Origin of the sequence: Delftia sp. ASV31 (genome assembly GCF_016428765.1) — a bacterium.
GTDB lineage: Bacteria > Pseudomonadota > Gammaproteobacteria > Burkholderiales > Burkholderiaceae_C > Comamonas > Comamonas acidovorans.
Genome location: NZ_JAELTK010000033.1, coordinates 1 through 57,246 on the forward strand (window position 1 = coordinate 1; position 57,246 = coordinate 57,246).

A 57,246-nucleotide genomic window follows, 5' to 3' on the forward strand; every position below is an offset into this window, starting at 1 on the left:
CGAGTTCAAGCCGCCGGCCAACCTGCCCAACCCCATGCTGGCCATCACGGACGCCGCATTCGGCTACCTGGACGACGAAGGCCAGGCGACCACCATCCTGCGCGGCGTCAACCGCTCGGTGCTGGCGGGCCAGCGCATCGGTATCCTGGGCGCCAACGGCCAGGGCAAGTCCACCCTGGTCAAGACCATTGCGCGCGAGATGAAGGCGCTGGCCGGCACCGTGACCGAAGGCAAGGGCCTGAACATCGGCTACTTCGCCCAGCAGGAACTGGATGTGCTGCGCCCCGGCGAGAATCCCATGGAGCACATGATCCGCCTGGCACGGGACACCGGCGCTACCGGCCCGCAGGCCCGCGAGCAGGACCTGCGCAGCTACCTGGGCACGTTCAACTTCAGCGGCGACATGGTCAAGCAGGCCGTGGGCAGCATGAGCGGCGGCGAAAAGGCCCGCCTGGTGCTGGCCATGATCGTCTGGCAGCGCCCCAACCTGCTGCTGCTGGACGAGCCCACCAACCACCTGGACCTGGCCACGCGCGAGGCCCTGGCCATGGCGATCAACGACTTCGACGGCACCGTCATGCTGGTCAGCCACGACCGCGCGCTGCTGCGCTCGGTCTGCGAGGACTTCTGGCTGGTCGGCCGTGGCGTGGTCGGCCCCTTCGACGGCGACCTGGACGACTACCAGCGCTACCTGCTGGAAGAATCCCGCCGCCTGCGCGAAGAGGCCCGCAAGGCCGAACAGGCGGCTGCGGCCACCAGCAAGGCGGCAGCTCAGGTGGAGCCTGCAGCACATGCAGCACCTGCAGTGCAGGCCCCCGTGGCTGCTGCGCTGGCCCCGGCCCCCGCTGCCCCGTCCACGCCGCCGGCCGCCAGTGCCGGAGACCAGCGCGAGCAACGGCGCCTGGCCGCCCTGGCCCGCCAGCAGATGGCCGAGAAGACCCGGCCGTTCAAGAAGGAACTGGAACAGCTGGACAAGCGCCTGCCCCAGTTGCAGGCCGAGCGCACGCGGCTCGAAGGCCTGCTGAGCCAGCCCATCTCGCCCGCCGACATGGCCGAGACGGGCCGCAGCCTCAAGGCCTGCAACGACGAGATCGACAGCCTGGAAGAGCGCTGGCTGGAACTGAGCGAGCGGATCGAGCAGCTGTCGGCCGCGATTTCCGACTGATTCCAGTCGTTCTCGAAAACCAGGCGGTCCCATGGGACCGCCTGCCACAAGCGTCGTCCCGCGTGAAGACGGCGCGCCACTTCGGCTCCGCCCAAGTGCGCCCCTGAGGCCCCGCCCTCCCCCCACTCCCCTCACGCCCCCGCACTCCCCCCACTCCCCCCACTCCCCCCACTCCCCCGCAGCCAGCGGAACACATGGATCGTTTGATTCAGGGTTTCTCCTGAATGAAAGATTTCATTCTTAAAAAATAATGAATGAAAGAGACCATTCACTTTCATTCATTCATGGAACTCCACCCCCAACCCGCCGTACAGGAACTGCTGCGCGCCAGCGTCGATGGCTCGCCCGCCGTCGCCCGGGTAGGCCGCTGGATGGCCGCGCATCCGGTGCTGGCCGTCACGCTGAGCGCCGAGGAAGTGGCCAATGCCTGCGGTGGCTCCCTGGCTGCCGTCAACCGCTTCGCCAAGCACGCCGGCTACGAAGGCTTTGCCGATTTGCGCCTGCACCTGGGCCGCCAGCTGCAGCAGGCCCTGGAACCAGTGAACAAACTGCGCGCGGCGCATGGGCCCGAAGCCGCCACGGCAGGCGCCGTGGGCACCATGGGCGAGCAGGCCTTCGGGCACACGCAGCGCAACCTGCAGGCGGCTGCGCAGGCCTGCGACCCCGGCCTGCTCGACCAACTGGCCCAGCGCATCTGCCGCGCCCGCCGTGTGCTCTTCATGGGGTTCGGCAGCTCCCACCATGTGGCGGCCTTTGGCGCCGACGTGCTGCAACCCTATCTGCCGCAGGTGGTGGAAGTGACCTCCGCAGGCGGATCGGAACAGGCGGTGCGCCGCATGACAGGGCTGACGGAGCAGGACGTGCTGATCGCCATTTCCCTGCCGCGCTACTCGCGCGAAGCCGTCGCGCTGACGGCGCACGCACGCCAGCGGGGCGCCCTGACCATCGCCATCACCGACGAGGCCACGAGTCCGCTGGCCCGCGAGGCCGACTACACGCTGCTGGCGCCCGCCTCGCATCCCCTGCTGCCTTCATCGCCAATGGCGGCCATGGCCATGGTCGAGGCACTGGCCACCCAGGTCATCCGCGCCACGCCCCAGGCCGTGCGCAGCCTGGTCGAACTGTCCGAGTCGGTGCTTCCCTACCTGACTCCGGACGCCGATACCGCTTCGCCGGCGGCAACCAAGCCGCAACCCCAGGCCCCTCATCCCGCTGGAAAGGATTCACCATGAACGCCCCTGCCCGTCTGCGCTTTGCGCTTGCATCGATGGCCGCCCTCTTCACACTCGCTGCCGCGCCGGCCCACGCTGGCAAGACGCTGGACGGCATCAAGCAGCGCGGCGCCGTGGCCTGCGGCGTGCACACGGGGCGCGCAGGCTTTGCGCTCGCCGACGGCAGCGGCAACTGGTCCGGGCTGGACGTGGATCTGTGCCGTGCCGTGGCTGCAGCCACCCTGGGTGACGCCAGCAAGGTCAAGTTCATTCCCACCAGCGGCCAGACACGCATCACGGCGCTGCAGTCCGGCGAGATCGATCTGCTGGCACGCAACACCACCTGGACCTTCACGCGCGACAACGGCCTGGGCCTGATGTGGGCGGGCGTCAATTTCCACGACGGCCAGGGCTTCATGGCCAGGAAGAAGCCCGGCCTGAACAGCGTCAAGCAACTCTCTGGCGCCACCATCTGCGTGATCAGCGGATCCACCACGGAAAAGACCCTGTCGGAGTACTTTCGCGCCCACAAGCTCAACTACAAGGCGGTGGTGTTCGACAACCCCGAAGCCGCCCTGCAGGCCTTCAGCAGCGGACGCTGCCAGGCCTATACAGGCGACCTCGGCGCCTTGGCCGTGCTGCGCGGCAAGGAGCTGGCCAACCCCGACGACTACGTGATCCTGCCCGAAGTCATCTCCAAGGAGCCGGCCGGCCCGGCCGTGCGACGCGGTGACGACGAATGGTTCGCCGTCGTGCGCTGGACACTCAACGCCATGATCGAGGCCGAGGAACTGGGCATCACCCAGGCCAATGCCGACGAGCTCAAGACCCGCTCCGACAGCATCCAGGTCAAGCGTTTCCTGGGCCAGAGCGACGACCTGGGCAAGCAGCTGGGGCTGGACAAGGAATGGGCGCTGCGCATCGTCAAGGCCGTGGGCAACTATGGCGAGAGCTATGAGCGCAACCTGGGCGCCAAGTCCGGATTGAACGTCCCGCGCGGCAAGAACGCGCTGTTCACCAAGGGCGGCCTGATGATGTCGCCGCCGATGAACTGACGCGCCGAGGGCACCCTGCCATGAATGCCGCGAACGCTGTAGATGCTGCGAAAGCCGTGAATGCCATCGACGCCGGGGCACGGCAGCCACCGGCCCCCACCCGGCCGCGCTGGGGCCGGCTGGCCTTGCAGCTTGCCATCGGCTGGCTGCTGATATTGCTGCTGGGCTGGCTGGCGCACAACGCCAGCCGCAACATGGCCGCGCGCGGCATTGCCGGGGGCTTCGGCTTTCTGGAGCAGACGGCCGGCTTTTCCATCTCCGAAGGGCTGCTTCCCTACGAGCCCGGCGACAGCTACCTGCGTGCGGTCGCGGCCGGCGTGGCCAACACGGTTCGCGCCGCCGTGCCCGCGCTCGTGCTGGCCACCGTGCTGGGCCTGCTGCTGGGCGTGGCCGCCGTGGCAAGGCATCCGCTGCTGCGCGGAGCCGTGCGCCTCTATGTCGATGTGGCGCGCAACATCCCGCTGCTGGTGCAGGTGCTGCTGTGGTATTTCGCGCTGACTTCGCTGCTGCCCGATGTGGACCAGCCTCTGGCCATCGGCCCCATGGGCTTTCTGAGCAAGGCGGGGCTGGCCCTGCCCGGCCCGGTGTACGACAGCGCGGCGGGCTGGCACTGGAGCTCGCCGCAGCCGGGCATGTTCGGCATCGACGGAGGACTGGCGCTGACGCCGGAATACCTGGCCCTGGTAGGAGCCCTGGGCCTGTATGCCGCCGCCTATTGCGCGGAAATCGTGCGCGCCGGTCTGCAGGCCGTGCCGCGCGGGCAATGGAATGCCGCCTCGGCCCTGGGCATGCGCCGTGGCCAGCAGCTACGCCTGGTCGTGCTGCCGCAGGCCCTGCGGGTGATCATTCCGCCCTATACCAACCTGGCGCTCAGCACCATCAAGAACTCCTCGCTGGCCGTGGCCATCGGCTACCCCGACGTGGTGATGGTCGCCAACACCGCCATGAGCCAGACCGGCCAGGCCATCGAGTGCGTGACCATCATCGCGGTGGTCTACCTGGCCATCAACCTGCTGACCTCGCTGGCATTGAATGCCTTCAACCAGCGCAGTGCCTTCATCACACGCTAGCCGGGAAAGACCTGCCCATGAGTGCCGTACTCCGCGCACCGGCCCTGCCGGTGGCCCCGCCCCGGGTTCCGCTGGCGCAGCGCCTGCGCGCCAGCCTGTTTCCGGATGCGCTCTCCGGGCTCATCACCGCCACGCTGCTGCTGGCCGCGCTGTGGGCGGGCTGGAAGCTGCTGGCCTGGGGCCTGCTCGACGCCGAAACCGCAGCCAACCCCGACACATGCCGCGCTGCGGCCGGCGCCTGCTGGGGCGTGGTGCGCGACAAGTACCGTCTGGTGTTCCTGGGGCGCTACCCCATGGCCGAACAGTGGCGCCCCGTCGCCGCCAGCCTGCTGCTGCTGGGCAGCGTGGGGGTGGCGGCACTGCCGCGCTTCTTCGGCCGCGCCGGCATGGCAATGCTGCTGGCCGGGTTGGCCGGCTTTGGCGTGCTGATGGCGGGCGGTGTGGCCGGCCTGGCACCCGTGCCCAGCGATCTGTGGGGCGGCCTGCCGCTGACCCTGTTCCTTGCAGTGATCGCCTGCCTGACCGGCGTTCCGCTGGGCATTCTGCTGGCGCTGGGCCGGCGCTCCAGCCTGCCCTTGATCCGCATCCTGTGCACGGGCTTCATCGAGACCGTGCGCGGCGTACCCCTGATCACACTGCTGTTCTTCGGGGCCTTCGTGCTGCCCATGCTGGTGCCCGCGCAATGGCGGGTGGACCCCATGGTCCGCATCGCCGTCTGCCTGGCGGCCTTCAGTGCCGCCTATCTGGCCGAGGTGTTTCGCGGCGGGCTGCAGGCCGTGCCCCAGGGCCAGGTCATGGCGGCCCAGGCCATGGGTTTCACCAGGGTGCAGGTGCTGCGCCACGTGGTCCTGCCGCAGGCACTGCGCGTGACCATCGCGCCCACGGTGAGCAACTTCATCGGCGCGGTGAAGGACACCTCCCTGGTGGCGATCGTGAATATCTACGACATCACTGGCTCCCTGAAGATGGCCATGAGCGACCCCCACTGGATTGCGTACTTCGTGGAGATGTACATGGTGGTCTGTGCCGTCTACCTGCTCATCGGCCTGGGCATCGCCCGCTATGGCCGCTTCCTGGAATCGCGCTACGCACTCCAATGAACATGTCCCAGAACTCCCGAAAATTTTCCATTGCCGTGCACGGCGGCGCAGGCACCGTCATCCAGGGCCAGGCCGACGAGGCCCCCTACCACGCCGCGCTGGCCCAGGCGCTGGAGGCGGGCGCCGCCCTGCTGCGGCACGGCGCCAGCGCGCTGGACGCCGTCCAGGCCGCGTGCCAGTCCCTGGAAGACTGCCCGCTGTTCAATGCCGGGCGCGGCTCCGTCTACACGCGCGACGCGCGCCACGAGATGGACGCCGGCCTGATGGACGGCAGCAACCTGCGGGCCGGCGCAGTCGCCTCCGTCAGCCAGGTGCGCAATCCGATTGCGCTGGCACGGCATGTTCTTGACGACGGCCAGTGCGTGCTCCTGGTCGGCGAGGGGGCGCAACGGTTTGCCGATGAACGCGGGCTGGCGCGGATGGAAGCAGGCTACTTCGACTCTGCCGAGCGCCTGGCACAGCTGCGCCGGGTGCAGGCGCAATCCGGCCAGACCGCGCTGCTGGACCACGACGCCAGCGGACTGGCGGCGCACCCTGCTCCGCTGAACGAGAACGGCAAGATGGGCACGGTCGGCGCCGTGGCGCGCGATGTGCATGGCAACCTGGCCGCCGCGGCATCCACCGGCGGGCTGACCAACAAGCGCCCCGGGCGCGTGGGCGACACGCCCGTGGTGGGCGCAGGTTTCTACGCCGACAGCACCACCTGCGCCGTGGCGGCCACCGGAACCGGCGAGCATTTCCTGCGCGCAGCCATCGCGCACGACATCCATGCGCGCATGCGCTACCTGGGGCAAAGCCTGGAACTCGCAGCCGACGCCGCAGTGCGGGGCACGCTGACACACATCGGTGGCCAGGGCGGCGTGGTGGCCGTGGACAGCCAGGGACGCGTGCACTGCCCCTTCAACAGCGCCGGCATGTACCGCGGCTACATCGTGGACGACGCGCCTGCTGTGACCCTGATTTTTGCCTGATGGACGTTTTCACCCCAGGTTGACCTGTGCCCACGCATTGCGGGCAACGAGGCGTAACAGCATCGGCCTTGGCCCGCCACATCAGTAAGCCTCTGTCAGGAAACGGATTTTTTCTCACCGCGCCAGAAATCTGTCTTCAAACTGACAGATCACCACCTCCGGGCTTGCAATTGCTTGCGTCCTGGGGCAATCCCTGAGTCAACCTGCAGCCACTTGCCCGCGTTGAACACGCAACAAAGGAGTGATTGCACATGACCGACATCTTTTCCCACACCGCCCTGCAGACCCGCTTTGCAGCCGCTGCGCTGGCCCAAGCTGTCTGGCCATGGGATGACCGTGACCGCAAGCGCGGCCCCCGCAACGCCTGAAAACCGGGTCACAAAAAAGTTTCGACTTCCTTCGAAAATTTTTTAAAAAACCTGTCAACCAGCTGAATCTGGCCCGCGTTAAGAGAGCAATACAGGAGAAAGTTTCCATGCAAACGACTGCCATCATGTCCATCTGGCCCGAAGACGAACGCGATCGCAAGCGCTGAGGCGCTGGCTGGCGCACACGGTGCCCCAGTCTCTGACACCACCGGTCTGACGGCCTTCCGTGCAGACCCCCTCTTCCACAGAACCCGCTTCAGCGGGTTTTGTCATTTCTGGGACATTTGCAGCGGGGCTGCCCAACAAAAAAGGAGCCCGAAGGCTCCTTTGCAGCGCGAACCCTTGCAGGTTCAATGCATGTGCAGGCCACCGTTGACCGAAAAATCGGCGCCGGTGGAATAGCCGCCTTCCTCCGAAGCCAGCCAGGCGATGATCGATGCGATCTCGCTGGGCTCGCCCAGGCGCTTGACGGGGATGGTGCCCACGATCTTCTCCAGCACGTCGGGACGGATGGCCTTGACCATGTCGGTGCCGATGTAGCCGGGGCTCACGGTGTTCACGGTCACACCCTTGGTGGCCATCTCCTGCGCCAGCGCCATGGTGAAGCCGTGCATGCCCGCCTTGGCGGCCGAGTAATTGGTCTGCCCGGCCTGGCCCTTGGCACCATTGACCGAGCTGATGTTGATGATGCGGCCCCAGCCCTTTTCCACCATGTCGCCCACGACCTGCTTGGTCACGTTGAACATGGAGTTGAGGTTGGTCTCGATGACGGCCTGCCAGTCTTCCGGCGTCATCTTGATGAACATGCGGTCACGCGTGATGCCGGCATTGTTGACCAGCACATCGATGCTGCCGTGCTCGGCCTTGGTCTTGCTGAAGGCCTCGACGGTGGAAGCCCAGTCGCCCACATTGCCGACCGATGCATGGAAGTTGTATCCCAACGCCTTTTGCTCGTCCAGCCACTTCTGGAAGTCGCGCGACGGACCGCAACCTGCGATGACCTTGAAGCCTTCCTTGTGCAGACGCTGGCAGATAGCCGTTCCGATGCCTCCCATTCCCCCTGTGACATACGCTACTTTTTGAGCCATTCTTCTCTCCTGTCAATCAATGGTTGCTTCAGATCAATCTATCCACGACAACCGGGGCATTGACTCCGGTTATCACCAAGGGTGCCTGAACCTCTGGGTCCGGCACCCCCGTATGGCTAGTATGCAGCGCGTGCGCTGCGCCTCTCTTCGGGCAGGCCCTAGGCAGGCCTAGGATCTACCCTGAAAGCTTGCTAACGTTTTCCCTGAGCCTTTCAGACGCGCTCCACCGCCATGGCCACGCCCATGCCGCCGCCGATGCACAGGCCGGCCAGGCCCTTCTTGGCGCCGCTGCGCTGCATCTCGTGCAGCAGGGTGACCAGGATGCGCGCGCCCGATGCGCCGATGGGGTGGCCGATGGCAATGGCGCCGCCGTTGACGTTGACCTTGGCGGGGTCGATGCCCAGCTCCTGGTTCACCGCACAGGCCTGGGCCGCAAAGGCTTCGTTCAGCTCGAACAGGTCCACGTCCTGCGCTGTCCAGCCCGCACGCTCCAGCGCCTTGCGCGAGGCGAACACCGGGCCCAGGCCCATGGTGGCGGGGTCCAGGCCGCTGGTGGCGTAGGAGACGATGCGTGCCAGCGGCTTCAGGCCCAGGGCCTTGGCCTTGGAGGCGCTCATCACCACCACGGCGGCCGCGCCGTCGTTCAGGCCCGAGGCGTTGCCGGCCGTCACCGAGCCGGCCTTGTCGAAGGCCGGGCGCAGGCCTGCCAGGGCGTCGGCATTGGTCTTGCGGTTGATGTACTCATCGGCCGCGAACACCACGGGATCGCCCTTGCGCTGGGGAATGCTGACGGGAACGATTTCGTCCACGAACTTGCCTGCGTCCTGTGCGGCCGTGGCCTTTTGCTGGCTGGCCAGGGCCAGGGCATCCTGCTGCTCGCGGCTGACGCTCTTTTCCTTAGCCACGTTCTCGGCCGTGATGCCCATGTGGTACTGGTTGTAGACGTCCCACAGGCCGTCCACGATCATGGTGTCGGCCATCTTCCAGTCGCCCATGCGCTGGCCGTCGCGCGAGCCCGGCAGCACGTGGGGCGACAGGCTCATGTTCTCCTGGCCGCCGGCCACGACGATCTCGCTGTCGCCCGTGGCCACGGCCTGGGCTGCCAGCATCACAGCCTTCAGGCCCGAGCCGCAGACGGCATTGATGGTGAGGGCCGGGGTTTCCTTGGCAACGCCGGCCTTCATCATGGCCTGGCGTGCGGGGTTCTGGCCTGCGCCAGCGGCCAGCACCTGGCCCATGATGACTTCACCGACCTGGTCGGTGCCGACCTTGGCGCGGTTCAGTGCCTCGCGGATCACGATGGAGCCCAGTTCGGTGGCGGGGATCTTGGCAAGGGTGCCGCCAAACTTGCCAACGGCAGTACGGACAGCGGAAACGATGACGATGTCTTCCATGATGACGGACCTTTCTTTGGACTCTTGAAGGGATGCCCGGGCGCACATTGCCGCAGTCGCGGCAGCGGCACCCTGCATTCAAGCCGCAGCGTTATTGCACTGCAGCATCGAAACGATTGTGCCTCAGGCCTTGACCAGTACGTAGCGGCCCGGGGCCGGCTCGATGGCTGTGTATTCCCTGCCTTTGCCGTACTGCTTTGGCGCTGCGACCAGCTTGCCGCCGTGCTCGGCCAGCCAGGGGCTCCAGTCGGCCCACCAGCTGCCCGGGTACTCGTCGGCGCCGGCCTGCCACTCCTTGAGCGTGGGCGGCAGTTGGCCGTCCTCGCGCAGCCAGTAGCTGCGCTTTTTCTTGGCTGGCGGATTGATCACGCCCGCGATGTGGCCCGATGCGCCCATCACAAAACGCTTGTCGCCGCCCAGCACCTGGGTGGACGCATAGGAGCCGCCCACGGGCACGATGTGGTCCTCGCGCGAGCCGTAGATATAGGCTGGCAGGCGCAGCTGGTGCATGTCGATGCGCTCGCCGCAGACGGTCAGCGTGCCGGGCTGGGCCAGCTTGTTTTCCAGGTAGAGGTTGCGCAGATACCAGGCGTAGTAGGGGCCGGGCAGGTTGGTGGAGTCGCTGTTCCAGTACAGCAGGTCGAACGGCGGGGGCGTCTCGCCCTTGAGGTAGTTGCCCACCACATAGTTCCAGACCAGGTCGTTGGGCCGCAGAAAGCTGAAGGTGGACGCCAGGTCCTGGCCCTTCATGAGGCCGCCCTCGCCCATCTGCATCTCACGGAAGCGCACCACGGATTCGTCGATGAAGACATCGAGGATGCCGGTGTCGCTGAAGTCGATGAAGGTGGTCAGCAGCGTGACGCTGGCCACGGGAAACGGCACGCCGGCCGGCGCCGTGGCGCGGGCTGTGGATGTGCGGGCGGCGCTGCGGCTGCCAGCCGCGCGCTTGGCCGCAGGCGCCTTGGCCGCCGGAGCGGCAACTGCGCCATGCTCGCGGTCATGGCGCGCCTGCAGCACCGCCAGCGCGGTGGACAGCATGGTGCCGCCCACGCAAAAGCCCAGCACATTGATCTGCTCGGCTCCTGCGATCTCGCGCGCCACGCGGATGCCGGTGAGCACGCCGTCCTCGATGTAGTTGTCCCAGGTCTTGCGCGCCAGGCTTTCGTCGGGGTTGCGCCAGCTCATCACGAAGGTGCGATGGCCCTGGCTGACGGCGTAGCGGATCAGCGAGTTGTCGGGCTGCAGGTCCAGGATGTAGAACTTGTTGATGCAGGGCGGCACCATGAGGAAGGGCCGTTCGTGCACCTTGTCCGTCAGCGGCTTGTATTCGATGAGCTGGAACAGCTCGTTCTCGAACACCACGGCGCCTTCGGTGGTGGCGACGTTCTTGCCCACGGTGAACAGGCTCTCGTCGGTCATGGACACATGGCCCTGGCGCATGTCGGCCAGCAGGTTGGCCACGCCCTGGGCCAGGCTCTCGCCCTGGGTTTCGATGGCTTTCTTCTGGGCCTCGGCATTGAGTGCCAGGAAGTTGCTTGGCGCCATGGCCGCCAGCCATTGCTCGATGGCGAAGCGCACGCGGTTGCGCGTCTTGTCATCGGCCTGCACGGCATCGGCCAGGCCCATGAGCATGCGGCTGTTGAGCAGATAGGTGGCGGCCGTGGCCGCCGTCAGCGGATTGCCGGCCCACGATTCGGTGTTGAAGCGCTTGTCCTTGGCCAGCAGCGCCTGGGCACCGCCCTGTTCGGCCATGGCCTTGGCACCATCCAGGTACTGGCGCTGCAGCTCCAGCAGCTTTTCGGGGTCCAGCGACAGCGCGTTCTCGGGCAGGGCGCCGGGTTCGGGGACGGCCGCTTTCCAGGCCTGGGCCATGTCCGGCATGCCTGGCATGCCCTGGGTTCCCGGAAGGCCTGGTTGCCCCAGCTGCTGCAGTGTCTGCAGCGTGCGGCTCCATTGCTCGTTCCAGAATTGCTGGACGGATTGGCCTGACAGGCCAGCGAGTGGGTCAAAATTCATGCTGCATCCTTGTTCGTGGATGCCATGCAATAGCCTGGGGCTTGCGGGGCATCCGTTTTGATTGTGACCCAGGCGAGCCCCGCCTTGCCCGGCACAGACCTCCACGAAAACCCGTGCCTCGCTCGTTTTTTTGGTTCGACCATGTATCTCGTTGTTATCGCCTGGCTGTATGTCACTCTGATGATGGCAGTGGCCGAGGCCGCCAGCCCCACGGGCAGCATACTCGGCGCCGTGATCACGTTCGCACTCTATGGACTGCTGCCGCTGTCCATCGTGATCTACATCATGGGCACACCCGCGCGCAAGCGAAAACGCCATGCACGCGAATTGGCCGAGCGCGAGGCCTGGCTGGCGCAGCAGCAGGCCTCGCAGAGCGGCCCCGGCACGCAGGCGCGCTCAGTCCTTCCAGATGCAGGCGGCGAACCGCCCGCTGCTGCCCAGGCGGGCAGCGTCGCGCCGGTGCGAAAAGAACCGTGAGCCGTTGAGCACCGTGCACCATGCGTCGCCGCCGTCATTGCCGTAGATGGCGGTGATGCCCAGCGCCGTCAGGCGCTGGCGCGCAAGCCCGGCCAGGTTGGCCAGGTACTTGGGTGCGCCCCCGCCCTCTTGCGGCACGGCGGTGAAATGCGCCCCGGCCGCCGCGTCATGCGCGATGAAGGCCGCGCGCACCTCGGCGCCCACTTCGAAGGAGCGCGGACCGATGCAGGGTCCGAGCCAGGCCAGGGTCTGCTGCGCCGCTTGCCCGGGCGGTGTCTGGATCTGGCCGGCAAAGCGCTCGAACAGCGTCTCCAGCACCCCGCCCGCCAGCCCGCGCCAGCCCGCATGGGCCGCGCCCACCACGGCACCACTGCGATGGGCCAACAGCACGGGCAGGCAGTCTGCCACCATGATGGTGCAGACCACGCCCGAGGCGCTGGTCACGCAGGCATCGAAGGCCTGGCCCTGCGCGCTGCCTGCATCCAGGGCCACCACATCCACGCCATGCACCTGCTGCAGGAACACTGCGCAGGCGCCCGGCGTATGGGCACGCACGATCGCCTGCAGCCGCTGGCGGTTGGTGCGCACGGCCTGCGGGTCATCGCCCACATGGTCGCCCAGGTTCAGGCTGCCCCAGGGCGCCGTGCTGACGCCGCCTTCGCGGGAGGTGCACAGCGCGTGCACGCCGGGCGGCGCGGGCCACTCGGGCACCAGCCAGGATGCGGGGATGGCGCCAGGGATGGAGTCAGGCCGGGCCGCGCTCATTCCGCGTCGGGGCAGGCCGAGGGATGGGCCTTCTGGAAGGCCGGCAGCGCCTCGCAGCGATCGACGATGGCCGCCAGGCGTGGCAGGCCGTCCAGGCTCACGTTGAAGCGGCGGCCGTTGAAGATCTGCGGCACCAGGCAGCAGTCGGCCAGCGTGGGCGTGTCGCCCCAGCAAAACAGCGAAGGCGCCAGGCCTGCGGCCTCGCGCTCGGCGGCCAGCAGGTCCAGCTGGCGCTCGAAGGCTTCCAGGCCGGAGCGCACCCAATGCACGTACCAGCCGCTCTTGGCCTCGTCGGAGACACCCAGGTTGCGCACCAGGTACTTGAGCACGCGCAGGTTGTTGAGCGGATGGATCTCGCAGGCCACCATCTGGGCCAGCGCGCGCACATGGGCACGGCCCAGGGCGTCGCGCGGCAGCAGCGGTATTTCGGCATGGGTCTCATCGAGATATTCGATGATGGCCATGGACTGGGTCAGCCAGTGGCCGTCCTCGGTTTCCAGCGCCGGCACCAGCGCATCGCCGACATGCTGGGCATAGGCCGGCGCCCTGTGGTCGCCGCGCAGCAGGTGCACGGGTACGGATTCATAGTCCAGGCCCTTGATCTGCAGCGCAATGCGCACGCGGTAGGAGGCCGACGAGCGGAAGTAGGTGTGGAGCTTCATAGACCGCAAAGCATACCGTGCGGCCCGGGGTCTGTTCCGGCTCATCCGGCCATCGCGTTGCCCCGCTGCGGGGCCACAGGCATGGCACACTTGCGGCGGCGCCCACGAGACAAGGCGCCAGAGGAACACCGACATGAGCTACGTTTTCAACCCGCCCGCCGTGGCCAGCGTACCCGTCCTGGGCCGCCCCGAGCGTTTTCCCGTGCACCGCATCTACTGCGTGGGCCGCAACTACGAAGAGCACGCCAAGGAGATGGGCTTCACCGGCCGCGAGCCGCCCTTCTTCTTCCTCAAGCCTGCCGACGCCATCGTGCCCGTCGAGGCCGGCACCACGGGCACCATGCCCTACCCCACGCTGACCTCCAACCTGCACCACGAGATCGAGCTCGTCGTGGCCATCGGCAAGGCGGGCAAGAACATCCTGGCCGCCGACGCGCTGGACTACATCTGGGGCTACGCCGTGGGCCTGGACATGACGCGCCGCGACCTGCAGAACGACATGAAGAAGCAGGGTCGCCCCTGGTGCATCGGCAAGGCTTTCGAGCATGCCGCGCCCATCGGTCCCATCACCCCGGCAGCCGAGGCCGGCGACATCGCCAAGGCCATGATCTCGCTGCAGGTCAATGGCGCCGACCGCCAGCGCAGCGACATCGGCAAGCTGATCTGGAACATTGCCGAGACCATCGAGCACCTGTCGGCCGCCTGGGAACTGCAGCCCGGCGACCTGATCATGACGGGCACGCCCGAAGGCGTGGCCGCCGTGGTGCGCGGTGACCTGCTGGAAGGCCGCATTGATGGCCTGAGCCCCTTGAGCGTCAAGATCGCCTGAGATCCCTGTGCCTGGCGACAGGCCGGCAAGGCAGCGGGGAGCGCGCTCCCCGGCCTGCCGGCCTTCGTTTTTCTGAACCCACAGTCCGCCGCACGGAAAGCCTTCATGCCTTCCGTCCGGCGGCGCTTTCACTTCCATGGTGTCGGCATGATTTTTCGCAGCCCCATCAAGTTCTGCCGAGCCTGCGGCACGGCCGTGGTCTACCGCATTCCCGACGATGGCGACACGCGCGAACGCGCCGTGTGCCCGCACTGCCACACCATCCATTACGAGAATCCGCTGAACGTGGTCGGCACCATCCCCGTCACCGACGACGGCCGCGTGCTGCTGTGCAAGCGCAACATCGAGCCGCGCCGGGGCCTGTGGACCCTGCCTGCTGGCTTCATGGAACTGGCCGAGACCACGGCGCGCGGCGCCCAGCGCGAGACCGATGAGGAAGCCGGTGCCGACATCGAGATGGGGCCGCTGTTTTCCATCGTTGACGTGCCCAAGGTCAGCCAGGTCCACCTGTTCTACCGCGCCCGCCTGCGCAGCGAGCAGTTCTATCCAGGCCCCGAGACCATGGAGGCCCGCCTCTTTGCCGAGGCCGAGATTCCCTGGGAGGAACTGGCCTTTCGCACCGTGCGCGTGACGCTGGAGCGCTACTTCGAGGATCGTGCGGCAGGCCTGCTTGACGCGCACCGCGTGCACTCCATCGACCTGAGCCTGTAGGCGCATGCACCGCCGTCCGGCACCACCGTGCTGCACGGCAGTGCCGGACGCACCCCGGTGACGCCAGGCCATGCCCCGGCGTGGCGCCGATGGGGCTGCGGGTGGGGCCGTGGATGGGGTGTGGAGGGGGGTTGTCATCCCTGTGTCACCTTGCAGACACATTTAGTCACAAGCTGGCCTCCTTCTTGCTCGTTGCATCAGGCTTTTCCCTGATCGGGGAAAGCGGGTTTCACCCAGCCTGAACCTGACTGCGGAGCGCTCCATGGCCACATCCCTGCCAACCGACCTGATTCTTCCCCACCTGCGGGAACTCAACCGCAACGCCGCCGACCTGCGCGAAATACGGCTCATGTGGCGGCTCATCGAAGCCTCGGCCCGCATGCAGGCATCGCAGCAGGGGCAGGCCCTGGTGTCCATGCTCACCGACACGCGCCAGGGACTGGAGCAGCTGGAGCAAGGCCTGCTGCAGTCGCAGCTGGCGCAGTCCGCGCAGGAGGCCATGGCCCAGCTGGGCATGCAGTCCGCCCATGCCATCGACCTGCTGGTGCGAAGCCTGTACGAGCGCACGGCCGATGTCGGCTTTCTCGCCGCCGATACCGTGCTGTGCGAGGCCATGGCCCGGCTTGACGATGGCGATGGCGATGACTGCGGCCTGCCCGACATGGCGGCCGGCGGTCTGCGCGCATGGCAGGCACCGCTGCAGGCGCACTTGCAGGCCCACCTCCAGAGCTACCGAGCCAAGTACACGGTGTATGACGACATCCTGCTGCTGGACACGCAAGGCCAGGTCTGCGCACGTGCCCAGGCGCAGGCAGGCCGCAAGCCGCCACCGCCCTGTGCCGAGGCCTGGTTCCAGCAGTCCCTGCAGCAGGCCGGCCATGTCAGCCATTTCGGCGCCAGTTGCGTGCTGCCCGGCGCTGACCGCCTGATCTACGCGCAGCGCCTGCTGCACCCACGCACCATGGCGGTGCTCGGCGTGCTGTGCCTGAGCTTCGACTTCGCCGCCGAGATGCAGGCCATCTTTGCCTCGGGCGGGCCGCGCGCCCAGGTGGGGCTGCTGCTGGACGAGGGCGGACTGGTCATCGCCAGCAGCGACGCCCACTGGATAGCCCCCGGCAGCCGCGTGCCCATGCACCATGGTGATGCCGTGCAGCCGCTGATCCATGCAGGCCGCACCTACCTGGTGCGCACGGCGCGCGCCCTGCCCTACCAGGGCTATGCGGGGCCGCAGGGCTGGCAGACCCAGGTAATGGCACCGCTGGACCTGGCCTTCGCCGCGCAGCAAAGACCGCAGGTGCTGCAGGCGCTGGAGCCGGCCATTGCCGAGGGGCTGATGGCCCAGGCGCGCGGCTTTTGCCCGCCGCTGCACGCCATGGCCCGCGCGGCCGACGATATACGCCGCGTGGTCTGGAATGGCCAGGTGCTGGCTGCCAGCCAGGCGCCGGAGTCCCCGGTGCAGGGCACGGCCCACCCGGACCCGCTGCAGGCCGTGCTGGAGCAGATGGGCGAGACCGGCGACCTGACCCATGCCGTGTTCACACGCGCCATTCACGGCCTGCACGAGACCGCGCTGTCCACCCGGCTGCAGGAGCACAGCACGCTGAACCGGCTGCTGATGGACCTGCTGGAGCGCAATCTCTATGAACGTGCCAACGACTGCCGCTGGTGGGCCCTGACGCCCGGCCTGCAAAAGGTGCTGGAGGACAACAGCGGCTGCCTGGCCCTGTCGGTACAGGCCCACGACAGCGCGCAGCGGCTGCTGGAGCAGCTCAATGCGCTGTACACCGTCTATGCGCGCATTGCGCTGTACGACGCCCAGGGCCTGGTGCTGGCCTGCAGCCATGAGGACGAAGCCGGCCTGCCCCTGGCTCCCGGCACGCGCGTGCAGGCATCGGCCCTGCAGGCCACCGTGCTGCTGCGCGATGCCCAGGCCTACCACGTGCAGGAGATGGACGACGGAGGCCTGCCCGTCCATGTCTACCATGCCGCGCTGCGTGCGCCATCGCCTGGGAGTGAACAGGCGCACGGACATGCACACGGCGGCGATCAGGGCCCCGTCATCGGCGGCATCGCCCTGCTGTTCCACACGCGGCGCGAGCTGCAGGCCATGCTGCAGGCCGCAGCGCCAGAGCAGGCGGCAACGGCAGAGCACGCTGCAGCCACCGATCCCGAAGACAGCGGCCTGCCGCGCCTGCCGATGGAAGCCTTCTACGTGGCGCGTGACGGGCGCATCGTCGCTGCCAGCCATGGCGGGCGCCCGCTGGGCAGCTGCATCGCAGGCGTGGCCGGCTTGGCATCGCTGGCCGATGGCGAGGTGCGCAGCAGCATCGAGGAGATCGAAGGCCACTACTGCATCGTCGGCATGGCCGCCGGGCGCGGCTACCGCGAGTTCCGGCTGGACCAGGGCGCGGCACGCGATGCAAAAGAAAGCGCAACGGACGACACACTGGCAGGCCTCGTCAGCCTGAGCCTGCAGCGGCTGGGCCCCGTGCATGCCGATGCGCGCAACCGCGCGCTGCGCCTGGCGTCGGCCACCCGGCTGGATGGCGCCCGGCCCGCTACGCACGGGCACGGGCGCGCAGCGCATGGCAGCGGCGACGCGCCTGTGGAACTGGCCAGCTTCTACGTGGGCGCCAGCCTGCTGGCCCTGCGCGCGGGCGATGTCTGCGAGGCGCTGCCCGCCAGCGCCATCTCGCCCGTGGCGGCAGGACGGCTGCCGTTTTGCGTGGGCGCGCTGGCACGGCGCAGCCAGGGCAGCGTCAGCGGCTATGTCTGGGTGTTCGACCTGGCCGCGCTGCTGCAGGGCCAGCCCGGCGTGGTCACCGAGCAGTCACAGGTCATCGTGGTCCAGCATGGCGGCCTGCGCGTGGGCCTGCTGGTCAGCGCGCTGCAGGGCGTGCACCGGCTGCCAGCCAGCGCGCTGGTGGATTCGCCCATGCTGAACGCGGCCGACACCGCGACGGCCCTGGTGCGCAAGCTGGTGCATGCCGATTCGGGCCTGCCGCTGATCCAGTGCCTGGACCCCGCCGCGCTGATGCGCAGGCTGCAGCCTTCGCGCGTTGCCGCGGCCAATGCCGACCGCAATGCGGTCAGCGTGGAAAGAGAGGCGGCGTAGCCCGGGCCTGTCGGGCCTATGGGCATGTCGGGCGCGCCGGGCCTGTCGGGTGTGCCGCGCCTGTAACGCCTCAAAGGCCCCAGTGCCGCAGGCCCGGCAACGCGGCCTGCGCTGCCTCGTAGCCTTCGTCGATGGCCTCGCGCGCGCGGTGGAAGTCCAGCAGGCCCAGGTGGGACAGGCGCGGCGCGATCACCAGCTCGGGCGGGTCGCCGGCCATGCGGCTGCGCGTGATGCGCATCTGCATGATGTTGACGCTGGTCATCACCACGTCCAGCAGCGAGGGCGGACGGGGCGGCGGCTCGGTCTCGCGGCCTGCCTCGTCGCGGTGGTGGCCGGGCATCCACCCCATCACGCCGCGCTGCAGCCTGCGCACCCAGGCCGTGCCGGCCACGGCACTGGCCTGGCCCGCCAGGTCTTCGGGCGCCACGCCCTGCTCCACGGCGGGCGGCGCTTCCTCCAGCGGCGGCGCGGCAGCCATGGCGGCGGAGGGAACCAGCGGCCGCATGTGGCGCCGCATGATGTCGGCATTGAGATCGACCGCGATCACGATGTCCGCGCCCATGGCGCGCGCCAGCGAGGCGGGCACGGGGTTGACGATGCCGCCATCGACCAGCAGCCGCCCCTCGCGCTGCACGGGCGTGAACAGGCCAGGCAGCGCGATGGAGGCACGCACGGCATCGGCGATGGAGCCCTTGCGCAGCCAGACCTCCGCGCCCGAATGCAGGTCGGTGGCCACGGCGCCGAAGGGAATCTTCAGGTCCTCGATGGCCGAGTCCACGAAGTGCTCGCGCCAGAACGCGATCAGCTTCTCGCCCTTGAGCATGCCGCCCGTGATGTTGAAGTCCATGAAACCGAACACCTTGCGCATGCCCAGTCCCAGCACCCATTCCTCGAAGCGCTGCATCTCGCCAGCCGCATAGGAGGCACCGACCAGGGCGCCGATGGACGAGCCGCAGATGATGTCGGGCCTCAGGCCCGCATCCTCCAGCGCGCGCAGCACGCCGAAATGCGCCCAGCCACGCGCCGACCCGCTGCCCAGCGCCAGCCCGACCACGGGTTTGCGCGGACTCAGCGCCATCAGCGGTCCCCGCCTGCCAGCAGCGCCAGCATGCCGGCCTCGTCCAGCACGGTCACGCCCAGTTCCTCGGCCTTGGCCAGCTTGCTGCCGGCCTCGGCGCCGGCCACCACATAGCTGGTCTTCTTGCTGACCGAGCCGGAGACCTTGGCGCCCGCGGCCTCCAGCATCTCCTTGGCCTGGTCGCGGCCCAGCGTGGGCAGCGTTCCCGTGAGCACCACGGTCATGCCGGCCAGCGGCTGGGCGGTCTGCTCGCGCGCCGCGCCCTCCTCCCAGTGCACGCCGCAGGCACGCAGTTGCTCGACCACCTCGCGGTTATGGGGCTGGGCGAAGAAGGTGTGGATGCTCTCGGCCACGATGGGCCCCACGTCGCGCACCTGCAGCAGTTGCTCGACGCTGGCGTCCATGATGGCGTCCAGCTGGCCGAAGTGGCGGGCCAGGTCCTTGGCCGTGGACTCGCCCACCTGGCGGATGCCCAGGCCGAAGAGGAACCGCGACAGCGTGGTCTTCTTGGATTTTTCCAGCGCGTCCAGCACGTTCTGGGCCGACTTCTCGGCCATGCGGTCCAGCGATGCCAGGGCCACCAGGCCCAGGCGGTAGAGATCGGGCAGCGTGCGCACCACGTGGCCGTCCACCAACTGGTCCACGAGCTTGTCGCCCAGGCCCTCGATGTCCATGGCGCGCCGCGCGGCAAAGTGCAGGATGGCCTCCTTGCGCTGCGCCGGGCAGAACAGGCCGCCAGTGCAGCGGTGGTTGGCCTCGCCCTTGGGCCGCGCCACGGCGCTGCCGCAGATGGGGCATGCAGCGGGCATGCGGAAGTTGGGCACATAGGCCGGCCGGTCGCCGGGCACGCGGCCCACGACTTCGGGGATCACGTCACCGGCGCGGCGCACGACCACGGTGTCGCCCGTGCGCACGCGCTTTTTGCGGATCTCGAACAGGTTGTGCAGCGTGGCATTGGTGACGATGACGCCGCCCACCGCCACGGGGGCCAGGCGCGCCACGGGCGTGAGCTTGCCCGTGCGGCCGACCTGTATGTCGATGCCTTCCATGCGCGTGGGCATTTCCTCGGCCGGGTACTTGTGGGCCACGGCCCAGCGCGGCTCGCGCGAGACAAAGCCCAGCTGGCGCTGCTGGGCCAGGCTGTTGACCTTGTAGACCACGCCGTCGATCTCGTAGGGCAGCGTGGCGCGCTCGGCGCCCATGCGCTGGTGGAAGGCCACCAGCTCGGCTGCGCCCTTGGCGATGCAGACCTGGGGCGCCACCGGAAAGCCCCAGTCGCGCAGCGTCTGCAGCATGGCGTAGTGGGTGACGAAGTCGGGGCCGCCCTGGGCAGCCGGCGTGATCTCGCCCAGGCCATAGGCGAAGAAGGACAGCGGGCGCTGCGCCGCAATGCCCGAGTCCAGCTGGCGCACCGAGCCTGCGGCCGCATTGCGCGGATTGGCAAAGCTCTTGCCGCCGGCGGCCTGCTGGCGCTCGTTGAGCTTGACGAAGTCGGCGCGGCCCATGTAGACCTCGCCGCGCACCTCGACCACGGGCGGCACGCCCTTGCCTTCGGGCAGTGACAGCGGAATCTTGCGGATGGTGCGGATGTTGTGGGTGACGTCCTCGCCCACCTCGCCGTCGCCGCGCGTGGTGGCCTGCACCAGGCGGCCGTTCTCGTAGCGCAGGTTCATGGCCAGGCCGTCGAACTTGGGCTCGGCCACGTACTCCACGGGCGGCGCGCCTTCGGCCAGTTCCAGCTCCTTGCGGATGCGTGCGTCGAAGGCCTCGGCACCCGTGGCCTCGTTGTCGGTCTCGGTGCGGATGCTGAGCATGGGCACGGCATGGCGCACGGGCATCAGGCCGTCGAGCACGGCGCCGATCACGCGCTGCGTGGGCGAGTCCGGCGTGACCAGTTCGGGATAGGCACCTTCCAGCGCCTGCAGTTGCTGGAAGACGCGGTCGTACTCGCCGTCGGGCACGGTGGGCGTGTCCAGCACGTAGTACTCATGCGCCCATTGGTTGAGCTGGGCGCGCAGCGCCTGCACCTTGGCCAGCACCTTGTCGGGGGCGGCCCCGGACTCCGGCGCCGCGGGGGCTGCGCCGGAGAAAAGATCCAGATTGTCATTCATGGGGTTGAGGCCAGGAGCCTGTTGTGCACCAGGGGCACCGCGCCGCGTCAGCTGAACAGTCGCCGCGCCAGCATGGAGCCCGCCGACAGCTCGCGGCTGTCGAGCTTGTCATAGAGATGTTCCAGGTCGTGCTGGATGGGGTCCAGCGCCATGGCCGGCAGCAGGTAGCCGTTCTGGTCGCAGAGCACGCCGTCCATGGTCTGGCACAGGCGCTCGGCCACCTGGCGCAGCTGCACGAAGGCCTGCTCGCCGCGCGGCACCTGGGGCACGTCCAGGCTCAGCAGGAACTCGCGCACCACCGAGGTGTCCAGGTCGTCGGCCATCGCCGCCTGCGGGTCGTAGTTGAGCACCAGCACCGGCGGCATGCCTGGCGTGGGCGAAGGCAGGGCCATGCGCCCGGGCATGGAGCCCGGCAGGAAGCCCTGGCGCGATGCGTTCTGCTGCACGTAGCCCGCGCTCCAGGAGGCCTGGCGTGCGCGCAGCATGAAGGTGAGCTGGGCGTCGTGCTCGCTGGCGAACTGGTCGAGTTCGCGCGCTCGCGCCACTTCCTGCAGCATGTCGGGCACGTCGGGCGTGGCGCCCAGCGCGTCGGCAAAGCGCTGCACCTTGGCAACGAACTCGGAGAACTCGATCTCGTTGAGCGCACCCGTGCGGTTGGCCAACTGCACGCCGGCCTGGAAGCCCAGGTAGCGCTGGCCGGGCTGCAGCGGCTCCCACTGGTGGGTGGACTGGTTCATGCCCTCGATCGCAAAGGGCTTGTTGCCCGCGCGCCGCGTGGCGGGCTGGGCCTGCAGCGCCAGTTCGCCGGGCACGGCCTGGCCGACCTGCACGGGGGCAATGGCGTCGATCAGCGCATCCAGGCCCGGGCGGCTGGCGGCCGCGCTGGTCAGGGCCGCGTCGTTGAGGGAAGGCTCGATGGACTGCGGTGCCGACGGGGACGCCGCAGGCGCGGACACAGATTCAGATGCGGGTGCCGAAGCGCTGGCGTCTTCGCCCGCCTGCAGGGCATGGGCTGCCTGCGCGGACTGCACTGCCTGGGCGGCCTTGGCCGCCAGCGCAGCCTGGGCCGCGGCCTGGCGCTGCTGCTCTTCGAGCTGGACCAGATGGGCCAGCTCGGCGTCGGTTTCGGCAAAGCGGTCTGCGGAGGCAGGGCTCTGGCCCGGCGCGGCGGTGCCGAAGTCGCCCAGCACGGGCTCGCGCAGGCTGTGCGTCAGGTCCGGGCCGTGGCCCACGGTGTCCATGCCGGGCTCATGGCGCGAGGGATCGCGCTGCGCTTCATCGACGGGGTCGGCGCGCTTGGGTGCATTGCGGCGCGCGGACCAGCTGTTGTAGGCAATGATCAGGGCCAGCACCACAAAGCCCAGGACGGCCAGACTGATTTGCAGGTTACTCATGGAATGAAGGAATGAAACGTCGTTCCAGCAAAGGGGTTTGAAAGGTTGCGGACATGCTCAGGATAGCTCAGCCATGGACAGCGCGGACTCCATGTCCACGGCCACGATGCGGGACACGCCCTGCTCCTGCATGGTCACGCCGATGAGCTGCTGTGCCATTTCCATGGCGATCTTGTTGTGGCTGATGAACAGGAACTGCGTGCTCTTGCTCATGCTGGCCACCAGCTTGGCATAGCGCTCGGTGTTGGCATCGTCCAGCGGCGCGTCCACCTCGTCCAGCAGACAGAACGGGGCCGGGTTGAGCTGGAAGATGGCGAAGACCAGGGCAATCGCGGTCAGCGCCTTCTCGCCACCGGACAGCAGGTGAATCGTCTGGTTCTTCTTGCCGGGCGGCTGCGCGATCACCTGCACGCCCGAGTCCAGGATTTCATCGCCCGTGATGACCAGCTTGGCCTGCCCGCCGCCGAACAGCTCGGGGAACATGCGCCCGAAATGCCCGTTCACGGTCTCGAAGGTGCCCGACAGCAGCTCGCGCGTTTCGGCGTCGATCTTGCGGATGGCATCTTCCAGCGTGTTCATGGCCAGGGTCAGGTCCTCGGTCTGCGCGTCGAGGAAGGTCTTGCGCTCGCGCGCCAGCTTCAACTCGTCCAGCGCCGCCAGGTTGACCGCGCCCAGGGCCGCGATCTCGCGGTGCAGGCGGTCGATCTCACCCTGCAGGCCGTGCATGCGCACATTGGCCTCGGCAATGGACTGGGAGACGGCGGCCAGGTCGGCGCCCGCCTCTTCCAGCAAAGTGGAGTACTGCTCCAGGCCCAGGCGCGCGGCCTGCTCCTTGAGCTGGAATTCGGTGATGCGCTGGCGCAGCGGGTCCAGCGCCTTTTCCAGTTGCTGGCGGCGTTCGTCGCTGGCGCGCAGCTTGTTGGTCAGGTCGTCATATTCGCTGCGGCGCGCGGCCACGGCCTGCTCGCGCTGCATCTTCAAATCCAGCGCATCCTGCAGGCCGCCCTGGGCCGCGGCATCGGTCAGGCGCGTGAGTTCGTCCTGGGCGCGCTGCTGCTCGTCGGCCAGGGAGCGGGCCTGCTGGCTGGCCGTCTCTATGGTGCGGCTGAGTTCGCCCCGGCGCGCTTCCAGGCTGCGGCGCGAGAACGTGGCCTCCTGGGCCTGGCGTTCCAGCGTGCGCAGCTGCTCGCGCGATTCGTTCAGGCGCCGCTCGGACTCCAGCACCTTGTCGCCGAGCTGGGCATGGCGCTCCTGGCTGTCGGCCAGTTGCATGTCCAGTTCCTCGAAGCGGGCCTCGGCCGCCACGCGGCGCTCCTCGATGTCGGACAACTGGGCCTCGACCTCGGCCAGGTCGGCGCTGATCTGGGCATTGCGCGCACGGGCCTGCTCGGCCAGTTGCGACAGGCGCAGGGTCTCGACCTGCAGCTCATGGGCACGGCTTTGCGATTCGCTGGCCTCGCGCCGGGCGCTGACCAGGCGCTGCGAGGCCTCGGCATAGGCGCTTTCGGCACGCACCAGGGCCGTGCGCGATTCATCGGAAATCAGCGCCTGGGCACGCACTTCCTTTTCAAGGTGCTCGATTTCCTGGGCGCGTGCCAGCAGGCCGGATTGCTCCGAGTCCTGCGCATAAAAGCTCACGCTGTGGCTGCTGACGGCATGGCCCGTGGGCACGTAGACGGTTTCACCGGGCCGCAGTTCGCTGCGGCGCGACAGCGCCTCTTCCAGCGTGGGCGCCGTGTAGCAGTCCTGCAGCCAGTCGCCGAGCACGGCGCGCAGGCCGGCATCGTTCACGCGCAGCAGGTCCGACAGGTGCTGCCAGCGGCCGGCGGCCGGCGCGGGTGCGCCTTGCGGGGGGCTGAAGAAGGCCAGGCGCGCGGGCGGCGCATCGTGCCCGCCTGAGCCCAGAAAGCCACGCACCATGTCGAGCCGGCCCACTTCGAGTGCGCCCAGGCGCTCGCGCAGCGCGGCCTCCAGCGCGTTTTCCCAGCCGGGCTCGATGGCAATGCGGCTCCACAGGCCCTGCATGCCGTCCAGGCCGTGCTTGGCCAGCCAGGGCTGGAGCTTGCCGTCTGTCTTGACCTTTTCCTGCAGGGCCTTGAGCGCTTCCAGCCGCGCCGACAGGTCCGCGTGGCGCGCGGCCTCGGCGTTGACGGCCTGCTGGCGCGTGCGGCGGTCCTCGTCGAGCTGGGGCACGGAGTCCTGCAGCTCGTTGAGCACGGCATCGGCCATTTCAGCCAGTTCGCGCGCCTCTTGCAGCTGGGACTGCAGATTGTTCAGGCGGGCCTCGTCGGGCGTCTCCAGCGCGTTGCGGTCGGCGCGCAGGCGCTCGAAGCGGGTCTCGAACTGGCGGCGCTGCTCGTCCAGGCTGCGCTGCTCGGCGGCCAGCACCTGGATCTGCTGCTGCACCTGGACCACGCTGGCGCGCTGGTCGGTGTCGGCCTTCTGGGCATTGCGCAGGGCGTCCTCCAGGTCGGGCAGGCGCATGCTTTGCTCCTCGACCTGGGCGGCCAGCATCTCGGCCTGTTCCTCGGCGTCCATGCCGGCGCCTTCGAGGTTCTCGATCTCGGCTTCGGCTTCCTCGCGGCGGCTGTTCCACAGCAGCACCTGCTCGGACAGCTGCTGCAGCCGCTGCTGCACGCGCTGGCGGCCTTCGAGCACGTAGCGGATCTCGGCCTCCAGCTTGCCGACTTCGGCCGTGGATTCGTAGAGCTTGGCCTGGGCCTGGTTGACCTGGTCGCTGGCGTCGTAGTGGGCCTGGCGCAGGGTTTCGAGTCCGCTTTCGTTGTTGCGGATGTCGGCCATGCGCTCTTCGAGCTCGTTGACGGCCTGCAGGCCCTCCACGCGCACGCGGTCCTGCTCGGCCTCGGCCTCGGCGCGCTTGAGGAACCACAGCTGCTGCTGCTTGAGCGTGACCTGGGACTGCAGCGCGTTGTACTGGGCCGCCACCTCGGCCTGCTTTTCCAGCCGGTCGAGGTTGTTGTTGAGCTCGCGCAGGATGTCTTCCACGCGCGTGAGGTTCTCGGTGGTGGCCGAGAGCCGGTTCTCGGTCTCGCGCCGGCGCTCCTTGTACTTGGACACGCCTGCGGCCTCTTCCAGGAACAGGCGCAGTTCCTCGGGGCGCGACTCGATGATGCGGCTGATCGTGCCCTGGCCGATGATGGCGTAGGCGCGCGGGCCCAGGCCCGTGCCCAGGAACACGTCCTGCACATCGCGGCGGCGCACGGCCTGGTTGTTGATGAAGTAGCTGCTGTTGCCCTCGCGCGTGAGCACGCGCTTGACGGCGATCTCGCCGAACTGGCCCCACTGGCCGCCCGCGCGGTGGTCACTGTTGTCGAACACCAGCTCCACGCTGGAGCGGCTGGCCGGCTTGCGGTGCGTGGTGCCGTTGAAGATCACGTCCTGCATGGACTCGCCGCGCAGCTCGCTGGCCTTGCTCTCGCCCAGCACCCAGCGCACCGCATCCATGATGTTGGACTTGCCGCAGCCGTTGGGGCCCACCACGCCCACCAGTTGCCCCGGCAGCATGAAGTTGGTGGGCTCGGCGAAGGACTTGAAGCCGGACAGCTTGATGGAATTCAGGCGCACGATGCAGGCAGATGGCGGTCCGCGGCGAACGGACGAATGAGGACGTGGGGGAACAACAGGGAAGCTCGGAATGATACCGCGCGCCACCCCTGCTCAAGAATGGAAAGCGGCCCGCGCGGGGCCGTGTCGAATGTCAAGAATGGTTTGAGGGGGCGTCCGGCACCCCGCTGCCATCCGTGCACTCCACCACCTGGGGCCGGTCCTGCGCCTGCTGCGGCAGGTTCGCCGGGCTCAGGGCCGGAGGGCGCGACACGATGGCCTGGCGCACCAGTGCCTCGAAGCTGCGCACGGGCACGGGCGGGCTGAGCAGGTAGCCCTGCCAGGCATGGCAGTGCTGGTCTTCGAGGAACTGGCGCTGCGCCTCGGTCTCCACACCCTCGGCGATGACCTGCAGGCCCAGGCTGGTGCCCAGGGCGACGATGGTGCGCGCAATGGCCGCGTCGTTGGGGTCGCTGAGCACGTCGCGCACGAAGCTGCGGTCGATCTTGAGCTGGTCCAGCGGCAGGCGCTTGAGATAGGCCAGCGAGGAGTAGCCGGTGCCGAAGTCGTCCAGCGAGAACCCCACGCCGTGTGCCTTGAGCGTGGCCATCTTGGCCGCCGTGTCGTCCACGTCGGCCAGCAGCAGGCTTTCGGTCAGCTCCAGCTTGAGCAGGCGCGGGTTGGCACCGTGCTCCTTGAGCGCCTGCAGCACCTGCTCCACGAAGCGCGCCTGGTGGAACTGGCGCGGGCTGACGTTGACGGCCAGCATCAGGCAGGCCATGTCCGGCTCCGCCGCCCATTGCGCCAGTTGCCGGCAGGCCTCGCCCAGCACCCATTCGCCCAGTTGCTGGATCAGGCCCGTTTCCTCGGCCAGCGAGACGAAGAGCGACGGAGGCACCAGCCCTTCGCGCGGGTGGTTCCAGCGCAGCAGGCCCTCGGCGCCGACGATGCGCCCGTTCGCCACCTGCGGCTGGTAGTACAGGACGAATTGCGAGCGCACCAGCCCCTCGCGCATTTCCTGCTCCATGGCCGTGCGCGATCTCAGCACGGCCTGCAGTTGCGGATCGAAGAACTGCAGCGTGTTGCGCCCCATGCCCTTGGCCTGGTACATGGCCATCTCGGCACGGCGCAGCACCTCGTCGGCACTGAGTTCCTGCTCGCCGAACAGGCTGGCGCCTATGCTCAGCGTGATGTGGCAGGACTGGCCACTCAGTTGCAGCGGTTGCAGCAGCAGCGAACGCATGCGCTGGACCTCGCCTTCGAGCTTGGAGGCGGCGTGCATGGAGTCCTTGCCCAGGTCCTCCAGCAGCACGACGAAGTCATCGCCGCTGTGGCGGGCCAGCGTGGCCTCGCGGCCCAGGGACTGGGCCAGTCGCTCGGCAATCATGCGCAGCAGCACGTCGCCCAGTTCCAGCCCCAGGCTGTCGTTGAAGGCCTTGAAGTTGTCCACGTCCAGCAGCATGACGGCGCCACAGCGCCCGCGACGGCGGCTGGAGGCCAGCGCCTGCTGCAGCCGGTCCACCAGCAGGCGGCGGTTGGGCAGGCCGGTGAGCGCATCGTAGAAGGCCAGGCGGCGAATTTCCTCTTCGGCGGTCTTGCGCTGGCTCTGGTCCTGCAGGATCAGCAGGCAGCCTTCGTCCAGCAGCATGCCGCCGATGGATACGGAGCGCGCGCAGCCGTCGCTGCCTATGAGCTGGTACTCCTCGGAGTTGAGGGTGCCGCAGCTGTCGGACTCGCTGCCATGGGGGCTTTGGGCAACGCGCGCCCGCGCCTGCGCTGCTTCGAAGCGGCGCTGCATGCGCTGGCGGCGGGCTTCATCCGGGCACATGTTGCGCCACCAGCCGTCGCCATCCATGCCGGCCGTGGCGCCGTGGCCTGCCAGGCGCATGAATTCCTCGTTCCAGTAGGCGAAGCGGCCATCCTCCTGCAGCATGGCCAGGCCCAGGGGCAGGCGCTGAATGACCATGCGCAGGTGGCGCGATCCGTCGCGTTGCATTTGCTGCAAGTGGCGGCGCGCGCTGATGTCCTGCACCAGGGCCATCAGCCGCAGCGATGGGCCGTGGCCCAGCGCGGAGATGTGCAGTTCCACCCAGACCAGGCTGCCGTCGCTGCGCCGCAGCTGCCGCTCGATCTGCAGGGCGCGGCGCTGGCCCGCAGCCAGTTCCTGCAGCAGCAGCCTGTCGCCCTCCACCGTTTCGGCGGCCACCAGGGCCAGCAGGGGGCGCTGGCACAGCTGCTGTGCCTCGTGGCCGGTGATGTCGCAATACCTGCGGTTCACATGCAGGACATTGCCGTTGGCCGCGTCGATCTGCACCACGCCCACGGCGGCCTGCTCGAACAGTGCCTGAAAGCGGGCATCGCTCTCGCGCATGCTGCGGGAAGAGGCACGCAGCTGCGCCCAGCTGGACGGATGGCGTCGCCACCAGGCTGCCGCCAGCGAGGCCAGCAGGACTGACACCAGCATGCCCAGCGCAAACAGCACCAGGGGCTGGGCGCGCTCGGTCCAGGACAGGGCCGTGCTCACGGGAATGAAGTTCAGCCGCCACAGCCGGTCCTGGGCCTGCAGCGTCTGCTCCAGCACCACCTGGCCGGTGTCGCCCAGGCCTACCGCTTCCTGCCCGCGCTCGGGCCAGGCAGCACCCAGATACAGCGGCAGCGGCGATACGCCGGCCGGCGGCAGGGGCGAGACCGGGCCTGCGTCATGCATGGCCAGCGCTAGCCGGCCCAGGAAGCCGCGCTCATGCAGGTCCTGCACCAGGTCATGCACACGAATGCTGACGTCGGCCGTTCCCAGGAACAGCGGATGCGCGGCCGCGCCATCCGGAGACTGGTGGTCCGCCAGCGCAAAGACGGGCGCGCGCACCAGCACGGCGGTGGCATGCTCGCCGGGCTGCTTCATGGCAAACGGCGCCGAGACCACGGCGGCCGCGCTGTCCCGGCTGCGCAGCATGCTGGCCATGAGACTGGGGCGGTCGTGCATGTCCAGGCCGGCGATGGATTCATTGCCCTCCACCGGCCAGAGATAGTCGATGAAGAAATAGTGGGGATCGGGCCTGAATGAGGCCGACGGATCCTGGCTGGCCGGACCGCGCTCCGTTGCGGCCCGCGTAAAGGTCAGCGCCTGCATGCCGGGCTGTATCTGTATGCGCAGCGCCTGCGCAACGCGCGCGAAGGCCTGCTGCCCCATCTCGGGAGAGGCGGCCAGCTGGTTGGCCACATGCTGGACCATGACGGCATAGGCATCCAGGCGCATCTCCAGCGCCTGGCGGGCAGACTGGGCCTGTTGCGTATGGCGCTGCAGGTCGATGCGCTCCAGCGCCCTCTGCTGCTGCAGGGCGAGCGCGGCGCTCAGGCACATGCCCACCGCCATGACGGTGGCGGCTGGCCAGGCGGTCCGGATGGCTACAAGCGTGCGCTGGGCAAAAGCTGACATGGAGCGGCTAAGGCTGAATAGGCAGTCACGGGGGAATCGGTCCAGGAGCACGGAACCACTCGTTGCCAGCCCCATGGCCAGCCACCCGAAAAGGCCGGGCAGGCCATGTGGAGCAGAGAGCGAGGATAAATGGATTTCGGCATCCGGCAGGCAAATCATATGTAAGACAAATCCTACAAACGCCTTTGATCTATCGTCGGAATGCGCTCTTGCTGAAGCCCTCCTCGGGCAAACCCTAGACTGCAGGCAGCAAGGTGCTTGCACCCGGCCCCCATGTACCCGAGCCTGCCGAGCCCGCCGGGCCTGCCGAGCACCAGGGGTGGAGGGCGAGGCATTGCACAAGCCCTCATCCATGAAATCAGAGGCGGCAGTTTTGAAACATCAATGAAACGGATGGTGCGGCAGCAGGTGGCGCTGCAGCCCTTCAGCCTCTGACAGCAGGCTGCGGGGCTTGCACGGGTTTCCCCTTGAGTCGGATGGCATGCTGCTTGCAACAAGCCTGGTGCACTGCCAACCATAACTCTGCAGGAGACACCAACCCATGAGCATCAACCGCCGCCGCTTTTGCGCCGCCCTGCCCGCCCCGCTGGCCGGCCTTGCGCTGCCGCACCAGGGCCTGGCCCAGGAGGCCTTTCCCAGCAAGTCGCTGAAGATCGTCTGCCCCTTCGCACCCGGCGGCGGTTCGGACTTCATTGCGCGCGTGGCCTCCAACGTGCTCAACGACAGGCTGGGCCAGCCCGTGGTGGTGGAGAACCGGCCGGGCGCCGGTGGCACGCTGGGCACCGAGTACGCGCTGCGCTCGGCGGCCGATGGCTACACGCTGCTGCTGGTGGCGGGCAGCTATACGGTCAACCCTTCGCTGTACAAGCTGCGTTTCGACCCCGTGGCCGACATGACGCCTGTGATCCAGCTGTCCAAAGGCGCCTACGTGGTCTGCGTGAGCCCCCGCGTGCCCGCCAGAAGCCTGCAGGAATTGCTGACCCATGCGCGTGAGAACCCGGGCAAGCTGACCTTTGCCTCGGCCGGCAATGGCAGCCATCTTCACATCGTCACCGAGTACCTGTTCGGCATGGCCAAGGTCAAGGCCACGCATGTGCCCTATCGCGGCACGGGCCCGGCCGTGACCGATCTGCTGTCGGGCAATGTGGACATGCTGGTGGCCGGCACCGAGGCGCTGATGCAGCACGTCAAGAGCGGCAAGCTGCACGCCCTGGCCGTGACCACGGCCCAGCGCCTGCCCGCCTATCCCGAGATTCCGTCGGTGGCCGAAAGCGGCCTGCCGGACTATGACGTGGTGGCCTGGCACGGCCTGCTCGCGCCCAAGGGCCTGCCGCCCGCCGTGCTGTCGCGCATCAATGCGGCGTTGGACACCGGCCTCAAGGCGCCGGCACTGCTGGCCCAGCTGGAGCCCACGGGCGTGTCCCCGGCAGGCGGCACACCGGCCCAGTTCGGCGCCCTGATCCAGTCCGAGATTCCCCGCTACGCCAAGGTGGTGAAAGACAACGAAATCCGCGCACAGTAATCGGCGCACAGCAATCGGCTCACGCAGGCCCGAGAATCCATCCGCCCCCATGACGTCCCGCCACAAGAAACCCCTGCCCGGCACCACGCTGCATTACATCGACGCCCGCACCGCCGTCGATGCCCTCTCGCCCGGTGCCTGGGCACGCCTGCCCTACACCGCCCGCGTCCATGCCGAGAACCTCGTGCGCCGCGCCGATCCCGCGCAGCTGGACAGCCACCTGCTGCAGCTCATCGAGCGCCGCCGCGACATCGACTTTCCCTGGTACCCCGTGCGCGTGGTCTGCCACGACATCCTGGGCCAGACCGCCCTGGTGGATCTGGCCGGCCTGCGCGACGCCATCGCGGCCGAAGGCGGCGACCCGGCCCAGGTCAACCCCGTCGTGCCCGTGCAGCTCATCGTGGACCACTCGCTGGCCGTGGAGTGCGGCGGATTCGATCCCGATGCCTTTGCGAAGAACCGCGCCATCGAGGACCGCCGCAACGAGGACCGCTTCCACTTCATAGAGTGGACGAAGAAGGCCTTCGCCAACGTGGATGTGATTCCCGCAGGGAACGGGATCATGCACCAGATCAATCTGGAGAAGATGTCCCCCGTGATCACCGTGCAGGATGGCCTGGCCTTCCCCGATACCTGCGTGGGCACGGACAGTCACACGCCCCATGTGGACGCCCTGGGCGTGATCGCCGTGGGCGTGGGCGGGCTGGAGGCCGAGAACGTCATGCTGGGCCGCGCCTGCTGGATGCGCATGCCCGAGATCGTGGGCGTGCGCCTCACGGGCCGGCGCCAGGCGGGCATCACCGCCACCGACATCGTGCTGGCCCTGACCGAATTCCTGCGCCAGCAAAAGGTGGTGGGCGCCTATGTGGAATTCTTTGGCGAGGGGGCTGACAGCCTGAGCATTGGCGACCGCGCCACCATCTCCAACATGTGCCCCGAATACGGCGCCACGGCGGCCATGTTCTCCATTGACGACCAGACCCTGGCCTACCTGCGCCTGACCGGCCGCGACGAGGCCCAGGTGCGCCTGGTCGAGGCCTATGCGCGCACCGCAGGTTTCTGGAGCGACACCCTGGCCGGGGTGGAGTACGAGCGCATGCTGCAGTTCGACCTGTCCACCGTGGTGCGCAACATGGCCGGCCCCTCGAATCCGCACCGGCGCCTGCCCACCTCGGCCCTGGCCGAGCGCGGCATTGCCGATGCGGCCAAGCTGCAGGCCGCCCGCGCCCAGGAGGCGCAAGGCCTGATGCCCGATGGGGCCGTCATCATCGCCGCCATCACCAGCTGCACCAACACCAGCAACCCGCGCAACGTCATCGCCGCCGCCTTGCTGGCGCGCAATGCCAATCGCCTGGGTCTCACGCGCAAGCCCTGGGTCAAATCCTCGCTGGCGCCGGGCTCCAAGGCCGTGGAGCTGTACCTGAAGGAGGCCGGGCTGCTCACCGAGCTGGAGCAGCTGGGCTTTGGCATCGTCGCCTTTGCCTGCACCACCTGCAACGGCATGAGCGGCGCGCTGGACCCCAGGATCCAGCAGGAAATCGTCGAGCGCGATCTCTACGCCACGGCCGTGCTCTCGGGCAACCGCAACTTCGACGGGCGCATCCATCCCCAGGCCAAACAAGCCTTCCTGGCCTCGCCGCCGCTGGTCGTGGCCTATGCGCTGGCGGGCACGGTGCGCTTTGACATCGAGCAGGACGTGCTGGCTGTGGTGGACGGCCGCGAGATCCGCCTCAAGGACCTGTGGCCCTCCGACGAGGAGATCGACGCCATCGTCGAGCAAGCGGTCAAACCTGCGCAATTCCGCGCCGTCTACGAACCCATGTTCGCCCTCCGCAAGGACGATGGAGACAAGGCTCTGCCTCAATACGACTGGCGCCCCCAGTCCACCTACATCCGCCGCCCCCCGTACTGGGACACCGAAGGCGTGGGCGCGCTGGCGGCCTTCCCGCGCACGCTGCGCAACATGCGGCCGCTGGTCCTGCTGCCCGACAACATCACCACCGACCACCTGTCGCCCTCCAACGCCATCCTGGCCGATAGCGCCGCGGGCGAATACCTGGCGCGCATGGGCCTGCCCGAGGAAGACTTCAACTCCTACGCCACCCACCGCGGCGACCACCTCACCGCCATGCGCGCCACCTTCGCCAACCCGCAGCTGGTCAATGAAATGGCCGTCATCGACGGCGTGCAGCACAAGGGCTCGCTGGCGCGCATCGAGCCCGAAGGCCGCGTGGTGCGCATGTGGGAGGCCATGGAAACCTATCTGAACCGCCGCCAGCCGCTGATCATCATCGCGGGCGCCGACTACGGCCAGGGCAGCTCACGCGACTGGGCGGCCAAGGGAGTGCGGCTGGCCGGAGTCGAGGCCGTGGTGGCCGAAGGCTTCGAGCGCATCCACCGCACCAACCTCATCGGCATGGGCGTGCTGCCGCTGCAGTTCGTGCCGGGCACCGACCGCAAAACCCTGGGCTTGGACGGCACGGAGGTCTATGGCGTGGAAGGCGAGCGCACGCCGGGCACCCAACTCACTCTGGTGATTGAACGCAGAGGCGGCCAAACGCTGCGCGTGGCCGTGACCTGCCGGCTGGACACGGCCGAGGAGGTATCGGTCTACGAGGCGGGCGGCGTGCTGCAGCGCTTTGCCCAGGACTTTCTTGCACAGACACAGGACGCTTGATGAACACCACACCCCAGATCCGCATTCCCGCCACCTACCTGCGCGGCGGCACCAGCAAGGGCGTGTTCTTCCGCCTGCAAGACCTTCCGGAGGCTGCGCAACAGCCGGGCCCCGTGCGCGACGCCATCCTGCTGCGCGCCCTGGGCAGCCCCGACCCTTACGGCAAGCAGATCGACGGCATGGGCAATGCATCGTCGAGCACCAGCAAGGCCGTGATCCTCTCGGCCAGCACGCGCGAAGGCCATGACGTGGACTACCTGTTCGGCCAGGTCTCCATCGACCGGCCCTTCGTGGACTGGAGCGGCAACTGCGGCAATCTCTCGGCCGCCGTGGGGCCCTGCGCCATCCATATGGGATTGATAGCCCCTGCGCGCATTCCACGCAACGGCACGGCCACCCTCCGCATCTGGCAGGCCAATATCGGCAAGACCATCGTGGCCCATGTGCCCATCACGGACGGCCAGGTGCAGGAGACGGGCGACTTCGAGCTCGATGGCGTGACCTTTCCTGCGGCCGAGGTGGCGCTGGAGTTCCTGGACCCTGCCGATGAGGGAGAGGACGGAGGCGCCATGTTCCCCACGGGCCATCTCGTGGATCGCCTGGATGTGCCTGGCGTGGGCAGCTTTGCAGCCACGCTGATCAATGCGGGCATTCCGACCATCTTCCTGAACGCAAAGGACCTGGGCTACACGGGCTGCGAGCTGCAGGACGCCATCAACGGCGATGCCGAGGCGCTGGCGCGCTTCGAGGCCATACGCGCCCACGGCGCCCTGCAGATGGGCCTGATCCAGGAACTGTCCGAAGCCGCCAGGCGCCAGCACACGCCCAAAATCGCCTTTGTGGCACCGCCAGCACCCTACACGGCCTCCAGCGGCAAACGCATCGAGGCAGGCGATGTGGACCTGCTGGTGCGCGCCCTGTCCATGGGCAAGCTGCACCACGCCATGATGGGCACGGCGGCGGTGGCCATCGGCACGGCGGCAGCGGTGCCGGGCACGCTGGTGAATCTGGCGGCGGGCGGCGGCGAACGCGGTGCCGTTCGCTTCGGCCATCCCTCCGGCACGCTGCGCGTGGGCGCCGAGGCCCGGTTGGTGAATGGCCAGTGGCAGGTGACCAAGGCCTTGATGAGCCGCAGCGCGCGCATCCTGATGGAAGGCTGGATCAGGGTGCCTGGCGAAGTGTTGAACGCCGCGTGAATGCGCAGGTCCGGGTTCAGGCCTGGGCTCTCAGCGCCGCTGCGTGCCACGTCTGCAGTTGCTCCAGCGTGTTCGTCGTGCCGCCGCAGGCCACCACCAGCACGCGCTTGAAGCCCTGCAGCGCAGGTGCGCCTGCGTAGGCCAGGGCCAGCGCGGCACCGCAGGCGGGCTCCACATGCAGGCGATGGTCATCAATGAAGCGCAGGCAGGCGTCCAGCGCCTGCGCATCCGTCACCACGGCGCTGCGCACGGGGTGCACCTGCGCCAGATCGAAGGCCCGCTGGCAGACTTGGCGCGCGCCCAGCGAAGTGGCCACGCTGGTGATGCGGTCCAGCAGCACGCGGCGGCCCTGGGCCAGCGACTGCGCCAGGGAGTCGGCGCCGGCCGTCTCCGCGGCAATCACGGGCACATCGGTCCAGCCATGGCGCTCCAGGCCCTGCACCACGCCGGCCAGCAGGCCGCCGCCGCCCACGGCCAGCACCACGGCGTCGGGCTTGAAGTCGGCAGCGGCCAGCTCATCGACCAGGGTGGAATGCCCTGCCCACAGCAGCGGGTCGTCAAACGGATGGACAAAGGCATCTTCGGCGCCCAGCAGGGACTGGGCCAGGGCATTGGCCTCGTCCCAGACGGCGCCATGCACGATCAGCTCGGCGCCCTGGGCACGGATCAGTGCCCGCGCATGCTCGGTCGTGGTTTGCGGTACGACCACGGTGACGGGCATGGACAGCTGCCGCCCGGCATAGGCCACGGCAATGCCGGCATTGCCGCCCGACGAAGCCACAAAGCGCTTCTTGCCCTGGCGCGCCAGGGTCTCGCAGGCATGACCTATGCCGCGCAGCTTGAATGATCCGCAGGGTTGCAGCGCATCCAGCTTGAGCCAGATTTCAGGACCACCGGCGTGGCTCAGGGCATGGGACGGGATAAGGGGAGTGAAGGTGTGCAAAGGCATGGGGTGGCAGTGTAGAACTGGCGTTCAGCCGCGATAATCCCCTGGCTTTTCAAATATTCTTTGCGCCATGAGCACAAATCAAGCCCTGCCCCTGTTCGGAGAAATGGCCATCTTCGTCAAGGTCGTGGACACGGGCAGCTTTTCCGAGGCCGCGCGCCAGCTGGGCAGCACGCCATCGGCCACCAGCCGGGGCGTGGCGCGGCTGGAAAGGGCTCTGGGCCTGCGCCTGCTGGAACGCACCACGCGCAAGCTGCGCCTGAGCGAGGCCGGCCGCGAGGTGCATGCGCGCTGCCTGGACATGGTGGGCGCCGCCCAGGCCGTCATGGCCGCGTCCCTGCTGCAGGACGCGCAGCCGCGCGGCCTGGTGCGCATCAGCGTGCCCAAGGCCGTGGGCCGTACCGTGGTCCATCCCCACATGCACGACTTCCTGGCCCTGTATCCGGAGGTCGACGTGCAAATGCGGCTGGAAGACCGCTACATGGACCTGATCGACGACCCGGTGGACCTGGCCATACGCATCACCAACCACCCGCCGCCAGGCCTCATGGGCCGCCACCTGATGGACATCGACCATCTGCTGTGCGCCTCGCCCCAGTACCTGGCCCGGCACGGCACGCCCGTGCATCCGCTGGAGCTCAAGGCCCACAGCTGCATCTACCTGGGCGAGGAGCCCGGCGACGCGCACTGGAAGCTGCGCGGCCATGGCAAGACCGTCACCGTGGCCGTGCGCGGGCGCTATGCCGCCAACCACACCGGTGTGCGGCTGGACGCCGTGCTGCAGCACATCGGCATCGCCAGCCTGCCCCGCTTCACGGCACGCGAGGCCCTGGCGGACGGGCGCATCGTGCAGGTGCTGCCGGACTGGAACTTTCTGCCCAACTACAGCGGCCAGCTGTGGATTCTTCACCCGCCCACGCGCCACCTTCCGCTCAAGCTGCGCGTGCTGATGGATTTCCTTGCTGAACGGCTGGGCGGGGTTGATGGGCTGCAGTTTTCATGATTCTTCCATGTGATTTTCAATAGCCAATGGCAATCACGACGACCATTTCATTCGAGCAGAAAGCCAAATGACTCCGTCATCCCGGGCGATTCAGCATTCCGAAGTGGATCGCGGTTAAAGTCCGGCATCCATTCGATTCAATATCCCCAAAACCAACGGAGCAAGCATGTCAAAGCGACTGAATGGCCTCATGGCCGCGGCCCTTGCCGCCTTCATTTCCACGCCCGCGCTGGCCATTCTTCCGGATTCGGGCATGTGGAGCATTGGCGCGGAACTCAATGGCAAGCCCGGGCGCGGCATTCAGATCGACAGGCAAGGCGGCTCCACGCTGATCCTGACCTATTTCGGTTATCGCGCGGACGGATCGTCACTGTTCCTGCAAGCCGCAGGCACGCTCAAGGACGGCAAGCAGTTTGACGGCGTGCTCACGGAGTACCGCAATGGCCGCGCACTGGGTGGCCAGGCCCGCGATGGAGAGCTTGCACAGGAGGCCGGCCCGGTCAGGATCGTCTTCGATTCCTCCACCACGGCGACGATCACCCTGCCCGGCGAGGCTCCGCAGCGCCTTCAGCGCTTCCAGTTCGAGGATCTGAAGCGCCGACTCAACTTCACATTCGTCCACACCGTCGCCTATGAGTTCTCCAATATCACACCGGGCACGATCACCATCAAGGCCGATGGCAATACGCTCACCATGTCCCAAAAAACGGGCGGCTCAGGCAGCTGTGAATACGTGGGCGATTTGAAGTACGCGGGCGATGGCTTCCACTCAAAGGGAACGGCCGAATGCGACTGGGGTACAAACATCAGTCACTTCATTTATGAGGCCAAGCACCTGAAAGTGGATGAATTCGGCACACTCAGTGCCCGCATCTATATGGGCCCTGTCGACAAGCCCGGAACCTATAGCCACAGACAGTTCATCAGCGGCATTTGCCAAAATGATCAACCCACGATGCTGGGCACGCCCCGTTGTGATCCCGAGGCCATGCAGGTGGACCCTGCCCTGCAGCGGGAATAGCCGCAGGACGCAAGCGCGCGATCAACGGCTGTCGCGCAACCGCCGCCACAGCGTGGCCCGGCTGATGCCCAGGATCTCGCAGGCGCGGCGCTGGTCGCCCTGCACCTGCTCCAGCACCTCGCGCATGCGCTGGCGCTCGGCATCGCGCCGGGCCTCGCGCAGTTGCAGTTGCCGCTGCTGCGCTGGCAGGGCCTGAACGGTACCCTGCCCAGCCCCGTCGCATTCAGGAAACAGCTCCCGCAACCGGCCCATGTCCACGCGGCCCGCGCTGTCGCGCAGGTCGTGGCGGCAGGCCAGCAGGCGCTCCACCCAGTTGTCCAGCTCTCGCGCATTGCCGGGCCAGCGGTGCGCGGCGGCCAAATCCAGCAGGGCTTCCAGCAAGGGCTCCAGTGAAGAGGCCTCGGCCTGCAGCGACTGCGTGCGCAAACGCCGCGCAAGCATGGTGCGGGCCAGGGCCTGGACATCGCCCTGTCCGCGTTCGTGCAGTCCGGGCATGGCCAGGCGCAGCACGGCCAGGCGGTAGAACAGGTCGCGCCTGAATTCACCGCGCTCGACCAGGGCCGCCAGATCGGCATGCGTGGCGGCGATGACGCGCAGGTCCACGGGCACGGACGTGGTGGAGCCCACGCGCAGCACTTCGCGCTCCTGCAGCACGCGCAGCAGGCGGGACTGCAGGGCCAGCGGCATGTCCCCGATCTCGTCCAGGAACAAGGTGCCCGTATGGGCCGCCTCGATCAGCCCGGTCTTGCCGCCGCGCCGCGCGCCGGTGAAAGCGCCTTCGTCGTAGCCGAAGAGTTCGCTCTCCAGCAGGCTTTCCCCCAGGGCCGCGCAGTTCACCGCCAGAAAGGGCTGGGCGGCGCGCCGGCTGGCGCGGTGCATGCCCTGGGCCAGCAACTCCTTGCCGGTGCCGCTGTCGCCCTGGATGAGCACGGTGGCATCGCTGGCCGCGAACTGGCGCGCCAGGCGGCGCACGCGCTGGGCGGGTTCGCTGTCGCCCGCGTAGTCTTCGATGCGCCAGCGCACGCCCGCTCCGCGCAGGCTGCGGTTGGCGCGCAGGTGGCGGTCGGCGCGCTGGATGGTGGCGGGGTCGCGGCAGACCAGCAAGGCGCCCGTGAGCTGGCCGTTTTCCACGATGGGCGCGCGCCGTACCACCAGGGTGCGCATGGCCAACTGGACCACGTCTTCACTGCCTTCGGGCTCCAGGGACTGCGACTGCAGCGCCTGTGCCAGCGCCAGCGCGGGCGCCACCTCGTCCAGCAGCCGGCCATGCAGCGCCTTGGCGGGCGCTCCCAGCAGGGCCGCCATGGTGGGGTTCAGTGCCTGGATGCAGCCTTGCGTGTCCACGGCGACCACGCCGTCCTGCAACTGGCCAAGCACGGTTTCCAGCCGCTGGTGGCGGGCGCGCTCGGCATGGCGGTGGCGGGCCAGCAGCACCGCGTCGCGCAGGGCCTGCAGCACGGCGCCGTCGGAGTACAGCAGCACGCTGGGAATGCCGGCCTGCTCGGCCAGATCGGCCACCAGCCCTGGCGCGACCACGGCGCCCACGCCCGCGGCCTGCAGCGCACGCACGCAGGCCTGGGCATCCTCGGGCCCGTGGTAGCTGAACTGGGCAATGCCGGCGCCGAACAGCGCGTCGAACTGGGCCAGGTGAGGCGAGGGATGGTCAAACGACACCAGCCCGATGCGCGGTGTGCCGCCCGCCTGCGCCAATTCCCGCGCGCTGGCCAGCGCCTGCAGCAGATCGAAGCCGCGCACCTCGATCATGACCACGGGAATGTCGACATGCTCGCGCACCCAGGCACCACTGGCGCCGGCGGCCACCAGGGCATCTATGGGCTCGACCGCCTGCAGCGCGCGCACGGCCTGCACGGCGTCGTCAAAGGCCGCGCTGACATGCTCCACACGCACCTGGTCGCCCACCGCCAGGGACATGCGCTCCAGCACGCGGCCGATGCGGTGGCGGCCTATGGTGACGACACGGGGCCATGCCGCGCGGGGGGCGGACGGGGTTCCAGGGACAGGGGCCACGACTGATTCATTCATGCAACCGATTATTTCATTCATGCAACATCGCGCTGCATGAATCCAGCAGCAGGTTCCGCCCCATCCTCTTGCGAACTGAAAAATGCATTCAGATCAATGGCTTGCAAAAACAAGGGTTTACCCTTTATTGCCATGGCATGCAGCTTGCAAACAAGGCCGGCGTTTCAATCATTTCAAGTATTTCCAGGAGACTCCCCATGCACCAGCCATCCCGCCTGCCCCGCCGCACCGCCCTGGCCGCCCTGCTTGCCACCGTGCTGCCGCTGGCCGGCGTGTCGTTTGCCGCGCCTGCCGCCGATGCCTGGCCCACCCGCCCCATCCGCCTGGTGGTGCCGTTCTCTGCAGGCGGCGCCAACGACCTGATGGCCCGCTCGGCCGCCGAAGGTGCGTCGAAAATCCTGGGCCAGCCCGTGGTCATCGACAACCGGCCCGGCGCAGGCGGCACCGTGGGCGCCGACATCGTGGCCAAGGCCCAGCCCGATGGCTACACCCTGCTGGTGAGCGCGGCCGGCGTGATCTCCAACAGCATGATCAAGAAGACCATGCCGTTCAAGGACGATGCGCTGGTGCCCGTGGCCATGATCGGACTGGCGCCTTCGGTGATCGTGGTTCCCAAGAACGCGCCCTACCAGAACCTGCGCGATTTCGTCGAGGCATCGAAGAAGGGCCAGGGCTTCAATTTCGCCACGGCCGGCACGGGCAGCACGCCGCATTTCGTGGCCGAGATGCTGAACGTGAAGTACGGCGCACAGCTGCAGCCCGTGCCCTACAAGAGCGGATCGGAAAGCACGACGGCCGTGCTGGGCGGCCAGGTGGAGGGCACGTCGGAGGCCAGCATCATCGCCCTGCCCCACATCCTCAATGAGGGCAAGTTCAAGGCCCTGGCCACGACCTGGACGCAGCGCATCTCCGCCTATCCGCAACTGTCCACGGCCGTGGAGCAGGGCTTTGCCGAGCTGCAGATCGCGCACTGGGCCGGCATCCATGCGCCCAAGGGCACACCGCCCGCCATCCTGGACAAGCTGGCCGCCGCCGTGGACCAAGCCATGAAGGAGCCGGCCACCGTGGAGAAGCTCAAGGGCCTGGGCATCGAGCCCATCGGCGGCACGCGCGCCGAGTTCGTGAAATTCACCGATGCCGAGCGCAAGCGCCTGGGCGAGATCGTCAAGGCCGCGAAGATGCAGGAAAAGTGAGCCGCTCCCGCCACAACCACGGATCCCAACCGAGACAAGACACCATGAATACCCGCCGCAATACCCTCCGCCTGAGCTTGGGGCTGGCCCTGAGCGCCACCGCCGCTGCTGCGGCCCTGCTCGCCGCCCCCGCCACCGCCGTGGCCCAGGGCGCAGATGCCTGGCCCTCGCGCCCCATCAAGCTCATCGTGCCCTATGCGGCCGGCGGCTTTGCCGATACGCGGGCCCGCAAGATCGCCGACAAGATAGGCCAGAGCCTGGGCCAGCCCATCGTGATCGACAACCGCGGCGGCGCAGGCGGCGTGACGGGCACGGATGCCATCGCCAAGGCCACGGACGGCCATACCTTCGGCTTCGGCTCGCCAGGTCCGCTGGTGACCAATCCCATGCTGATGAAAAAGCTGCCCTACAACGCCGCACGCGACCTGCAGCCCATCATCCTGATCGAAGAGGCGCCGCTGATCCTGACCACGGCGCCCAACCAGCCGTTCAAGACCGTGGCCGAGCTGGTGGCTGCAGCCAAGGCCAAGCCGGGCACTCTGACCTATGGATCGTCGGGCGTGGGCGGTGCCCACCACCTGTCGGGCGAGCTGCTGGCCTTCCAGACGCGCACGGACATGGTCCATGTGCCCTACAAGGGCGGTGCGCTGGCAGCCACCGACCTGATGGGCGGGCACCTGGCCTTCATGTTCGAGATGGGCTATGCGGCCTTGCCCGCCATCCAGGGCGACAAGGTCAAGGCGCTGGCCGTGTCCAGCAAGCAGCGACTGAAGGTGCTGCCCAGCGTGCCGACGCTGGATGAGGCGGGCATCAAGGGCTTCGAGTCGTACAACTGGCTGGGCATGATCGCGCCGGCCAGCACGCCGCCGGCCGTGATCGAGCGCCTGAACAAGGCCGTGAACGAGGCACTCAAGGACGCCGAGGTGCGCGCCATGATCGAGAACACGGGCGGCATGGTCATGGGCGGCACGCCCCAGGCCTACGGCAAGTTCATCGAGGCCGAACGCGCCAAGTGGGGCCCGGTGATCAAGAACGCCAATATCACGCTGGACTGAGCGCCAGCCCGCGCATCGCTTTTTCTCATTCGACAGAACCATCCATGAACACCAAGCAACAACTCAAGGCCGTGGCCGAAGCGCGCCGCGGCGTGCTCGTGCCCGGCGCATTCAACGCGCTGTCCGCGCGCGTCGTGGCCGATCTCGGCTTCGAGGCCATCTATGTGACCGGCGCCGGCGTGACCAACATGTGGTTCGGCCTGCCCGACCAGGCCTTCATGGGCCTGACCGACATCGCCGACCACACGGCCCGCATCCGCGACGCGGTGGATCTGCCGCTGATCGTCGATGCCGACACCGGCTTCGGCAACGCGCTCAACACCTATCACGCCGTGCGCACGCTGGAGCGCGCGGGCGCCGACTGCATCCAGATCGAGGACCAGATCAGCCCCAAGCGCTGCGGCCATTTCAATGGCAAGGAAGTAATTTCCACCGAGGAAATGCTGGGCAAGATCAAGGCCGCCGTGGACGCGCGCCGTGACCAGGGCACGCTGATCATGGCGCGCACCGATGCCTGCGCCACCCAGGGCTTCGAGGCCGCCGTCGAGCGCGCCCAGCGCTTTGCCGAGGCGGGCGCCGACATCCTTTTTGTCGAGGCCGTGACCCAGGCCGAAGAAATCCGCGCCCTGCCCCAACGGCTGGCCAAGCCCCAGCTGATGAACATGGTGATCGGAGGCAAGACGCCCATCACCGACGCGGGCGAGCTGGCAGACCTGGGCTATGGCCTGGTGCTGTATGCCAATGCGGCGCTGCAAGGCGCCGTGGCCGGCATGCAAAAGGCGCTGGGCCAGCTGCGCAACGAGCGCAGGGTGGACGAGAACCCCGCTGTGGTCGCCCCCTTTGCCGAGCGCCAGCGCCTGGTCAACAAGCCGTTCTGGGACGCGCTGGAAAAGAAGTACGAGTGAAGTTCGAGCGAGGGCTGGCGCAGCGCCGCTCAGCCGCTCAGCCCCTCGCAGGCGCCTTCCACCCCTTGAGCGTCAGCTCCAGCGCCTGCAGTGCCTGCTGCAGGCGTTCGGGGGGCGCCCCTTCCTCGGCAATCCAGAATGCCGACTCCACCAGGCAGCCATTGAGCAGCCGCGACATGGCCAGAGGATTGGCACGCACGATCACGCCGCGCTCCATGAGCTGCTCCAGGTAGCCGGCCACGAAGGCGATGCAGGCGCGGTGCTGCTCGCCCTGGTCCGTGCCGGTGAGCACGGCGCGCGCATCCTGCAGCACGATGCGGCGTATCTCGCCCTCCTGCGCCATGGCCAGGTAGGCGCGGCAGTAGGCCAGGAACCCCTCCCAGGGGTCGGCATGGTCGGCCAGCACCTGCTCCAGGCGTGCGTCCATCTCGGCATCCATCTGCGCCACCACCGCGGCCAGCAGGCCCGGCTTGCCACCGAAATGGTGGTACAGCGCGCCACGCGTCAGCCCGACATTGGCCGTCAATTCGTCCATGGAGGCCTGGGAATAGCCCTGGCAGCCAAAGGCCTCGCGCGCAGCCTCGATGAGCTTGGCGCGTGTCTCCTCGATCATGCTGGCCCGGCTTTTGCGCATGGCGCACTCCATTCACATACAAAACGTATGCCAATGATACGGCGCGTCATGGGCAACCCGTAGAATCGCTGACATACGCCGCGTATGTGATTGCAGCGGCCTGTCCGTTTTCCGAGGTTTCCATGTTCCACGCCTACCGCCAGCTGTTCACCCGGCCCGGCACGGCCGCCTTTGTGCTGGCCGGTCTCCTGGCCCGCCTGCCCCTGTCGATGACGGGCATCGGCCTGATCACCATGCTGTCCCAGCAGCGCGGCGCCTACACACTGGCCGGCGCGGTCGCAGCCTGCTTTGCGCTATCCATTGCGGTGCTGGCGCCCCGCATCTCGGCCCTGGTGGACCGCCATGGCCAGCGCAAGGTCCTGCCCTGGGCAGCGGCCGTGAGTGCTGCCGCCATGTTTGCGCTGCTGGCCTGCGCGCATTGGCAGGGACCGGATTGGCTGCTGTTGGTGCTGGCAGCGCTGGTGGGCGCCCTGCCCAGCATGCCGGCCATGGTGCGCGCGCGCTGGACCGTGCTGCTGCGCGGCACGCCCCAGCTGCAGACGGCCTATGCGCTGGAGGCCGTGCTGGACGATGTCTGCTTCATCGTCGGCCCGCCGCTGTCGGTGGGCCTGAGCATGGTGCTGTTCCCCGAGGCCGGGCCGCTGGCCGCCTCCTTGCTGCTGCTGGTGGGCGTGGCGCTGTTCGTGGCCCAGCGCCGCACAGAGCCGCCCGTGGACACATCGCAGCAGCGCACGCGCCAGCAGTCGCTGGCCCGCCATCCCGTGGTGCGCACGCTGGCGCTGTTCATGCTGGCCCAGGGCATCATCGTGGGCACCATCGACGTGGCCAGCGTGGCCTTTGCCACGCAGCAGGGCCAGCCGGCGGCGGCCAGCATCGTGCTCTCGTTCTATGCGCTGGGGTCCTGCGTGATGGGACTGGTGTTCGGCACGCTGCGCCTGCAGGCGCCGCTGCACCGCCAGATTGCCTGGGTGGGCGCCTCGGTGTGCATCACCGCCGTGCCCCTGCTGCTGGCCACCAATGTGTTCACGCTGACCCTGGCCGTGTTGCTGGCCGGCATTACCTTCGGGCCGACCATCACCGTGGCCATGGGCCTGGTGGAGCAGCAGGTGCCGCACCAGCGCCTGACCGAAGGCATGACCTGGCTGCTGACCGGCATTGCCATGGGCGTGGCCCTGGGCGCGGCCGCCGCAGGCTGGGCCACCGACCTGTGGGGCGCGCGCATTTCCTTCGTGGTGGCGCTGCTGGCCGGTGTCGCCATGTGGGCCCTGGGCGTGCTGGCCGCACGCCAGGCACGAGCGAAAGAGAGCCCGCCTGCCGAAGACGCAGCCGCCGCCTGCACCTGAACACAGCCGCAACGCCCGCGCCAGCCCAGACTGCTCAGGCCGCTCAGGCCGTGGCCATCAAGGCCAGCAGCTCGGCCAGGCGCTGGCGCATCCACAGCGCTTCGGCCCCGGGCGCCAGCCCTTCCAGCCAGAGCATGCGCACGGTCAGCGGCGGCAGCGCCAGCCCCTCGCAGGCGCGTTGCCGCAGGTGCGGGCGCAGATCGCCGAACTCGGCAATATTGACCGGCAGGATGGCCCAGCCCAGGCCATCGGCCACCATGTCGGCAATCACATAGAAGCTGTTGGAGCGCCAGACGGCGGGACTGAGCACGGTGTCCTCCACGCCCTCGATGTGCATCAGCAACTGGCGGTGCGCGGCCAGCTGCCTGCGCGTGAGGGCCGCCGTGCCATCGAGCACATGGCCCTTGGCCACGCAAATGGTCTGCGGCACGCTGCCGATATGGCGCTGGGCACAGGTGGCCGGCGCAGGCGCTCGGTCGAACTGGAAGGCGACCTGGGCACGCTGCGCCGCCACATGCTCGGCCACTTCGGAGGCCGTGCCGTTCAGCACGGTCAGCTCCATGGCCGGAAAGCGCGCCGCCAGCTCCTTGAACAGCTGGGCCAACGGCACATAGGGCAATGCCTCGTCCAGCGCAACGGCCAGGCGTGCCTGCCCGCCTGCGGCCAATGCGCGGGCGCGGTGGTCCATGGCCTGGGCTTGGTGCAGCAGGGACCGGGCCTCCAGGAGCATCACCTCCCCTGCCGCCGTCAGCTGCACGCGGCGCCCCACGCGGTCGAAGAGCTCCAGCCCCAAGTCGGCTTCCAGCAGGCCGATGGCCGTGCTCACGGCCGACTGCGCACGCCCCAGGCGACGGGCGGCATCGGTCATGGTGCCGGCCTCGGCCACCGCCACAAAATGCTTCAGCCTGTCGAGTGTCCATTCCATTCATCAATTTTATGGATGGAATCAAACTTTGGTAAATCATTTCATTGATGGAAATTGTGGTTTTCATCAAGAAGGAAGCCCTGGCCCACAAGGCCTGGGGCAAACAGGTGCTTTATGGCGTTCACAACGCAAACCCAGAACCCCGTTGCGGGGCATCTTCCCAAACCCCAGGCGGCCGATCCGCGCCGCTGGCTGGTGCTGGCCATCGTCTCGGTGGCGCTGCTGCTCATCGTCATCGACATGACGGTGCTCTACACGGCGCTGCCGCGCCTCACGCATGACCTGGCGGCCACGGCCTCCGCCAAGCTGTGGATCGTCAACATCTACGCGCTGGTGGTCTCCGGCCTGCTGCTGGGCATGGGCACGCTGGGCGACAGGCTCGGCCACAAGCGGCTGTTCATGGCCGGGCTGTGCGTGTTCGGCGTGGCATCGCTGTGCGCGGCCTTTGCGCCCTCGCCCGCCCTGCTGATTGCGGCACGTGCGCTGCTGGGCGTGGGCGCGGCCATGATGATGCCGGCCACGCTGTCCCTGATCCGCCTGAGCTTTGCCGATGAGCGCGAGCGCGCGCTGGCCATCGGCATCTGGGCCTCGGTGGCCTCGGGCGGTGCGGCCTTCGGGCCGGTGGTGGGCGGGCTGCTGCTCGAATACTTCTGGTGGGGCTCGGTGTTCCTGATCAATGTGCCCATCGTGCTGCTCGCCCTGCCCCTGGCCGGCTGGCTGATTCCCGCAGGCACGCCCACCTCGCAGCGGCCCTGGGACTTCATCGGCTCATTGCAGGTCATGGCAGGCCTGGTGGGCAGCACCTACGCCATCAAGGAAGCCGGCAAACAGTCGCCCGACTGGGCCCTGGCCGCCGCGACCCTGGTGCTGGGCCTGGGCTTTCTTGCCCTGTTCGTGCGGCGCCAGCGCCGCAGCAGCGACCCGCTGCTGGACTTTGCGCTGTTCCGCAACCCGGCGTTTGCCACGGCCGTGGCCTCGGCCCTGGTGGCAGCGGCCGCGCTGATCGGCATGGAGCTCGTGTTCAGCCAGCGCCTGCAACTGGTGCAGGGACTGTCGCCACTGCAGGCCGGCCTGGCCGTGCTGCCGCTGCCGCTGGCCGCCTTTGTGGCCGGCCCCGTGGCAGGCCACTGGCTGCCACGCCTGGGCGGCGCGCGCATGCTGCCGGCAGCGCTGCTGCTGTCGGGCCTGGGCATGGGCGGCTATCTGCTGGTCCACGACATGGGCTGGTGGCCGCAGGCGGCGGCGCTGGCCGTGCTGGGCCTGGGCATAGGCGCGGCCATGACCACGGCGTCGAGCACCATCATGCAAAGCGCTCCCGCGGACCGCGCCGGCATGGCGGCCTCGGTCGAGGAGGTGTCCTACGAGCTGGGCGGCGCCCTGGGCGTGACGCTGATGGGCAGCCTGCTGTCGGCCGTCTATGCAGGCTCACTGCACCTGCCGGAGAGCCTGGCCCTGCCCGATTCCGTGCGCGACAGCCTGGACGAAGCCCTGCTCGCTGCCGATCAGCTGATGCCCCAGGCCGCGCACCAGTTGACCGAGCTGGCACGCACGGCCTTCGACCAGGGTTTCAGCGCCGTGATCGCCAGCGCCACGCTGCTGCTGGTCTGCACGGCACTGTGGACGGGCTGGCGGCTGCGCGCTCAGCGCCGCTGAGCCGTCGCCTTCCTCTCAAAAGCAAAAAGCCCCGTCCGGGGCTTTTTGCTTTGCGTGCACATGGTGAGCACATGGCGTGCACACGTCGTACCTGCGCTTCGATCAGGCGAAGTTCTGCTCGGCAAACTTCCAGTTCACCAGTTGGCCGAGGAAGGTCTCGACGAACTTGGGACGCAGGTTGCGGTAGTCGATGTAGTAGGCGTGTTCCCAGACGTCCACGGTCAGCAGGGCCTTGTCTTCCGTGGTCAGGGGCGTGCCGGCCGCGCCGGTGTTGACGATGTCCACCGAACCGTCGGCCTTCTTGACCAGCCAGGTCCAGCCAGAGCCGAAGTTGCCCACGGCCGACTTCACGAAGGCTTCCTTGAAGGCGGCGTAGCTGCCCCACTTCTTGTTGATGGCGTCAGCCAGTGCGTCGGTGGGCTCGCCGCCACCGTTGGGGGCCATGCAGTTCCAGAAGAAGGTGTGGTTCCAGATCTGGGCTGCGTTGTTGTAGATGCCGCCGGAAGACTTCTTGACGATCTCTTCCAGGGTCATGTTTTCGAATTCGGTGCCCTTTTGCAGGTTGTTCAGGTTCACCACATAGGCGTTGTGGTGCTTGCCATGGTGGTACTCCAGCGTTTCCTGGCTGTAGTGGGGTGCCAGCGCGTCAATCGCATAGGGCAGAGGGGGCAAGGTATGTTCCATGGTGTTTCCTTCGTGGTTGAAATCTTTTAGGACGGGCCAGCACCTGTTGCGCAGAGCGCCTGCAGCGCCTGCCGTGACCGTCGCGCGGGGCCTGCACTGCGCGCATTGCTGCGAGCCCTGGCCCTCACGCACCCGAACGGGCATTGTAGGAACAACTTCGTGACCCTGCGGCGAAAGCGCGCGCCAAATGGCCCATCTTGGCCCGCTGCTGCGAGGGTGGATGTGAATTGACCTTGATCCGGCCAATCGGCCTACACGGATACTGCCTGCCGCCCGCCACTCCTTGCACGCCGAACGCTGCACCCAGGGCGCCGCAGTTCAGAGCAGGCGCGGCTGCGTCACCACCAGGTCCAGGCTGCCGTCGGCCAGCTGTGCCTGCAAGGCCGTGCCCGGTGGCGCGCTGCGCGCCTCGGTCACGGGATGCCCCTCGGCATCGGTCAGCAGGGCATAGCCGCGCTGCAGCACCAGGCGCGGGTCCAGCAGCTGCAGGCGAAGCTCCATGCGCGCCAGGTGATCCGCGCGCCGGTCCAGGCCGCGACGCATGCCGGCAGGCAACTGCGCCTGCAGGCCCTGCCCCGCATGGTCCATGCGCTGCAACCGCAACTGCATGGCATGGCGCAATCGCTGGGCCTGGCGGCTGAGCTGCAGCCGGCTGCGGGCCAGTTGCTCGCTGGGCCGGCCCAGGCGCTGCGCTGCCAGGTCCAGGCGCTGCTGCTGGCGGTCAAGCAGCCGCTGCACGGAATCCTCCAGGCGGCCCTGCATGAGCTGCAGCGCCCCCATCCAGACCTCGCGCGGCTGGCTCACCAGTTCGGCCGCCGCCGTGGGCGTGGGCGCGCGCAGGTCGGCGCAGAAGTCAGCGATGGTGAAGTCGGTCTCGTGCCCCACGCCGCAGATCAGGGGCACCGGGCTTTGCACGATGGTGCGGGCCAGGCGCTCGTCATTGAAGGCCCAAAGGTCTTCGATGGAGCCGCCCCCGCGCACCAGCAAGATGGTGTCGATGGGCGGCACGCCGGCCACCGAGCCATCAACCGAGCCCGCGCCTTCCCGCGCCAGGCCATAAAGCCTTTGCAGCGCGTCGATCAGGGAGGCCGGCGCCTGCGCGCCCTGCACCAGGGCAGGCACCAGCACCACGGGGATATGGGGCACGCGGCGGCGCAGCGCCGTGATCACATCGTGCAGCGCAGCAGCCCCGGGCGAAGTCACCACGCCAATGCCGCGCGGCAGCGGCGGCAGGCTGCGCTTTCGGGCTGCGTCGAAAAGGCCTTCGGCCTCCAGCTGCGCCTTCAGCCGCAGGAACTGCTCGAACAGGGCACCCTGGCCCGCGCGCTGCATGCTCTCGACGACCAGTTGCAGGTCGCCACGCTGCTCGTAGACGCCCAGCCGGCCCCGCAGCTCGACCAGTTCGCCGTCGCGCGGCGAAAAATCCATGAGCTGGGCCGCACGCCGGAACATGGCGCAGCGGATCTGCCCGCCCGCGTCCTTGATGCTGAAGTAGCAATGCCCGCTGGCCGCGCGCGAAAAGCCGCTGATCTCCCCGCGAACCGCCACCGGATTGAAGCGCGCCTGCAAGGCGTCGCTCACGGCGCGGCACAGCGCGCCGACTTCCCAGACCAGCGGCGCCGCTGCTGGGTTCATTGCGCCGAATGCACCACTCATGCGGCCTCCCGGTCTGCATGCAGTGCAACATTCTCCACAGGCAGGCGGATGCAGACCCGAGCAGGCACTTTGGCGGCAATTTGCAGAAGCACTCTCAAAAACACCTCGCAAGCAATTGATTCATAAAGATTTTTTTGCTGCAACAAAGAATTCACATTTGTCACAGTGTCCATTCGCCGCCGCAGCGGCGTTTGCGCAACCCGCTTGATAACAAAGTTATCCACAGAAATCTGTGCTATAGCGACCATCCAAAATCCCGAATATGGGGAGCCGCCCGTTGCCTGGATGCTGCGCCGGGTCACAGTTTTCAGGCGATCGCGGACACGAGACGCCTGGACCGGCCATATGGCTGGGCCATAATCGTCGGCTGCAGTTAAACGCGGGGGGAAAACAACTTGCTGTCGATCATACAAGCCGCAGGCTGGCCGATCTGGCCACTGATTGCCTGCTCCATCCTGGCTCTGGCCCTGGTCTTTGAACGTTTCGTGGCGCTGAAAACGGCCCGCGTGGCGCCGCCCGCCCTGCTGGGCGAGGCGATTTCCGTGTCCTCGCGCGGCCTGCCCAGCCAGGAAGTCGTGCAGCAGCTGTCCCAGAACTCCACGCTGGGCGAAGTCCTGGCCAGCGGACTGCGCGCCCTGCAGGCCCATCCGGACAGCAGCGAAGAAGAGCTTCGCGCCTCCATGGAAGGTGCCGGCCGCGCTGCTGCCCACACGCTGGAAAAGCACCTGAGCGCGCTGGCCACCATCGCCTCTGCCGCGCCTTTGCTGGGCCTGCTGGGCACGGTGATCGGCATGATCGAGATCTTCGGCTCGCAAGGCGGCGCATCGGCCACCGGCGGCGGCAACCCGGCGCAGCTGGCGGCCGGCATCTCCATCGCCCTGTACAACACGGCCTTCGGCCTGATCGTCGCCATTCCGGCGCTGATCTTCTGGCGCTACTTCCGCGCCCGCGTCGATGGCTACCTGCTGGGCATGGAGCTGGCCTCCGAGCAATTCGTGCGCCACCTGGTGCGCGTCGGCGGCAAGTGAACCCGCAGAACCCGCACGCGAGAGACCTGCCATGAACTTCCGTCCCCGCCGCCGTGACGAGCCCGAGATCAACCTGATCCCGTTCATCGATGTGCTGCTGGTGGTGCTGATCTTTCTGATGCTGTCCACCACCTACAGCAAGTTCACCGAGCTGCAGCTGACCCTTCCCGTGGCCGATGTCGAGCAGCAGCGCGACCGGCCCCGCGAAATCATCGTCGCCATCGCCGCCGACGGCCGCTACGCCATCAACAAGACCGCCGTGGAAGACCGCAGCGTCACCGGCCTGACCCAGGCACTGGCCGCAGCAGCCGTTGCCGGCAAGGACAGCGTGGTCATCATCAGCGCCGACGCCACCGCGCCGCACCAGTCCGTGGTGTCGGTGATGGAAGCCTCGCGCCGCGCCGGACTGTCCCAGATCACCTTTGCCACGCAGACCTCGGCCAGCGCCGGGCGCTGAGGGCAAGGCCTCCATGCCCGGGAATGGCCCCGCCCCCGCAGCCCGGGAGCTTCGCGCGGCCTGGCGCCACCGCGGCCCGCTGGCCTGCGCCCTCTTTCCCCTGTCCCTGCTGTACCGTGCCCTGCTGTGCCTGCGTCGGTTGCCCTATGCACTGGGTTTCAGGCGTGCAGGCCAGGCCGGCATTCCGGTCATCGTCGTCGGCAACGTGATTGCGGGCGGCGCTGGAAAGACCCCCGTCACACTCGCCCTGGCCCGCCATCTGCGGGACAGCGGCTGGAGCCCCGGCATCGTCTCGCGCGGCTATGGCCGCAGCACGGACGACTGCCGCGAAGCCCATCCCGACAGCGCCCCCGCCGACGTGGGCGATGAACCCGCGCTGCTGGCTCGCGCCAGCGGCGTGCCGGTCTTCGTGGCCCGCAAGCGCATCGAGGCCGTCCAGGCCCTGCGCGCCCGCCATCCGCAGGTGGATGTGGTCATCAGCGACGACGGCATGCAGCACCTGGCCCTGGCCCGCGACATCGAGCTGTGCGTCTTCAACGACGACGGCATCGGCAATGGCTGGCTTCTGCCGGCCGGCCCGCTGCGCGAACCCTGGCCGCGCCCCGTCACCGCCGTGCTGCACGCGGGAGCCTGCCCGCCAACGGATGCGCCCGCCTTTGCCATGCAGCGCCAACTGGCCGCTGAAGGCGTCAATGCGCACGGTGAGCGCATTCCCCTGGCGGCCCTGCGCGGACGGCCCGTGGAGGCCGTGGCCGCCGTGGCCCGGCCCGAGGCCTTTTTCTCCATGCTGGCCATTGAACAGGGCCTGGCGCTGGAGCATGCCCAGGCGCTGCCGGATCACTATAATTTTGAGAGCTTCCAGCGCCTGGGTCGCCATGAAGACCCGCTGGTCTGCACCGAAAAGGATGCGGTCAAGCTGTGGCGCACCCACCCCCAGGCCTGGTCCGTTGCGCTGCAATTGCAGCTGCCGCCAGATTTCTGGGCGCTGCTGGATCAGCGGCTGCAGGCGCTGCGCAGGCCACGCGCCTGACTATCATCACTGTCTTGGCTGGCCGCCACGGTCCGCCCTCCCCCTCGAAAACACAGGATCCGCCATGGACGCCAAACTTCTCGAACTGCTGGTCTGCCCCGTCACCAAGGGCCCGCTGCGCTTTGACCGCGAGCACCAGGAACTGGTCTCGCGCAGCGCGCGCCTGGCCTACCCCGTGCGCGACGGCATCCCGGCGCTGCTGGAGGCCGAAGCCCGCACGCTGGACGACGACGAGCTCGAGGACTGATCGCGCCGCAAGGCCCGATTTCCGACGACGCCCGCGCCCGCAATTTCGACCTTCTCCGCAACGCACCATGCCCACCGCGCCCTTCACGGTTCTGATTCCTGCCCGCCTTGCCTCCAGCCGCCTGCCAGGCAAGCCCCTTGCAGACATTGCAGGCCTTCCCATGGTCGTGCGCGTGGCACAGCGCGCCGGCCTCAGCGGCGCCACACGCTGCGTGGTCGCAGCCGATGACGAAAGCATCGTCGCCGCCTGCGCCGCGCACGGCGTTGCAGCCGTGCTCACCCGCAGCGACCACGCCAGCGGCAGCGACCGCCTGGCCGAGGCCTGCGAACTGCTGGGCCTGGATGGCGACGACATCGTCGTCAACGTCCAGGGCGACGAACCGTTGATCGCTCCCGACCTCATCGATGCCGTGGCCGCCCTGCTGCCGCAGCGGCCCTCGGCCAGCATGGGCACGGCGGCACATGCCATCGACAGCCTGGCCGACTTCACCAATCCGAACGTGGTCAAGGTCGTCTGCGATGCCCAGGGCATGGCCCACTATTTCAGCCGCGCCCCCATCCCCTTTGCGCGGGAACATGCAGGCCAGGCATGGTGGGAGGCGGCCTCTGCAGCTGCATCGGCAGCGCCGGGCCACCCCGGCTTCGCGCCACTGCGCCACATCGGCATCTACAGCTACCGTGCCGGTTTCCTGCGCAGCTTCCCGCAGCTATCTCCCGCCCCCACCGAGGTGCTGGAGGCGCTGGAACAGTTGCGCGCGCTGTGGCACGGCCACCGCATCGCCGTCCACCTGACGCCCCATGCACCAGGCCCCGGCGTGGACACCCCCGAAGACCTGGAGCGGGTGCGCGCCCGGTTGTCCGCCTGAATCCGATCCCGCATACGCCAATACAGATGCGCCAATGGCGATGCCCGGCATCGCCATTCACAACACAACTGCACATGCGGTTTTGTCGGACAGCAAAACGCAGTTTTTGGAGATTGCACAGGCGACAGTTTTGCCCTCTGCGTGTAAGCCAGTGTTAGCCCTGTGCGTGCTATCCTTGCCCGCGACAAAAATATGACGCATGGACTGTCCGCCCCGGTGGGCCGATCCGGCAGACAAGAATTTCTACTCTCCTCAAGGACTTCCATGAAACTGATTTTGTTGGGCGCACCCGGCGCCGGCAAAGGCACGCAAGCCGCTTTCATCTGCCAGAAGTACGGCATCCCCCAGATTTCCACCGGTGACATGCTGCGTGCCGCCGTCAAGGCCGGAACGCCCCTGGGCCAGCAGGCCAAGGCCGTGATGGACGCCGGTCAACTGGTCAGCGACGACCTGATCATCAATCTGGTCAAGGAACGCATCGCCCAGGCCGATTGCGCCAACGGCTTCCTGTTTGATGGATTTCCCCGCACCATTCCCCAGGCAGACGCCATGAAGGCCGCTGGCGTGAAGCTGGACTACGTGCTGGAGATCGATGTGCCCTTCGACGCCATCATCGAGCGCATGAGCGGCCGCCGCTCCCACCCCGCCTCGGGCCGCACCTACCACGTCAAGTTCAACCCGCCCAAGGTCGAAGGCCTGGACGACGTGACCGGCGAGCCGCTGGTGCAGCGCGAAGACGACAAGGAAGAAACCGTCAAGAAGCGCCTGGACGTCTACAGCAGCCAGACCCGCCCCCTGGTGGACTACTACCGCGCATGGGCCGAAAAGGAAGCCGCAGCGGCACCCAAGTACCGCGCCATCAGCGGCCTGGGCTCGGTCGAGGACATCACCCAACGCGCACTGGCTGCACTGGCTGAGTGATGCAGGCCATGTGCCGCAACGAAAAAAGCACCCGCCGGGTGCTTTTTTGTTGACCGCCAGCAACTGAAGAAATGCCGGCGTCGCCGCCCGGCTCAATCGCGCGGCTGCACTGCCAGCGCCAGCATCATCGCAATTCGGGCCTTTGCCACGGGCAGATGCGCCAGATCGGCCTCTGCCGGGTTGGTCCCAAGGCCGGAGGCCACGGGCAGGCCTTCTGCACAGCGCGTGCCCCGCCAGATCCAGACGCCCTTGTCGCGGGCACGCTGCAAGGCCGCTTCCATGCCTTCGTGAACCGTCGCATTGCCCGTGCCAGCCACGACGATGCCACGCACGCCTGCCGCCACCAGCGCATCCACGCCGCTGGCACGCGCCAAGGCGCCGCTGAACACCACCTCGACCCAGGGCAGCTCATCCAGCGCCAGCAGATCAGATGACATGGCCGCAGGCACCATGGCCCGCGCGGACGGCGCGGCGGGCACCAGCCAGCGCACACGCCCTTCCTCCACCAACGCCTGCGGCCCGCCTTCCACGGAGCGCATTGCCTGCAGCCGGTAGGGATGGACCTTCTGCACCTGGGCTGCCGCATGCACCTCGCCGCCTGCCACCACCCATACGCCGCTGCGCCCGCCGCTGGCAGCCACGGTCACGGCATCGCGCAGATTCTGCGGTCCGTCTGCCAACAGGGCCGTGGCCGGGCGCATGGCGCAGGTCAACACAATGGGTTTGGTGGCCGGCAGCAGGCTGTGCAGCAGCCAGGCCGTCTCTTCCAGCGTGTCCGTTCCATGCGTGATCACCACGGCGCGTGTATCCGCATCCTCCAGTGCCTGCGTGCAGGCGCGCAGCAACGCGCGACACACGGGCCAGTCCATATCCTTGCTGTCCACCTGCGCGATCTGCTGCGTCTGCACGGGCCCCAGCGCCTGCTGCTCCAGGTCCGGCACGGCCTCCAGCAGCGACTGCACCGTGATCTGCCCGGCCTTGTACCCCACGCCCTGCGACTGCGAATCCGCCCGGCCGGCGATGGTCCCGCCCGTGCCCAGAATCACCAACTTTGACTGCCCCACTTGCACCTCTTGGAAAACTGGTTAAAAATACAGATACTGTATAAATCATCAGATGGCCTCCCAGCCTGCCATCTGCCCTCAAGGACCGGACGCACGCCATGCTCGACCATCCCAAGCTCACCGCCCGCCAGCAACAGATCCTGGACCTGATCCAGGCCGCCATCTCCCGCACGGGCGCGCCCCCCACCCGCGCGGAAATCGCCAACACGCTGGGCTTCAAGTCCGCCAACGCTGCCGAGGAACACCTGCAGGCCCTGGCCCGCAAAGGTGTGATCGAACTGGTCAGCGGCACCTCGCGCGGCATTCGCCTGCGTACCGACACCGTGCGCAACATCAATGCCGCGCGCGGCACCAGCTTCGGACTGCCGCTGTCGGCCCTGGCACCGCTGATGCTGCCCCTGGTGGGCCGCGTTGCGGCGGGCTCGCCCATTCTCGCGCAGGAACACATCGACCAAACCTATTCCGTCGAGCCCAGCCTGTTCCAGACGCGCCCCGACTATCTGCTGCGCGTGCGCGGCATGTCCATGCGCGACGCGGGCATCATGGACGGCGACCTGCTGGCCGTGCAGTCCGCACACGAAGCCCGCAACGGCCAGATCGTCGTGGCGCGCCTGGGTGACGAAGTCACCGTCAAGCGCCTGCGCCGCACCACGCAGGGCGTGGAACTTCTGCCGGAGAACCCCGATTACCCGGTGATCCGCGTCGCCCCCGAAGAGGCCTTTGCCATTGAAGGCCTGGCCGTGGGGCTGATCCGCAACAGCATGTCCATGTAAGCCGGACTGGCGGCCCTTCTCAGGCCGCCTCATCCCATTTCACGCACCGCCCAGGTGGTAGGCGCGAAGCCTTGGAGCTTCGCCCTGGGCGGAGCTTTGCCCGCAAACCGCAATCCTGCCTGTGTCCATGCCTCTTTGAAACACGCCAACAGGAGTCGTCACATGGGATTCGCTCTGCCAACACTGTCTTCTTTTTCCTTCCTGCGCCTGGCACATGGCATCCGCCTGACTGCGACCGCCATGGAGTCGGCCATGCCTCTTGCACAAGCCCCTGAGTGCCAGCCATTACCTGCCGCAGCACCCGAGCCCGCCAACGTGATCTCTTTCAGCAAGGCACGCCGGCGCAGCCAGCAGCGCCGCGGCAAGGCAGCACGCGCTGCAGACCATGGAGATGCCCAGCTGATCCTGCCCTTGCTGCCGACGCAGCCCGCCCTGCAATCCGCACCTGAGCAGCCTTCAGGCCTGCGCATCATCCAGCGGTCGCCGCAGGAGCAGCCGGAATGCCTGTTCATCTCCGGGCGCATGGCCGATGTCTGCGCTGCGCTGGAGCGCATGGAAGCGCATGGCGGACCAGCAGCCAACTGAGGCCCCGATGCAAGGTGTGCGACACACCTTGCACGACACAAACCTGGGTGGCGCGGACCGCGTGCCGCACGAGGAATCGGCCTGCGCAAAGCTGATGCAGGCTGGCGGCCACCATTGCCCTGTAGCGCACATGCAACAGTGGACGCCCTCTTTGCGGGAGGGGTGCCGGCCTGAAAGATAATTGATAAGCATTCTTATTATCTTTTGCAGCAGCGATTGCCACTGCGCCGCCTCCTCCGCCCC

At 68.0% G+C, this 57,246-nt stretch carries 46 protein-coding genes; 28 read left to right on the forward strand and 18 right to left on the reverse strand.

Features of this window, described 5'->3' with window-relative positions:
* The 6 genes from JHD82_RS13770 to JHD82_RS13795 form a co-directional block, all read left to right on the forward strand.
* Positions 1-1,165: ATP-binding cassette domain-containing protein (locus JHD82_RS13770; protein WP_199136986.1), on the forward strand; the 1,165-nt coding region annotated here is incomplete at its 5' end.
* A gap of 284 nt (positions 1,166-1,449) precedes the next feature.
* Positions 1,450-2,397, forward strand: coding sequence for a MurR/RpiR family transcriptional regulator (locus JHD82_RS13775; RefSeq protein WP_233174731.1), 948 nt, complete (start codon positions 1,450-1,452; stop codon positions 2,395-2,397).
* Positions 2,394-3,431, forward strand: coding sequence for an amino acid ABC transporter substrate-binding protein (locus JHD82_RS13780; RefSeq protein ID WP_199136988.1), 1,038 nt, complete (start codon positions 2,394-2,396; stop codon positions 3,429-3,431). Before JHD82_RS13775 ends, JHD82_RS13780 begins: the two co-directional genes overlap by 4 nt.
* 20 nt (positions 3,432-3,451) lie before the next feature.
* Positions 3,452-4,501, forward strand: a complete 1,050-nt coding sequence (locus JHD82_RS13785; protein ID WP_199136989.1) for an ABC transporter permease subunit — start codon at positions 3,452-3,454, stop codon at positions 4,499-4,501.
* A gap of 17 nt (positions 4,502-4,518) precedes the next feature.
* Positions 4,519-5,601, forward strand: a complete 1,083-nt coding sequence (locus JHD82_RS13790) for an amino acid ABC transporter permease (protein ID WP_199136991.1) — start codon at positions 4,519-4,521, stop codon at positions 5,599-5,601.
* Positions 5,598-6,572 carry an isoaspartyl peptidase/L-asparaginase family protein gene (locus tag JHD82_RS13795; RefSeq protein ID WP_199136993.1) on the forward strand — a complete coding sequence of 325 codons (975 nt, stop codon included), beginning with the start codon at positions 5,598-5,600 and terminating at the stop codon, positions 6,570-6,572. Before JHD82_RS13790 ends, JHD82_RS13795 begins: the two co-directional genes overlap by 4 nt.
* A gap of 718 nt (positions 6,573-7,290) precedes the next feature.
* Here the strand turns inward: JHD82_RS13795 and phbB are convergent.
* From phbB to JHD82_RS13810, 3 genes are all read right to left on the reverse strand, one after another.
* On the reverse strand, positions 7,291-8,028 hold the full coding sequence (gene phbB, locus JHD82_RS13800; RefSeq protein ID WP_012205436.1) for an acetoacetyl-CoA reductase: 738 nt from the start codon (positions 8,026-8,028) through the stop codon (positions 7,291-7,293).
* Positions 8,029-8,240: 212 nt separating this feature from the next.
* The gene (locus JHD82_RS13805) at positions 8,241-9,422 is read right to left on the reverse strand and encodes an acetyl-CoA C-acetyltransferase (protein ID WP_012205435.1); all 1,182 of its coding nucleotides are present in this window, start codon (positions 9,420-9,422) and stop codon (positions 8,241-8,243) included.
* 123 nt (positions 9,423-9,545) lie between these two features.
* On the reverse strand, positions 9,546-11,438 hold the full coding sequence (locus JHD82_RS13810; RefSeq protein WP_199136995.1) for an alpha/beta hydrolase: 1,893 nt from the start codon (positions 11,436-11,438) through the stop codon (positions 9,546-9,548).
* Positions 11,439-11,579: 141 nt separating this feature from the next.
* Here JHD82_RS13810 and JHD82_RS13815 point away from each other — a divergent pair, with 141 nt between their 5' ends.
* Positions 11,580-11,915 carry a hypothetical protein gene (locus JHD82_RS13815; protein ID WP_013802557.1) on the forward strand — a complete coding sequence of 112 codons (336 nt, stop codon included), beginning with the start codon at positions 11,580-11,582 and terminating at the stop codon, positions 11,913-11,915.
* Here JHD82_RS13815 and pgeF read toward each other — a convergent pair.
* Entirely contained in the window at positions 11,835-12,680 is an 846-nt protein-coding gene (pgeF, locus tag JHD82_RS13820; protein ID WP_199136997.1) for a peptidoglycan editing factor PgeF, read from the reverse strand. The genes JHD82_RS13815 and pgeF overlap by 81 nt on opposite strands.
* Positions 12,677-13,342 carry a maleylacetoacetate isomerase gene (maiA, locus tag JHD82_RS13825; RefSeq protein WP_013802559.1) on the reverse strand — a complete coding sequence of 222 codons (666 nt, stop codon included), beginning with the start codon at positions 13,340-13,342 and terminating at the stop codon, positions 12,677-12,679. The genes pgeF and maiA overlap by 4 nt, the downstream gene beginning before the upstream one ends.
* A gap of 133 nt (positions 13,343-13,475) precedes the next feature.
* Here maiA and JHD82_RS13830 point away from each other — a divergent pair, with 133 nt between their 5' ends.
* The 3 genes from JHD82_RS13830 to JHD82_RS13840 all read left to right on the forward strand — a co-directional run bounded on the left by JHD82_RS13830 (position 13,476) and on the right by JHD82_RS13840 (position 17,997).
* Complete coding sequence (locus JHD82_RS13830; protein ID WP_012205430.1) at positions 13,476-14,171, forward strand: fumarylacetoacetate hydrolase family protein; 696 nt, start codon at positions 13,476-13,478, stop codon at positions 14,169-14,171.
* A gap of 147 nt (positions 14,172-14,318) precedes the next feature.
* Positions 14,319-14,882, forward strand: coding sequence for an NUDIX hydrolase (locus JHD82_RS13835; RefSeq protein WP_012205429.1), 564 nt, complete (start codon positions 14,319-14,321; stop codon positions 14,880-14,882).
* Positions 14,883-15,144: 262 nt separating this feature from the next.
* Complete coding sequence (locus JHD82_RS13840; RefSeq protein WP_199136999.1) at positions 15,145-17,997, forward strand: chemotaxis protein CheW; 2,853 nt, start codon at positions 15,145-15,147, stop codon at positions 17,995-17,997.
* Positions 17,998-18,067: 70 nt separating this feature from the next.
* On the opposite strand, the gene JHD82_RS13845 is transcribed toward JHD82_RS13840, so the two are convergent.
* The 5 genes from JHD82_RS13845 to JHD82_RS13865 all read right to left on the reverse strand — a co-directional run bounded on the left by JHD82_RS13845 (position 18,068) and on the right by JHD82_RS13865 (position 29,577).
* On the reverse strand, positions 18,068-19,075 hold the full coding sequence (locus tag JHD82_RS13845) for a patatin-like phospholipase family protein (RefSeq protein WP_012205427.1): 1,008 nt from the start codon (positions 19,073-19,075) through the stop codon (positions 18,068-18,070).
* A complete protein-coding gene (ligA, locus tag JHD82_RS13850) occupies positions 19,075-21,186 on the reverse strand; it encodes an NAD-dependent DNA ligase LigA (protein ID WP_012205426.1) in 2,112 nt (703 codons plus the stop codon). Before ligA ends, JHD82_RS13845 begins: the two co-directional genes overlap by 1 nt.
* A gap of 47 nt (positions 21,187-21,233) precedes the next feature.
* Complete coding sequence (locus JHD82_RS13855; RefSeq protein ID WP_097202467.1) at positions 21,234-22,580, reverse strand: cell division protein ZipA C-terminal FtsZ-binding domain-containing protein; 1,347 nt, start codon at positions 22,578-22,580, stop codon at positions 21,234-21,236.
* Positions 22,581-22,637: 57 nt separating this feature from the next.
* Positions 22,638-26,165, reverse strand: coding sequence for a chromosome segregation protein SMC (smc, locus tag JHD82_RS13860; RefSeq protein WP_199137001.1), 3,528 nt, complete (start codon positions 26,163-26,165; stop codon positions 22,638-22,640).
* 133 nt (positions 26,166-26,298) lie between these two features.
* A complete protein-coding gene (locus JHD82_RS13865) occupies positions 26,299-29,577 on the reverse strand; it encodes an EAL domain-containing protein (protein ID WP_199137003.1) in 3,279 nt (1,092 codons plus the stop codon).
* 541 nt (positions 29,578-30,118) lie between these two features.
* On the opposite strand from JHD82_RS13865, the gene JHD82_RS13870 reads away from it, so the two are divergent.
* The 3 genes from JHD82_RS13870 to prpF are packed head-to-tail and all read left to right on the forward strand — an operon-like array spanning position 30,119 to position 34,972.
* On the forward strand, positions 30,119-31,099 hold the full coding sequence (locus JHD82_RS13870; protein ID WP_199137005.1) for a tripartite tricarboxylate transporter substrate binding protein: 981 nt from the start codon (positions 30,119-30,121) through the stop codon (positions 31,097-31,099).
* Positions 31,100-31,148: 49 nt separating this feature from the next.
* Positions 31,149-33,776: a Fe/S-dependent 2-methylisocitrate dehydratase AcnD gene (acnD, locus tag JHD82_RS13875; RefSeq protein WP_199137007.1), complete on the forward strand. Its 2,628-nt coding sequence runs from the start codon at positions 31,149-31,151 to the stop codon at positions 33,774-33,776.
* Positions 33,776-34,972, forward strand: a complete 1,197-nt coding sequence (gene prpF, locus JHD82_RS13880) for a 2-methylaconitate cis-trans isomerase PrpF (RefSeq protein WP_199137009.1) — start codon at positions 33,776-33,778, stop codon at positions 34,970-34,972. The genes acnD and prpF overlap by 1 nt, the downstream gene beginning before the upstream one ends.
* Before the next feature lie 16 nt (positions 34,973-34,988).
* On the opposite strand, the gene JHD82_RS13885 is transcribed toward prpF, so the two are convergent.
* Positions 34,989-35,921, reverse strand: coding sequence for a pyridoxal-phosphate dependent enzyme (locus JHD82_RS13885; RefSeq protein WP_199137011.1), 933 nt, complete (start codon positions 35,919-35,921; stop codon positions 34,989-34,991).
* 67 nt (positions 35,922-35,988) lie between these two features.
* On the opposite strand from JHD82_RS13885, the gene JHD82_RS13890 reads away from it, so the two are divergent.
* Both JHD82_RS13890 and JHD82_RS13895 read left to right on the forward strand, forming a co-directional pair.
* Entirely contained in the window at positions 35,989-36,921 is a 933-nt protein-coding gene (locus tag JHD82_RS13890) for a LysR family transcriptional regulator (protein ID WP_199137013.1), read from the forward strand.
* 166 nt (positions 36,922-37,087) lie between these two features.
* Positions 37,088-37,942 carry a hypothetical protein gene (locus JHD82_RS13895; RefSeq protein ID WP_199137015.1) on the forward strand — a complete coding sequence of 285 codons (855 nt, stop codon included), beginning with the start codon at positions 37,088-37,090 and terminating at the stop codon, positions 37,940-37,942.
* A gap of 21 nt (positions 37,943-37,963) precedes the next feature.
* Here JHD82_RS13895 and prpR read toward each other — a convergent pair whose 3' ends face one another.
* Complete coding sequence (gene prpR / locus JHD82_RS13900) at positions 37,964-40,006, reverse strand: propionate catabolism operon regulatory protein PrpR (protein ID WP_374191648.1); 2,043 nt, start codon at positions 40,004-40,006, stop codon at positions 37,964-37,966.
* A 176-nt stretch (positions 40,007-40,182) separates the two neighbouring features.
* Here prpR and JHD82_RS13905 point away from each other — a divergent pair, with 176 nt between their 5' ends.
* From JHD82_RS13905 to JHD82_RS13915, 3 genes are read left to right on the forward strand one after another with little or no spacing between them, the layout of a single operon-like run.
* Positions 40,183-41,178, forward strand: a complete 996-nt coding sequence (locus tag JHD82_RS13905) for a tripartite tricarboxylate transporter substrate binding protein (protein WP_012205415.1) — start codon at positions 40,183-40,185, stop codon at positions 41,176-41,178.
* A gap of 44 nt (positions 41,179-41,222) precedes the next feature.
* Positions 41,223-42,233 carry a tripartite tricarboxylate transporter substrate binding protein gene (locus tag JHD82_RS13910; RefSeq protein WP_012205414.1) on the forward strand — a complete coding sequence of 337 codons (1,011 nt, stop codon included), beginning with the start codon at positions 41,223-41,225 and terminating at the stop codon, positions 42,231-42,233.
* 44 nt (positions 42,234-42,277) lie between these two features.
* Positions 42,278-43,138, forward strand: coding sequence for an oxaloacetate decarboxylase (locus JHD82_RS13915; protein ID WP_199137019.1), 861 nt, complete (start codon positions 42,278-42,280; stop codon positions 43,136-43,138).
* Positions 43,139-43,175: 37 nt separating this feature from the next.
* Here JHD82_RS13915 and JHD82_RS13920 read toward each other — a convergent pair whose 3' ends face one another.
* Complete coding sequence (locus JHD82_RS13920) at positions 43,176-43,772, reverse strand: TetR/AcrR family transcriptional regulator (RefSeq protein ID WP_199137021.1); 597 nt, start codon at positions 43,770-43,772, stop codon at positions 43,176-43,178.
* 122 nt (positions 43,773-43,894) lie between these two features.
* On the opposite strand from JHD82_RS13920, the gene JHD82_RS13925 reads away from it, so the two are divergent.
* Complete coding sequence (locus JHD82_RS13925; RefSeq protein ID WP_034393134.1) at positions 43,895-45,115, forward strand: MFS transporter; 1,221 nt, start codon at positions 43,895-43,897, stop codon at positions 45,113-45,115.
* A gap of 43 nt (positions 45,116-45,158) precedes the next feature.
* Here the strand turns inward: JHD82_RS13925 and JHD82_RS13930 are convergent, their stop codons facing one another.
* Positions 45,159-46,040: a LysR family transcriptional regulator gene (locus JHD82_RS13930; protein ID WP_199137023.1), complete on the reverse strand. Its 882-nt coding sequence runs from the start codon at positions 46,038-46,040 to the stop codon at positions 45,159-45,161.
* Between the two features lie 114 nt (positions 46,041-46,154).
* On the opposite strand from JHD82_RS13930, the gene JHD82_RS13935 reads away from it, so the two are divergent.
* On the forward strand, positions 46,155-47,693 hold the full coding sequence (locus tag JHD82_RS13935) for an MFS transporter (RefSeq protein ID WP_233174732.1): 1,539 nt from the start codon (positions 46,155-46,157) through the stop codon (positions 47,691-47,693).
* A gap of 102 nt (positions 47,694-47,795) precedes the next feature.
* On the opposite strand, the gene JHD82_RS13940 is transcribed toward JHD82_RS13935, so the two are convergent.
* The 3 genes from JHD82_RS13940 to JHD82_RS13950 form a co-directional block, all read right to left on the reverse strand.
* Positions 47,796-48,377, reverse strand: coding sequence for a Fe-Mn family superoxide dismutase (locus JHD82_RS13940; RefSeq protein ID WP_199137025.1), 582 nt, complete (start codon positions 48,375-48,377; stop codon positions 47,796-47,798).
* Positions 48,378-48,695: 318 nt separating this feature from the next.
* Positions 48,696-50,033 (reverse strand): exodeoxyribonuclease VII large subunit, encoded by a 1,338-nt coding sequence (gene xseA / locus JHD82_RS13945; protein ID WP_199137027.1) that lies wholly within the window; start codon positions 50,031-50,033, stop codon positions 48,696-48,698.
* Entirely contained in the window at positions 50,030-50,281 is a 252-nt protein-coding gene (locus JHD82_RS13950) for a hypothetical protein (RefSeq protein WP_139093503.1), read from the reverse strand. Before JHD82_RS13950 ends, xseA begins: the two co-directional genes overlap by 4 nt.
* Before the next feature lie 147 nt (positions 50,282-50,428).
* On the opposite strand from JHD82_RS13950, the gene JHD82_RS13955 reads away from it, so the two are divergent.
* The 6 genes from JHD82_RS13955 to adk all read left to right on the forward strand — a co-directional run bounded on the left by JHD82_RS13955 (position 50,429) and on the right by adk (position 54,581).
* Positions 50,429-51,061: a MotA/TolQ/ExbB proton channel family protein gene (locus JHD82_RS13955; RefSeq protein WP_012205406.1), complete on the forward strand. Its 633-nt coding sequence runs from the start codon at positions 50,429-50,431 to the stop codon at positions 51,059-51,061.
* Positions 51,062-51,092: 31 nt separating this feature from the next.
* Positions 51,093-51,518: a biopolymer transporter ExbD gene (locus JHD82_RS13960; RefSeq protein ID WP_012205405.1), complete on the forward strand. Its 426-nt coding sequence runs from the start codon at positions 51,093-51,095 to the stop codon at positions 51,516-51,518.
* A 13-nt stretch (positions 51,519-51,531) separates the two neighbouring features.
* Positions 51,532-52,548 carry a tetraacyldisaccharide 4'-kinase gene (gene lpxK, locus JHD82_RS13965; RefSeq protein WP_199137029.1) on the forward strand — a complete coding sequence of 339 codons (1,017 nt, stop codon included), beginning with the start codon at positions 51,532-51,534 and terminating at the stop codon, positions 52,546-52,548.
* Between the two features lie 64 nt (positions 52,549-52,612).
* A complete protein-coding gene (locus JHD82_RS13970; RefSeq protein WP_199137031.1) occupies positions 52,613-52,795 on the forward strand; it encodes a Trm112 family protein in 183 nt (60 codons plus the stop codon).
* Between the two features lie 67 nt (positions 52,796-52,862).
* Positions 52,863-53,660, forward strand: a complete 798-nt coding sequence (gene kdsB, locus JHD82_RS13975; protein WP_099752434.1) for a 3-deoxy-manno-octulosonate cytidylyltransferase — start codon at positions 52,863-52,865, stop codon at positions 53,658-53,660.
* 264 nt (positions 53,661-53,924) lie between these two features.
* Positions 53,925-54,581, forward strand: coding sequence for an adenylate kinase (gene adk, locus JHD82_RS13980; protein WP_199137033.1), 657 nt, complete (start codon positions 53,925-53,927; stop codon positions 54,579-54,581).
* A gap of 92 nt (positions 54,582-54,673) precedes the next feature.
* Here the strand turns inward: adk and JHD82_RS13985 are convergent, their stop codons facing one another.
* On the reverse strand, positions 54,674-55,645 hold the full coding sequence (locus JHD82_RS13985) for an asparaginase (RefSeq protein WP_199137035.1): 972 nt from the start codon (positions 55,643-55,645) through the stop codon (positions 54,674-54,676).
* 98 nt (positions 55,646-55,743) lie between these two features.
* Here JHD82_RS13985 and lexA point away from each other — a divergent pair, with 98 nt between their 5' ends.
* Both lexA and JHD82_RS13995 read left to right on the forward strand, forming a co-directional pair.
* The gene (gene lexA, locus JHD82_RS13990) at positions 55,744-56,418 is read left to right on the forward strand and encodes a transcriptional repressor LexA (RefSeq protein WP_012205399.1); all 675 of its coding nucleotides are present in this window, start codon (positions 55,744-55,746) and stop codon (positions 56,416-56,418) included.
* 162 nt (positions 56,419-56,580) lie between these two features.
* Entirely contained in the window at positions 56,581-57,003 is a 423-nt protein-coding gene (locus tag JHD82_RS13995; protein ID WP_199137037.1) for a hypothetical protein, read from the forward strand.
* The last annotated feature ends 243 nt before the right edge of the window (positions 57,004-57,246 follow it).

Excerpts from the sequence above, each read along its gene's own strand:
- JHD82_RS13925 (WP_034393134.1), top strand. The coding sequence starts at position 43,895 with ATGTTCCACGCCTACCGCCAGCTGTTCACCCGGCCCGGCACGGCCGCC.
- JHD82_RS13845 (WP_012205427.1), bottom strand. The coding sequence starts at position 19,075 with ATGGCGCTGAGTCCGCGCAAACCCGTGGTCGGGCTGGCGCTGGGCAGC.
- JHD82_RS13795 (WP_199136993.1), top strand. The coding sequence starts at position 5,598 with ATGAACATGTCCCAGAACTCCCGAAAATTTTCCATTGCCGTGCACGGC.
- xseA (WP_199137027.1), bottom strand. The coding sequence starts at position 50,033 with ATGAGTGGTGCATTCGGCGCAATGAACCCAGCAGCGGCGCCGCTGGTC.
- ligA (WP_012205426.1), bottom strand. The coding sequence starts at position 21,186 with ATGAATGACAATCTGGATCTTTTCTCCGGCGCAGCCCCCGCGGCGCCG.
- JHD82_RS13895 (WP_199137015.1), top strand. The coding sequence starts at position 37,088 with ATGTCAAAGCGACTGAATGGCCTCATGGCCGCGGCCCTTGCCGCCTTC.
- JHD82_RS13920 (WP_199137021.1), bottom strand. The coding sequence starts at position 43,772 with ATGCGCAAAAGCCGGGCCAGCATGATCGAGGAGACACGCGCCAAGCTC.
- JHD82_RS13960 (WP_012205405.1), top strand. The coding sequence starts at position 51,093 with ATGAACTTCCGTCCCCGCCGCCGTGACGAGCCCGAGATCAACCTGATC.
- lexA (WP_012205399.1), top strand. The coding sequence starts at position 55,744 with ATGCTCGACCATCCCAAGCTCACCGCCCGCCAGCAACAGATCCTGGAC.
- prpF (WP_199137009.1), top strand. The coding sequence starts at position 33,776 with ATGAACACCACACCCCAGATCCGCATTCCCGCCACCTACCTGCGCGGC.
- JHD82_RS13970 (WP_199137031.1), top strand. The coding sequence starts at position 52,613 with ATGGACGCCAAACTTCTCGAACTGCTGGTCTGCCCCGTCACCAAGGGC.
- JHD82_RS13835 (WP_012205429.1), top strand. The coding sequence starts at position 14,319 with ATGATTTTTCGCAGCCCCATCAAGTTCTGCCGAGCCTGCGGCACGGCC.
- JHD82_RS13930 (WP_199137023.1), bottom strand. The coding sequence starts at position 46,040 with ATGGAATGGACACTCGACAGGCTGAAGCATTTTGTGGCGGTGGCCGAG.
- JHD82_RS13780 (WP_199136988.1), top strand. The coding sequence starts at position 2,394 with ATGAACGCCCCTGCCCGTCTGCGCTTTGCGCTTGCATCGATGGCCGCC.
- adk (WP_199137033.1), top strand. The coding sequence starts at position 53,925 with ATGAAACTGATTTTGTTGGGCGCACCCGGCGCCGGCAAAGGCACGCAA.
- JHD82_RS13805 (WP_012205435.1), bottom strand. The coding sequence starts at position 9,422 with ATGGAAGACATCGTCATCGTTTCCGCTGTCCGTACTGCCGTTGGCAAG.
- JHD82_RS13950 (WP_139093503.1), bottom strand. The coding sequence starts at position 50,281 with ATGGTCGCTATAGCACAGATTTCTGTGGATAACTTTGTTATCAAGCGG.
- JHD82_RS13910 (WP_012205414.1), top strand. The coding sequence starts at position 41,223 with ATGAATACCCGCCGCAATACCCTCCGCCTGAGCTTGGGGCTGGCCCTG.
- JHD82_RS13865 (WP_199137003.1), bottom strand. The coding sequence starts at position 29,577 with ATGTCAGCTTTTGCCCAGCGCACGCTTGTAGCCATCCGGACCGCCTGG.
- JHD82_RS13995 (WP_199137037.1), top strand. The coding sequence starts at position 56,581 with ATGGGATTCGCTCTGCCAACACTGTCTTCTTTTTCCTTCCTGCGCCTG.
- JHD82_RS13885 (WP_199137011.1), bottom strand. The coding sequence starts at position 35,921 with ATGCCTTTGCACACCTTCACTCCCCTTATCCCGTCCCATGCCCTGAGC.
- prpR (WP_374191648.1), bottom strand. The coding sequence starts at position 40,006 with ATGAATGAAATAATCGGTTGCATGAATGAATCAGTCGTGGCCCCTGTC.
- JHD82_RS13940 (WP_199137025.1), bottom strand. The coding sequence starts at position 48,377 with ATGGAACATACCTTGCCCCCTCTGCCCTATGCGATTGACGCGCTGGCA.
- JHD82_RS13775 (WP_233174731.1), top strand. The coding sequence starts at position 1,450 with ATGGAACTCCACCCCCAACCCGCCGTACAGGAACTGCTGCGCGCCAGC.
- JHD82_RS13855 (WP_097202467.1), bottom strand. The coding sequence starts at position 22,580 with ATGAGTAACCTGCAAATCAGTCTGGCCGTCCTGGGCTTTGTGGTGCTG.
- JHD82_RS13790 (WP_199136991.1), top strand. The coding sequence starts at position 4,519 with ATGAGTGCCGTACTCCGCGCACCGGCCCTGCCGGTGGCCCCGCCCCGG.
- phbB (WP_012205436.1), bottom strand. The coding sequence starts at position 8,028 with ATGGCTCAAAAAGTAGCGTATGTCACAGGGGGAATGGGAGGCATCGGA.
- JHD82_RS13815 (WP_013802557.1), top strand. The coding sequence starts at position 11,580 with ATGTATCTCGTTGTTATCGCCTGGCTGTATGTCACTCTGATGATGGCA.
- JHD82_RS13935 (WP_233174732.1), top strand. The coding sequence starts at position 46,155 with ATGGCGTTCACAACGCAAACCCAGAACCCCGTTGCGGGGCATCTTCCC.
- maiA (WP_013802559.1), bottom strand. The coding sequence starts at position 13,342 with ATGAAGCTCCACACCTACTTCCGCTCGTCGGCCTCCTACCGCGTGCGC.
- JHD82_RS13870 (WP_199137005.1), top strand. The coding sequence starts at position 30,119 with ATGAGCATCAACCGCCGCCGCTTTTGCGCCGCCCTGCCCGCCCCGCTG.
- lpxK (WP_199137029.1), top strand. The coding sequence starts at position 51,532 with ATGCCCGGGAATGGCCCCGCCCCCGCAGCCCGGGAGCTTCGCGCGGCC.
- acnD (WP_199137007.1), top strand. The coding sequence starts at position 31,149 with ATGACGTCCCGCCACAAGAAACCCCTGCCCGGCACCACGCTGCATTAC.
- JHD82_RS13830 (WP_012205430.1), top strand. The coding sequence starts at position 13,476 with ATGAGCTACGTTTTCAACCCGCCCGCCGTGGCCAGCGTACCCGTCCTG.
- JHD82_RS13810 (WP_199136995.1), bottom strand. The coding sequence starts at position 11,438 with ATGAATTTTGACCCACTCGCTGGCCTGTCAGGCCAATCCGTCCAGCAA.
- JHD82_RS13915 (WP_199137019.1), top strand. The coding sequence starts at position 42,278 with ATGAACACCAAGCAACAACTCAAGGCCGTGGCCGAAGCGCGCCGCGGC.
- JHD82_RS13890 (WP_199137013.1), top strand. The coding sequence starts at position 35,989 with ATGAGCACAAATCAAGCCCTGCCCCTGTTCGGAGAAATGGCCATCTTC.
- pgeF (WP_199136997.1), bottom strand. The coding sequence starts at position 12,680 with ATGAGCGCGGCCCGGCCTGACTCCATCCCTGGCGCCATCCCCGCATCC.
- JHD82_RS13840 (WP_199136999.1), top strand. The coding sequence starts at position 15,145 with ATGGCCACATCCCTGCCAACCGACCTGATTCTTCCCCACCTGCGGGAA.
- kdsB (WP_099752434.1), top strand. The coding sequence starts at position 52,863 with ATGCCCACCGCGCCCTTCACGGTTCTGATTCCTGCCCGCCTTGCCTCC.
- JHD82_RS13785 (WP_199136989.1), top strand. The coding sequence starts at position 3,452 with ATGAATGCCGCGAACGCTGTAGATGCTGCGAAAGCCGTGAATGCCATC.
- JHD82_RS13905 (WP_012205415.1), top strand. The coding sequence starts at position 40,183 with ATGCACCAGCCATCCCGCCTGCCCCGCCGCACCGCCCTGGCCGCCCTG.